22 protein-coding genes and 1 riboswitch (1 of these 23 running past the window's edge) are annotated in these 57,671 nt (G+C 69.0%); all 22 genes read right to left on the bottom strand.

Annotated features, from left to right (window positions below):
* On the bottom strand, positions 1–264 hold the 5' portion of the coding sequence (hutU, locus tag HYV14_00110; protein ID MBI2384393.1) for a urocanate hydratase. 1,386 nt of this gene lie to the left of the window's left edge; 264 of the gene's 1,650 nt are visible here — the first part of the coding sequence; it begins with the start codon at positions 262–264; its stop codon lies off the left edge, out of view.
* A gap of 41 nt (positions 265–305) precedes the next feature.
* Entirely contained in the window at positions 306–1,802 is a 1,497-nt protein-coding gene (gene hutH, locus HYV14_00105; protein MBI2384392.1) for a histidine ammonia-lyase, read from the bottom strand.
* Positions 1,783–2,928, bottom strand: a complete 1,146-nt coding sequence (locus tag HYV14_00100; protein ID MBI2384391.1) for a thiolase family protein — start codon at positions 2,926–2,928, stop codon at positions 1,783–1,785. Before HYV14_00100 ends, hutH begins: the two co-directional genes overlap by 20 nt.
* 10 nt (positions 2,929–2,938) lie before the next feature.
* Positions 2,939–3,655: a DUF3307 domain-containing protein gene (locus HYV14_00095; protein ID MBI2384390.1), complete on the bottom strand. Its 717-nt coding sequence runs from the start codon at positions 3,653–3,655 to the stop codon at positions 2,939–2,941.
* A gap of 1 nt (position 3,656) precedes the next feature.
* The gene (locus HYV14_00090; protein ID MBI2384389.1) at positions 3,657–5,729 is read right to left on the bottom strand and encodes an adenylate/guanylate cyclase domain-containing protein; all 2,073 of its coding nucleotides are present in this window, start codon (positions 5,727–5,729) and stop codon (positions 3,657–3,659) included.
* Positions 5,726–6,790: a HEAT repeat domain-containing protein gene (locus HYV14_00085; GenBank protein MBI2384388.1), complete on the bottom strand. Its 1,065-nt coding sequence runs from the start codon at positions 6,788–6,790 to the stop codon at positions 5,726–5,728. Before HYV14_00085 ends, HYV14_00090 begins: the two co-directional genes overlap by 4 nt.
* A 49-nt stretch (positions 6,791–6,839) precedes the next feature.
* A complete protein-coding gene (locus tag HYV14_00080) occupies positions 6,840–40,628 on the bottom strand; it encodes an Ig-like domain repeat protein (protein ID MBI2384387.1) in 33,789 nt (11,262 codons plus the stop codon).
* Positions 40,621–41,439, bottom strand: coding sequence for a HEAT repeat domain-containing protein (locus HYV14_00075; protein ID MBI2384386.1), 819 nt, complete (start codon positions 41,437–41,439; stop codon positions 40,621–40,623). The genes HYV14_00080 and HYV14_00075 overlap by 8 nt, the downstream gene beginning before the upstream one ends.
* Before the next feature lie 129 nt (positions 41,440–41,568).
* Positions 41,569–42,051, bottom strand: a complete 483-nt coding sequence (locus tag HYV14_00070; GenBank protein MBI2384385.1) for a hypothetical protein — start codon at positions 42,049–42,051, stop codon at positions 41,569–41,571.
* An 85-nt stretch (positions 42,052–42,136) separates the two neighbouring features.
* Positions 42,137–42,218: riboswitch (cyclic di-GMP riboswitch) on the bottom strand.
* A gap of 294 nt (positions 42,219–42,512) precedes the next feature.
* Complete coding sequence (locus HYV14_00065) at positions 42,513–43,025, bottom strand: nucleotidyl transferase AbiEii/AbiGii toxin family protein (protein ID MBI2384384.1); 513 nt, start codon at positions 43,023–43,025, stop codon at positions 42,513–42,515.
* 7 nt (positions 43,026–43,032) lie between these two features.
* A complete protein-coding gene (locus HYV14_00060) occupies positions 43,033–44,319 on the bottom strand; it encodes an adenylosuccinate synthase (GenBank protein MBI2384383.1) in 1,287 nt (428 codons plus the stop codon).
* A 69-nt stretch (positions 44,320–44,388) separates the two neighbouring features.
* Positions 44,389–45,336: a hypothetical protein gene (locus HYV14_00055; GenBank protein MBI2384382.1), complete on the bottom strand. Its 948-nt coding sequence runs from the start codon at positions 45,334–45,336 to the stop codon at positions 44,389–44,391.
* The gene (locus HYV14_00050; GenBank protein ID MBI2384381.1) at positions 45,333–46,235 is read right to left on the bottom strand and encodes a tyrosine-type recombinase/integrase; all 903 of its coding nucleotides are present in this window, start codon (positions 46,233–46,235) and stop codon (positions 45,333–45,335) included. The genes HYV14_00055 and HYV14_00050 overlap by 4 nt, the downstream gene beginning before the upstream one ends.
* Positions 46,236–46,245: 10 nt before the next feature.
* Entirely contained in the window at positions 46,246–48,720 is a 2,475-nt protein-coding gene (gene topA / locus HYV14_00045; protein MBI2384380.1) for a type I DNA topoisomerase, read from the bottom strand.
* The gene (gene dprA, locus HYV14_00040; GenBank protein ID MBI2384379.1) at positions 48,698–49,807 is read right to left on the bottom strand and encodes a DNA-protecting protein DprA; all 1,110 of its coding nucleotides are present in this window, start codon (positions 49,805–49,807) and stop codon (positions 48,698–48,700) included. Before dprA ends, topA begins: the two co-directional genes overlap by 23 nt.
* 3 nt (positions 49,808–49,810) lie before the next feature.
* Positions 49,811–50,209 carry a helix-turn-helix domain-containing protein gene (locus HYV14_00035; protein ID MBI2384378.1) on the bottom strand — a complete coding sequence of 133 codons (399 nt, stop codon included), beginning with the start codon at positions 50,207–50,209 and terminating at the stop codon, positions 49,811–49,813.
* The gene (locus HYV14_00030; GenBank protein ID MBI2384377.1) at positions 50,206–50,589 is read right to left on the bottom strand and encodes a tetratricopeptide repeat protein; all 384 of its coding nucleotides are present in this window, start codon (positions 50,587–50,589) and stop codon (positions 50,206–50,208) included. Before HYV14_00030 ends, HYV14_00035 begins: the two co-directional genes overlap by 4 nt.
* The gene (locus HYV14_00025; protein MBI2384376.1) at positions 50,586–52,121 is read right to left on the bottom strand and encodes a YifB family Mg chelatase-like AAA ATPase; all 1,536 of its coding nucleotides are present in this window, start codon (positions 52,119–52,121) and stop codon (positions 50,586–50,588) included. The genes HYV14_00030 and HYV14_00025 overlap by 4 nt, the downstream gene beginning before the upstream one ends.
* Entirely contained in the window at positions 52,118–53,161 is a 1,044-nt protein-coding gene (locus HYV14_00020; protein MBI2384375.1) for a hypothetical protein, read from the bottom strand. Before HYV14_00020 ends, HYV14_00025 begins: the two co-directional genes overlap by 4 nt.
* Before the next feature lie 110 nt (positions 53,162–53,271).
* A complete protein-coding gene (locus HYV14_00015; GenBank protein MBI2384374.1) occupies positions 53,272–55,227 on the bottom strand; it encodes a GAF domain-containing sensor histidine kinase in 1,956 nt (651 codons plus the stop codon).
* Positions 55,228–55,276: 49 nt separating this feature from the next.
* Entirely contained in the window at positions 55,277–57,166 is a 1,890-nt protein-coding gene (locus HYV14_00010; GenBank protein MBI2384373.1) for an ATP-binding protein, read from the bottom strand.
* A partial coding sequence (locus tag HYV14_00005; GenBank protein MBI2384372.1) for a hypothetical protein occupies positions 57,166–57,671 on the bottom strand: 506 nt, incomplete at its 5' end. The genes HYV14_00010 and HYV14_00005, both read right to left, overlap by 1 nt.

Genomic DNA, 57,671 nt, shown 5'->3' with positions numbered 1-57,671 from the left:
GTCGTGGGTCTTGAACACCGCGACGGGCTTGCCCGACTGGACGAGCAAGGTCTCGTCGTTCTCGAGGACCTTGAGCGACCTCACGATCGCGTCGTAGCAGGCCCAGTTCCGCGCCGCCTTGCCCCGGCCGCCGTAGACGACGAGGTCCTGCGGCCGCTCGGCGACCTCGGGATCGAGGTTGTTCATCAGCATGCGCAGGGCCGCCTCCTGCTGCCAGCCCTTGCAGGATAATTTGCTTCCGCGCGCCGCTCGAATGGTTCTCATGGAAAAGAATTCAACGAATTTGCGAGCCTGACACCAAAATCCTAGTCGAACGCGCCGGACAAAACCAGCTCTCTTGCCGTCTCCAATTTACCCGAAAGGACCTCGTCCCCGCGGGACGCTTTGACCTTCGAGCGCAGGACCGCCAGGCCCGCCTCCACCCCGCGGCCCGACTTCAGCGGGCGGTGGAATTCGACGGCCTGGGCGGCGCAGACGAGCTCGATGGCGACGACCTGCGCGGCGTTCCAGACGGTCTTCTTGAACTTGAGGGCGGACCACATGCCCATCGAGACGAAGTCCTCCTTGTTGGCGGAGGTCGGCACGGAGTCGGCGGAGGCGGGGTGGGCGAGGGTCTTGTTCTCGGAGGCAAGCGCCGCGGCGGCGTACTGGGCGATCATGTGTCCGGACTCGACCCCCGGGTCGCGGGCCAGGAAAGGCTTCAGGCGCGGAGCCGTCCCGGTCGTGACCTGGAAGGTGCGGCGCTCGGAGATGTTCGCCAACGCGGCGAGCGCTCCGGCCGCCGAGTCGAAGGCGAAGGACAGGGCCTGTCCGTGGAAGTTGCCGCCGGAGATCACGCGGCCTCCCGAAACGAGGGGATTGTCGGTGACCGAGCCGAGCTCGATCTCCACGACGCGGCGGGCTTCCGTCAGCCGGTCCAGGACGGCTCCGTGGACCTGGGGGACGCAGCGCAGGGAGTAGGAGTCCTGCACGCGCGGGTCGTCTATGGCATGAGATCTCCTGATCTCGGAGCCGGCCAAAAGCCGACGCAAAGAACGCGCGGCTGCTATTTGACCGGGGTGCGGCTTCAAGGCCTGGATGGCCTCGTCATACGGCGACGGGGTGCCGGTCAGCGCGTCCAACGACGCGGCGCAGGCGAGGTTGGCGGCGCGGTAAACGCGCTCCGCGGCCAACAGCGCCAGGCCGCCGACGGACTGCATGGCCTGGGTGCCGTTCAAGAGAGCCAGCCCCTCTTTGGCGGAAAGGACGAAAGGGGACAACCCGACGGCCCTCAACGCCTTCGCGGCCGCCATGCGGCGGCCGCGGAAGAAAACGTCGCCTTCGCCGATGACGGCGAGGGCCATATGAGCCTGAGGGGCGAGGTCGCCGCTGGCGCCGACGGAACCCCGGCTCGGGATCAACGGGATGATGTTCGCCTCCAGCATGCGGGCCAAGTGGCGGACCAGCGCCGGACGCACGCCGGAGAAGCCGCGGGACAGCTCGTTGACCCGCAGAAACAGGATCGAGCGGGATTCGATCGCGTCGAGAGGCTCGCCGACGCCGCAGGAGTGGGACAGGACGAGGTTGCGCTGGACCTGGGCGAGGCGCTCGGTGGAGATGCGCGTCGAAGCGAGCTCGCCGAAGCCGGTGTTGACGCCGTAGATCGTCCCGCCCGCCGCCATCGCGGACTCGAGCACGCGGCGGGAGGCCGCGACGCGCCTCAGGGCCGACGCCGGCAGGACCGCCTTGCGGCCGTCGACGGCGACCGAGGCGAGGCCCTCGAGGGTGAGGGCCGAGCCGAGCTTAAACGAGTTCGAGGGCAACGGCCACGGCCTCCCCGCCGCCGAGGCAGATGCCGGCGACGCCGCGCTTGCCGCCGCGGACCTTGAGCGCGTTGATCAAGGTCACGAGGATGCGCGCGCCGGAGGCGCCGAGCGGATGGCCGAGGGCGACCGCGCCGCCGTGCACGTTGATCTTCTCATGAGGCAGATTGCCGAGCTTGGCCACGGCCAAGGTGACCACCGCGAACGCCTCGTTGACCTCGAAGAGGTCGACCTGATCGACCGTCCAGCCGACCTTCTTCAGGAGCTTCTCCACGGCGCCCGCCGGGGCGGTGGTGAACCATTTCGGCTCCTGGGAGTGCGTGGCCCAGCCGACGATCCGGGCGAGCGGCTTCTTGCCGGCCGCGCCCTTGGCCGACGACAGCACGAGGGCCGCCGCGCCGTCGTTGAGCTTGGAGGCGTTGGCGGCGGTGATGGTGCCGTCCTTCTGGAAGGCGGGCCGCAATTTGCCGACCTTATCCAGCTTGGCCCGGCCCGGCTCCTCGTCGAGCTCGATGCCGTCGACGGAGACGATCTCGTTCTTGAAATACCCCTTGGCGACGGCTTCCGCCGCGCGCTCGTACGAGCGGACCGCCCAGGCGTCCTGCATCTCGCGCGTGAAGCCGTGCTCCTTGGCGCACAACTCGCCGCAGTCGCCCATGTGCGCGCCGTCGTAGGGGTTGATCAGGCCGTCGCGGAGCACCGCGTCGAGGAGCTTCGCGTCGCCGTATTTGTAGCCGGAGCGGGCCTTGTCGAGGAGGTAGGGCGCCTTGGACATGGACTCCATGCCGCCGGCCAGCGCGTAGTCGTGCTCGCCCAGCGCGATGCCCTGGGAGGCCAGCATCACGGCCTTCATGCCCGAGCCGCAGACCTTGTTGACCGTCGTAGCGCCCACGGAGACCGGGATGCCGGCCCCGATCGCGGCCATGCGCGCGGGAGCCTGGCCGATGCCGGCGGGGATCACGCAGCCGAGCACGACCTCGCCGAGCTCCTCGGGCTTCACGCCCGACTTGGCGATCGCGTCGGCGGCGGCCTTGGCGGCCAGCTGCGGCGCGGCGTGATTGGCGAACACGCCGTTGATGGAGCCGATGGCGGTGCGGGAGGCGGAGAGGACGAGAATGTCGTTCATGACGGACTCCTTACGAGTAGTAGACGAATCGGGCGGCGACGCCGCAGATCACGGAGACGGCCGCGCCCATGTAGAAGGTGAAGGCGGTCAGGTCGAAGAGGCGGCGCCGGCGCAGGAAGAACATCACCCCGAGCCAGCCCGCCGCGAGCAGCCCGGCGCCGAGCGGCGTCGGGAACAGGAAGCACAGCGCCAGCACGAGGCGCTCGGCCATCGCGAGGTGCTTCTCGTCGTCGGCGGGATAATCGGCCCCGTGGAGGTCCTTCTCGAGGAAGTAGATGAGCACCGTGCAGGCGTGGGTGACGAGCACGAACAGGCAGCCGAGCACCGGCCACTTCTCGGGGAAGAAGCCCGCCACGGGCGTCGTCGTGACGGCCAGCGGGGCCACGGAGAAGATCACCGCGTAGTGGATGACCTGGTCCCAGGCGAAGAACAAGGTGTTGTCCGGCATCCCGTACTTGAAGATGGTGTACACGCGCCACCAGTCCTCGAGGAAGTGCGTGATGAAGATGATCGCGATGCAGGTCCAGCCGTTCAGGCGGAAGAAGGCGTTCTCGATCCAGAAGTCGCCGAGGAAGGGCCAGGCGATGATCAGGTACGCGACGGGATGCATCGCGCAATGCGCGAGGAGGCCCCACATGCTCGTGCGCTTCCAGCGGTTGATGAAGTTCGTCTGGAGCGTGAAATCGCAGAGCAGGTGGCCGAACATCAGCCGCCAGAAAATGTTCATTCTATTTCGCCGTGAGGTTGAAGACCTGGTCCCAGTCGTCGGGCGGCAGGGCCGCGTAGTCCCGGGAGATGTTGAGATAAAGCTCGCCGGGGCCGTCCCCGGGCATCAGCTTCGCGAACTCCATGAAAACGGCGAGGGATTCCTCGTACTTCTTGTCGTAGAAGGCCTTCACGCCCTTGTCCCATACGGGGAGAGCCTTCGCCCAGATAGGCGTCAACTTCCCTTTTTCAGCGAGGGGCTCGTACACGGGGACCGGCGTCGCCTTGCCGACGACGCGCGCGCGGCCCAGGTAGCGGGCCTCGACGGCGGCCTTGGAGCCCTGGAAGGTCGGCTCGCTGATGATGATGCTCGAGCCGAAGAACTTGTTCGCGCCCTCGAGGCGGGAGGCGAGGTTGACCTCGTCGCCGATCACCGTGTAGGCGAGCTTGCGCTCGGTGCCGGTGAAGCCGACGTTCATCTGGCCCGTGTTGATGCCGATGCGGATCGCGGGTATCTCCGGCAGCCCGGGGTCGAGGTTCTTGTTGAGCTCGTTGATCGCCTGCTGGCAGTGCAGCGCGGAGAGCACGGCGTCCTTCGCGTGCTCCTTGTTCTCGAGCGGCGCGTTCCAGAACGCCATGATGCAGTCGCCGATGAACTTGTCGATCGTGCCGCGGCGGTCCAGCATGACCTCGCTGAGCTTGGACAGGTACTTGTTGAGGAAGGCCATCAGCGCCTCGGGCCCCATCTTCTCCGAGATCGTCGTGAAGTGCGCGATGTCGAGGAAGAGCACCGTCATCTCGCGCTTCTGCGCGCCGAGCTTCGCCTTCTCCGGGTCGTTGGCCAGCTCCTCGACGATCTCGGGCGAGACGAACTGCCCGAACTTCGCCTTGATCAGCTGCTTCTCGGCGCCCTCGGCGAGGACGCGGTGCACGGTCAGGACGAGGAAGCTCACGGCGAGCGTCAGGCCCGGCGCGACGGGGTAGATCACGGTCCCCCGGCTCATCAGATGCAGGGAGCCCCCCAGCATCGCGGCGAGCACCGCCGCGACGGCGACGGCCCCGAGGGCGGGCGACAGGGCCCGCAGGATGAAATACGGCACCCAGGCGGAGAGGAGCACGAGCAGCAGGACGTTCAGCCGGCTGGTGGCCTCGAGCGCGTCGCCGTTGAGGACGTTGTCGATGGCCGTCAGGTGGAACTCGGGCCCGGGCATGTGGGAGTTGAACGGCGCCGGGTAATGGTCGAAGTAGCCGGTCGGGATCGAGCCGACGACGACGAGCGAGTCCTTCAGCGCCGCCTGCTGCTCCTTCGACATCGTGCCCTTGACCAGGTCCATCAGGGAGATCGTGCGGAAAGGGGAGGAGTTCACGTCGCTCGGCGGGCTGTCCGGGTGCTTCGGCCATTCGAGCGGCTTGCGGAAGTTCAGGACCGGGATCGGCATCTGCTCCGCCGGGTTCTCCTTGAGGACCTGGTCCAAGCTCTTGCCGGTGAAGCTCGCCACGGCCGCCGCGGGAAGCGACGTCGACGGCTTGCCCGTCAGGATCGGGTCCTCGAACTCGGGGTTGAACAGGAGGAAGGTGCGGATGTGGCCGTCGTCCTCGAGGTGCTGGCCGATGCTGGGCGAGCCCAGGTACTGCGCGGTGGCCTTGAGCGGCTTGACGGCCATCTGCACGCGGGCCTTGTCGGCTCCCTCGGGCTTTTCCACGACGAAGAGCTGGATGACCTTGCCGTGGCGCTTGGCCGCCGCCGCGAGCTCCGCGTCGCCTTCGCGGTTCTCGAGGAACAGCACGTCGAACACGACGGTCTTCGCGCCGAAGTCCTTCAACTTCTCGAGGGCCTTCGCGTAGACCTTGCGCGGCAGGGGGAAGCCGAGCTCGTGGACCGTGTCGTCGTCGACGGCCAGGAGGATGAGCCGGGGATCGCCGGCCTTGATGCTCCCCTCGCGCAAAGTGAAGGCGTGATCGTGCCACACCCGCTCGATGGAGGCGAACATGCCGTTGCTGGGGATGCCGACGAGATAGGGGAGGTAGGCGACCGCCGCGAGGACGCAGAACACCGCGCTGAAGCGTTTCGGGAAAGTTTTTCCGAGCAGATTCATCGATTCACCTTTTTCGCGGGGGTTTTGGCGGGAGTCTTCACGGGAGCCTTGAGGGGCGTCTTGACCGGGGCCTTCTTGGCCGGCGCCGCGGGCGCCTTCGCCGGCGCTTTGGCAGGAGCCTTCGCCGGCTCCTTGTCCGGCAGGCCGAGCCGGGCGCGGAGCTGCGCCCGCGCGTAATCCATCATGCCCGAGGTGTTGACGTCCTTCTCGGAGGCACGGGCGGAGTCGAGCGCGGCGAGGCCTTTCGCGTCGCCGACGAGGCCGACCGTCGCGGCCGCCTGCTGGCGGGTCGTCGCGTCCGGGCTCTTCAAGGCGGCGTAGGCGACGGGGAGGCCCGACGGGTCCCCGGCGCGGGCCAGGGAGGTCGCGGCCTGCACGCGCACCCCCGCGTCGGGGTCCTTGAGGGCCGCCGTCAGGGCCGGTCCGGCGCTCGGATCGGCGATGAGGCCGAGAGACTTGGCGGCCTCGGCGCGGACCCCGGCGTCGGCGTCGGACAGGGCGCTGGACAGGGCCGGCACGCTCTCCTTCGAGGCGATCTCGCCCAGGGCGGCGGCCGCGACCTTGCGGGCGGCGGCGTCGGGATCGGACAGGACGCTCGCCAGGGCGCCGACCGCGCCCCCGGCGCGGAGCTTCCCGAGCGCGCGCATCGCCGCGTGGCGCACCGGCGCGGCGGCGTCCTTCAAGGCCCCGATCAGGACGCCGGCGGCCGCGCCGTCGCCGATGTAGACGAACGCGGTAGCCGCGGCCTGGCGCACGCGGGGATCGGAGTCGCCGGACAGCACCGTCGAGAGCCGGGGGACCGAGGCGCGCGAGCGCTGGAGGCCGAGGGCGTCGCAGGCGGCCGCGCGCACGAAGGGATGCGCGTCGCCGAGAAGGGCCTCGAGGGCGGGCACGGCCGCGGGATTGCGCGAGAGGCCGAGGGTCTCCGCCGCCTGCCGCCTGGCCATCGGGTCGGAGGCCTTGGACGCCTCGATCGCCGCCTTGAGGGGGTCGGGGGCCTGGGCGCGCGAGACAGGCGCTACTAAGAGGAAGGCGGCCGCGAAAAGCGGGCGGAATCTCACGCAGGGATAATAGCGAGTCGCCCCCCCCGCCTTCAAGCGGAATCCACGATCAGTGGATGACGCCGATCTTGCGGATGACCGTGGCCGACCCGCCGGGGGCCTTGACCTTGATGCGGGCGACGTAGCCGCCCTTCGAGACGGCCACGCCGGCGTCGTTGCGGCCGTTCCACGGGACGAAGTTCTGGCCGAGCTTGCCGCCCTCGGCGCCCGGAGGGCAGCTGATGGTCTTGACCAGGTAGCCCAGGGCGTCGTAGATGGAGATCGTCACGTCCGAGTCGCCGTTGAGGATGTAGGTGATCTTCGTCAGGCCCAGGTCGCCGCCCTTGCGCGAGTCGAACGGGTTCGGGAAGTTGCTCACGCCGGTGACGATCTCGGAGGTGATGCCCGTGCCGGCGCTCGCCGCCAGCGGCGACCAGGTCGAGGCGACGCCGGCGCCGCTGATGGCGCGCACGCGATAGCTGAAGAACTGGCCGGGCTTGCGCGGGCCTTCGCCCGCGAAGCTCGGGTCGCCCACGTTGTAGGTGGTCAGGCGCGACGGGATGACGTTGACCGTGCGCCAGATCACCGTCTCGGACAGGCTCTTCGGGTCGCCGCCGCGCTCCTGGACCTCGTAGGCCGCGACGCCCGACACGAACTGCTGAGAGGCGGTCCACTTGACCGCGTAGGTCGGCTTGCCCTGCTCGAGCGGGACGGCCGAGCCGGGCGTGGTCGGGGCCGAGGGGTCCACGCGGTACATCCACATCGGCTGAGGCGGCGACACCGAGCCCGTCGCGGAGACGAACTGGGCGAAGAGGATGGCGCCCGCGTCCGACACGAGCTCTCCGCTGGTGTGGACGATCGGCGCCGAGCCGCGCAGGCCGCGGCCGTTGAACGGCGCCGGGTCGCCGTCCTGATAGAGGACCTCGAAGGTGTTGGAGGTCGGCCCGCGCTTGACGCGCATGATCTCCGAGCCGATGTACACCAGGCCCGAGCCGTCGGTCTTGCCCAGGAGGCCGGTGTTGCTGACGACGGTGAAGAAAGTCGTCTCCTGGGTCAAGGTCTGGGTCAGGCGCGTCACGTTCGGGATCTCCAGCACGAGGTTCGTCAGCGTGGCGCCGGTGATCGGCTCGCTGCCCGCCATCACCCCGTACGAGGCGACGGAGAGCCCGGCGACGTTGACGGCCGTCACCGAGGACCACTTGTGGGTGATGCCGATCGGGTCGTCGTAGTAGGACCCGACGGCGACCTGGTAATAGCCCGACGTGCCCGTGACGGGCAGGTTGAAGGAGAGCGAGCCGGCGCTCTTGGCCCACGCCGAGGGCGACAGGCCCTGGCCGGGGTCGGGCGCCGTCTTCGCCAGGTTGCCCTGGTCGGCGACGTCGAGGCCGATGCGGAAAGACGGCTTGTTCGAGCCGGCCGAGAAGATCACGAGGTCGACGATGCCGTCCTTGTTGATGTCGACGTCCAGGATGCCCGTGCCGGTGAGGTCGGTCGTGGGGTTGCCGTCGCCGAGCAGGGAGACCTGGGTCGGGCGGGAGCTCTCGCCGACCTTGAAGTTGTCGGGCGAGCCGTCGCCGTTGACGTCGATGAGCGGCGGGGAGCCGGCGCAGTTCGCCGGCCACGGGAGGCCGTTCTGGCAGATCCATTTCGTCTGGTTGGGCAGGGGGTTGGCGTTGCTGTCGTAGCAGATGTTGTTGCGCGGGTTGACCGGGTCCTTGCCGTTGTTGCAGTTCGCCGGGTCGACGAGCGCGTAGGCGGGGTAGCCGACGGCCTGGCCCGGGACGCCCGTGCCGGCGCGCGTCATGATGATCGGGGGCACGGCGGAGCTGACCGAGACGCCCGGGACCGTCAGCATGGCGACCAGGAACTCCTTCGACGAGAGCGGCGGGCGGCGGACCGGGTCGGGGGCCGCCGTCAGCGGCGCCCCGCCCGGGTCGATCAGGTCCGTGAAGTCCGCGAGCTGGAAGCCGGCGGTCTGGTTCAGGGTCGTGCCGCCGGTGCGGTCGGTGAAGCCCACGTCGGCGCTGAAGAACATGACCGCGGTCTTCGTCGTCACGCGCAGGTACGGGATCGAGTTGACGGTCAGCGGGACGAGGGCGACGCCGTTGGAGAACGCGCCGGCGGTCGACACCGCGAGGTCCCCCATCAGGGCGTCGGTCGCCGGGGTGAAGACCTTGTCGCCGTTGTCGAGCCAGATCTTGATGCGGGACACGGTGCCGTCGCCGGTCAGCGCCGTCGTCGAGGTCAGGATCGTCCCGGTCTGCTTGATGCGGACCGCGGCGATGTTGACGAAGTCCGAGCTCGTCTGCAGGTTGACCTGCATGATCGGCACGTTGGCGTCGCCCTGGCCGGCGCCGGCGGGCGCGAGCGAGAAGCCGTCGACGGCCAAGGTGATCGGGCTGATCGGAACGTTGCCGCCGACGTACGGATACGAGGTCGAGCCCGTGCCGAGCGGATTCGTGCGCGTGATCCCGGTGAGCATGAGCACGTCCGCGTTGTCGCCGCGGGGCAGGCCGATCCACGAGGGGTCGCGGATCGTCACGTTGACCAGGTCGTTCTGGATGGCCGAGTCGCCGATGTCGTACGCCACGAAGAAGGCCTGCGCGGTCGGGCCGACGAGTTGGTCAGCGTTGAAGGTGACGAGGGTCTGCACGTTCGCGTCGGCGTTCTGGTCGAAGACGTCGACCTTCTTCACCGCCGTCCCGACCGACAAGGTCAGCCGGGGCGTCGGACCCAGGCCGAGGTTGTCGCCGCGCGAGGTCACGTTCACGCAGGGCTTGCCCGTGACGTTGTCGATGCCGGGAGTGAACGCGCCCTGGCAGCCGGGGCCGGAGTACGTCATCAGCTCGGCGCTGTTGACCCAGAGCCGGCCGCCGGTCATCACGTTGGAGTTGTCCAGCGGGAAGCCCTTCGTCGAGGCCACGACCAGGTCGAACGGCGGGCTGGTCGTGCTCGACACCGCGACCGCCAAGGTCGTGTTGGCCTCGGAGATGTTGACGTCGTTGAGGTCCAGCGTGTCGTCCTGGTTGATGTCCTTGAAGATGCGGACGAACTTGACGTCGGTGTTGCGGCCGAGGGGCTTGGCCGGATCCTGGGAGCCGCCGCCGCGCTCGAGGCGCAGGGCGCGCCAGGGCGCCAGCGCGATGTCGGTCGTCATGCTGAAGCGCAGCAGCGACACGTTGGTCTGGGCCTGGGTGACGCCGCGGATGCCCGCCGCGATGTCGCTGACGCCCATGACGACCCGTGAGACGACCTTGGTGACCTGGAGCAGCGGGTTCGAGGTGAAGCTCGTCTGCGGGAGGAGCACCGTGTTGGGCACCTGGACCGTGACGAAGGTCGGGTCGAGCATCGCGACGCCGAGGCCGTTGCCCTCGGCGGCGAACTGCGAGATGTCGTAGGTCAGGAAGTAGTCGGCCGGCGTCGTGCTGACGACGATCGGCTGCTTCAAGGTGATGTTGACCGTGCCCGAGCTGAACGTCTCGTTGCCGAACGAGAGGAGGTACGGGCGGTCGCCGAGGGCGGTCACGGTCGAGTCGGCGGGATCGAAGACGGTGTTGGCGTTCGCGTCGGACCAGATCTTGAGGATGGTGACGTCGCTGTCGAGCGAGCCGGCCGTTCCGGTCCGCGTGAAGCGGAGCTTCTGGACGAGCGCGGTGTTCCGGTCGGTCTTCATGTTCAGGCGCAGCATCGCGACGTTCTTGTCGTTCTGCTTCGCCGTGTTGCCCGAGATCTGGTCGAAGGTCACGGTGACCTGGTTGACGGTCGGGCCGATGACGAAGGTCGGGCTGGCGATCGGGGCCGTGCCGACGAACACCGTGGAGTGGTTGGCAAGCACGGGGGTCAGCTTGAAGCGCGCCGGATCCGTCACCGAGACGCCCACGACCTCGTTGGGAGGCGTCAAGGTCGGGTGCGAGAACTTCGCCGCGGGCGAGACGTCGAACGCGACGTAGAGCGTCGTCGGCGTGGACGTGACGATCATGTAGCCCGGGTTGCCGATGTTCGGGTCGCTGATCGGCACCGTCGCGCGCCCGGAGGTGTCGGGCGGCGTGCCGAAGCGCGCCTCGCCGAGCGGGATGTCGCCGGCGTTGATGCCGGTGGCGGGATTACGCTTGTAGATCCCGTCGATGGACTTGTAGACGCGGATGGCGTTCAGGTCGGGGTCGTCGCCGTTGAGGCTGGTCGGCAAAGTACGGTTGAAGCGGATCTCCGACATCTGGACCTGGAAGGCCCCGGTCCACACGTCCAGGCGCATGGCCGCGACGTTGTTGTCGCCCTGGTTGACCGTCGGGGACACGACCGCCCCGGTCGAGTGCGCCGCCGGCGGGCTGTTCAGTGCGCCGCGCTCGACGTTCAGGATCGCGGGAACGGCCGCGTTGAAGGCGGTGTAGCCGACGATCTCGCCGTCGACCAGCGCGTACGCCGTGGCGCCCGGCAGCGGCGACGGCAGGCCCATGGTCGAGGTCAGGATCCACGACGACTCGACCGTGCCGGCGGGCAGTGCCAGGACGGGGCTCGTCAGCAGCGGCGCCGGGAAGGTGCCGCTCGAGGTGCTGAAGTACGGCGTCGCCTTGACGTACATCGTCTGCGGCGCCGCGACGATGTCGCGCGTCATCGAGTAGAACGGCAGCGGAGAGGCCGGGTCGTAGCGGTTGGGCAGCGCCAGGGCGTTCTGGAACACGTTGTCGTTGACCGGGTCGTTGGTCGGCAGCGAGCTGGGAAGGATGCCGACGCCCAGCGAGCGGGGCTTCTGGGTCAGGGGGTCCGTGGGCAGCGCCGTCTCCGAGATCTTGTAGACCACGAAGTAGCGCTGCGGCTGGGAGGCCAGCGCGGCGGTGACGATCTTGCGCGCCGGATTGAGGTTGATCTGGGAGATCAGCGGCAGGCCCTGGTAGTTGCCGAAGGTGCCGGAGCCGACGAGGATGTCGCCGCTGGGCGGGTTGAACAGGCCGTCGTTGTTGGCGTCGTACCAGAGCTGGGTCTCATCGACGTCGCCGGCGACCGCGCCGCCCGACGTCGCGGTCCCGGTCGCGTAGACGAGCAGCCAGCGCCACGGGGCGTCGGCGACGTCCGTCTGCACGAGGATCGAAGCGACCGCGACCGAGCTCTTCTGCTGCGCGTACGGGCCGATCAGCCCGTCGACCGCGTTCGACGAGGTCACTCGCACGAAGTCGGCATACTCGGATATCCTGGGAACGAAAGACGCGGAGCGCCCGCCGGCGCTCGGCAGGGCCACGTTCAGCGTCGAGATGGTCTTCGGATCGCGGATCTGGATGTAGGTCGTGTTCGGGATCGCCAGGCCGATGTTCGCCTGAGTCGACACCGTCGCCAGCGGGTTCAGGTCGTAGGTCACGAAGTAGTCGAGCTTCACGGTCTCGATCACCTGGCCGCCGCCGCCGACCAGCGCCTGGATCGGGATGCGCGCCGGGCCCGACAGGATGGTGCCCGTCGAGTACGCCTGGGGAGTCGTGCCTTCCTGGCCGCGCAGGCAGTTCGTGTAGATGCCGTTCGTCTGGTCCAGGCCGCGGCAGAGGACGACCTCCTTGAGCAGCTCGTCGGTCTGGGCGTCGTTGAGCACGAGGCGGCTGACCTGGTCGTTCGGGAACGGGTTGTCCGCCGGGAACATCAGGCCGATGTTGCTCACGTAGATCGACGTGTCGGCGGGCGCGACCGCCGTGGAGATGATCGCGGTCGGGAAGACGTGAAGGGTCGAGTTCTGCGGGCTGACCTGGGTGTCGGTCGAGGTCGACAGCAGGCCGTCGCCGTCGCGGTCGAGCCAGACGCGGATGTTGGCCACGTCCGCGGCCTTGTTCGTCGAGATGTTGCCGTTGTTGACCACCGAGGGCAGCCAGCGGTCGAGCTTGAGGCCCGTCCACTCCGCCGCGCCCGAGTTGACGCGCAAAGTCATCTTGGCGACGGGCTGGTTCTTGTCGTTCTGGCTGACCGTCGAGGGGAGGGCGTCGGTCTGGGTGCTGCCGACGACGCCCTGGCGGTTCCAGTCGGTCAGCACGACCTGGTCCGGCGTCGCGACGACGGGGACGTCCGTCGAGGTGAACTGGGCGAAGCTCGTGTTGATCACGCCGTTGCCCGCCAGCGGGACGATCTGGGAGTTCGTGACCTTGGCGCCGTGCCTCTGTCCCGGGGCGGCCGAGGGAGAGATGTCGAACGCCACGAAGTAGGTCCTCGTCGAGGTCAGGATCGTCCCGTTCAAGCCGGTGGGATCGTTGAGGACCAGGGAGACCTGCCCGGTCTCGCCGGACGGGAAGGTCGCCTCGGCCACCTGCTTGTCGATCGAGAAGTTGAACTCGCCGTCGCCCGGCGTCGAGAGCTGGTTGGGCGGGGTGTCGAGGTACAGGCGGACCTTGCTGATGTGCTGGTCGAGGCCTCCGCCCTGGTGCGACAGCGTGATCTTGGAGAGCACGCCGGCGAACGCGTCGGTCCACATGTCGAGCTGCATGACGCCGACGTTGGGCTCTCCCTGGTTGACGTAGCTGTGGCTCGAGGCCTGAGTGTCGCCCGGCGCCTGCCACCAGGCGTTGATGTCGGAGGCCGCGACGTTGATGCGCGCCGGCTGGCGCTCGACCGAGGAGGTCGCCGTCTGGATGGCGAAATTGTCGGCCGCGATGCGGACCTGGAGGCCCGTCGCCAAGGTGACCTTGGACGGATCCTCGAGCCGGAGGCCGAAGCTCCTCGGCAGCTCGTTGGACGCGTAGCCCGACGTCGCGATGCGCACGGTCAGGAAGAAGTTCCGGTTCGTGTTGTTGATCACCGTATTGACGGGGTCGGCCACCTCGAGGGCGGTCTGGCCGAAAGCGGCGCTGCCGAAGAACCACTCGCCCGTGACCAGGGCGTCGTAGGCCGCGGTCGCGAGCAGCACGTCTCCGGCGGGCGGGGCGTCGAAGCGGCCGTTGGTGTTGGCGTCGTACCACAGGCCGAGCTCGGTGATCTTCAAGGGATCGAAGTTCCCCGCCGGGTGCTTCTGCACCCGCAGCGCGCTGAGGCTCGACGACAGCCCGGACGACTGCGTCGCGGCGACCTGCATCGACAGGCGCAGCATCGCGATCGGGTCCGGGGAGTCGACCGGGTCGTTGCCGTCTCCCTGGTTCAGGACCTTCTTGGTCACGCCCGCCGCGATCTTGTCCGCCGGGATCGGGCCGGCGGGGGGCGGGTTCGACTCGGGAGCGATGTCCTTGGGCGTCACGACGATGCCGACGAGCTCGACGTCGCCGTCGGAGCGCAGCGCGACGTTCGTGGGCAGGCCCGAGCGCGCGCTGTCCTCGGTGAAGCCGTACAGCGCGGGGTTGTAGTAGTCGCTCGTGCGGACCTTGAGCACCTCTTGGACGTTGTCGATGACGGTGAGGTTGGAGAAGACGCCCGCCTCGGCGGGGGTGAAGACGTGGTAGGTCGAGATCGCGATCGAGTCGCGCAAGGTGACCGTGTCCGTCGAGCCAGAGCTGCTGAAGGTGATGACACCGGTGTAGTAATTGCCGTTCTGCGCGTCGCCGGCCGCGATGTTGCCGAACTGGTCGCGGACCTTGACGGCGATCGTGCCGGAGTTCGTGACCGGCAGGGGAGCCGCGGGGGTGTACGGATGGTGAAGAGTCATGTAGTACGCCGGTCCCGGCGTGATCGTGTGGACCTGGCTGATCGGCGCGAACACGTCGTTGCCGCCGAGCTTGGCCTGGGCCTGGACGGTCGTGCCGCCGGTGATCGTGTCCCAGAGGTACATCGGCGCCAGCGAGAGGGACGCGCCGCCGGGGATCGACACGTCCAGCGCGAGGGAGTTGAGGTTGCGCCAGCCGACCGGCGCCGACGTGACGATGACCGCGGTCGGGTCCACGCCGCCGTAAGGCGTGAGGTCCGGGCTCGTGTAATGGATCGTGAAGGTCGCCGTCGAGGTCGTGACGTTGCCGAACATGTCGCGAAGCTCGGCGGCGATGACCGTGTTCGTCGGCACGCCGAGTTGGTACTCGACGGTCGTGCCGGCGATCAGGCGGCGCGGCGGGTTGTACCAGCCGATCTGCGCGGGCTGGCCGGGGAGGACCGTGTAGCTGGCGCGGCCGATGTTCCAGGTGTCGTAGGTGATGCCGGCGGCCGTGATCTCGTGCGTCGAGCCGGTGGTCAGCAAGGTATCGATCAGGTAGAAGCTCGTGGCCGACTGGTTGACGAGGATGTAGGCCACCGCCGAGGTGCTGATGAAATTGCCGGGCGTCGGGGTCGAGAAGGCGATCTGGCCCGCGGAGTCGGACTCCAGGCGGACCTGGACGTAGCCCAAGCCCAGGTCCTGTCCGGGGCGCACCGCCGAGGGGTTGCCGTAGTAGTCGCGCGCCTCGACGATGAAGACCTGAGAGGTCGCGCCCGCCTGCAGGGCCTGGCCGGCGCCGGTCGAAACGGCGAGGCCGTCGATGGCGTCGGACAACACGGACACCGCCTGGGCCGAGCCGACCAGGCCGGGGACGGCGAGCGCGAGGGTCGGCGAGCCCGGCGACGGGTAGACGTTCGACGCCGTCGTGTCCAGGTAATAGAAGGTGGCCTGGTAGGCCCCGATGGGTATGTCGACGGTGGTCGTCGACGCGGCGAAGGACGGCGCGGAGACGCGCGAGCCCGCGAACGAGTCGCTCGAACGGGAGAAGGCCATGTAGTCGTTGACGTAGGACGGCCGGCGCGACGTCGTCGACAGGGTCACGACCAGGGGCGCGGTGGTGACCGCCGGGTTGGCGAAAAGGTCCTGCAGCTGCGGGCGGAATACGCCCGGGTTGTTCGAGAAGTCGACGACCTTGCCGGCGACCAAGGTCTGCACGGGGTTGCCGAAGGCGACCGTCTTGATCACGTCGGGGTCCGCCCGCAGCGAGTGGGTCGCCTTCACGGCGGTGCCGACCTTCATCTGGATCGACCACCGGCCGGGGCGGCCGCCCTCCGCCGTGTTCGACGACGGAGCCACGCCCGAGTACGAGCTCATGCGGTCGTGATAGCGGAACGTCGTCTCGGCGCCGGTGAAGCCGGGGTCGATCGAGAAGCCGGTGATGAACTGCGTGTTCCCCGCGTCGCGGAAGCCGTAGTCGCCGATGTTGCCGAACAGCCCCAGGTTGTAGCCGCGCGCGGTGTGCACCGCGGTCTCGGCGACCGCCAGAGAGATCGGGGTCGTGCCGAAGCGCGTGACGTTGCCGAAGTCGTCGAGGCGCTGGATCACGTAGATGCCGCCGGCGCCCGCGACCTCGTTGATGCCGACCGTCACCGCGGTCGGCGTGGTGACGAAGACGATCTGGCTGGCGGGTCCGCCCACGGTCACGATCGCGCCCGAGATGTCCTTCTGGGCGGCGATGAAACCGGCCAGGTTGGAGGGCGCGGTCATGGTGCCGATCCAGATGCGCGCCGAGTCGCCCGCGTTCGAGGAGACGAAGTAGCGGATCGACGTGCTGATGCCGACCTGGCCGAGGGCGTCGCTGATGACCGTCGTCGAGTAGCCGACGTCCACTCCGCCGATGGAGAGGCGGCCCGACGCGCCGACGGTCGAGACGACCTCGACGTACACGGTCTGGGTCGAGGTGATCGGGTTGTCGAAGGCGTCCGTGAGCTGGCCGGTGATCGCCAGCGAGCCCGGCGCGCTCGGCACCAAGGTCCCGGCGTCCTGCTCCACGTCGGCCGTGGGCGTGACCTTGATCGAGTCGGGAGCCGCCGGCGCGACGGTGATCAGGGGCCGCACCGAGTCCCCGCCCATCTCGCTGGTCAGCGCCGCGTTCAGCGTCTCATGGGCCTCGACCCAGCGCACGCCGGCCTTCTTCAGAGAGAGGAAGCCGGGGAGGGACTTCGAGCCCTGATCGGTCGTCGAGGAGAACAGCACGCTCGACGGAGCGAAGGTCGGGTCCTGGTTGCCGCCGAACAACTCGGCCTTGAAGGTGACGTTGGAGCGGTAGGCGTTCGGGCCGGTCGACAGGACGTTGTCGTACTGGTCGTGGGCGGTCAGCACGCCGCTGAAGGTCACGCCCGCGACGGCGTTCGCCGGCAGGCCAGACCAGACGAGATGGTTGATCGGACCGGGCTGGACCGCGAAGGCCGCCGAGGCGGCGGTGGAGAAGGTCACGGCCGAGGCCGACGTCGTCGTCGCGATGACGGTATAGGCCGTCGCCGCCCGCAGCGGCGAGAAGTTGAACTGGCGGTTGCCCAGGATCAGCGCGGCCGCCGCCGGGACGCCCGCGACGGGGTCCGAGGGGTAGGACAGGCGCACCGTCGGCATCACGGCCGGCGGGTTGGTGTCCTGGGACGGGCCGACGGCGATGTCGCTGACCGGGTTGTAGAACTGGTCGACGAGCCAGACGTCGGCGGTCATGGCCGGCGAGGCGACGATGTACTGGTTCGGCGTGCCGTCCTTGCCGGCCGCGCCCTCGGCCGGGAGCAACGTGCGGCAGACGACGCCGGGTTGAGTGTCGCACTTGCCGGGCTTCTGCGTCTCGCCGGGCAAGGTCACCTGCAGGCCGACCGCCGTCGACGCGAAGACTCGGAAGGGGATGGACGCCGCCGCGGGCGACTGCGCGAGACAGACGTTGGAGGGGCCGTTGGCGGTGCAGACGCGGTCCGGCGCGGTGTCCTGCGGCGCGACCAGGACCGTCGCGCCCGCGGTCTTGGTCACGAAATTCAGGGCGACCGGCAAGGTGCCGCCGATCAAAGCCGAGGTGGACGGGTCGATGTCGTACTGGTCGTTGGTATTAAGGTAGACGAGCGGCCGCGCGCCGGCGGGCGAGAGGTTCATGTAGCGGTCGACGAGGTTGACCGTGCCGGCCAGCGGCGTCCCCGCCGTCGGCGTCGAGATCACGCCCGCGGCGCCGCCGTTGGGATAGTCGCCCGAGCCGGGGACCGCGGTCTGGCCGGCGAGGAGCAGTTGAAGGCCCATGGGCGCGGCCGGGAGCACGGTGAAGGTCGAGGACTGAGGATCGCTCGACAGGCCCGAGGCGCCGAAGTCCGAGGCGGAGAGGTAATGGCCCGTCGCCGCGCGACGCAGACTCACCGTCATCGGCGCCGTGTAGCCCGCGCCGACGTTGATGGCCGCGGTCGATACCGAGGGCGCGTACGGGTCGGTGGGGGCCGAGATCAGCACGTCCGCCGGGCGGCCGGGGACGAGGTTGAAGAAGCTGTCCACCACGCCGACCTGGACGTCGAAGCCCGTGCCCGCCGTCTGCGCGACCGGCGTCCCCCCCTTGCCCGTCGGAGAGCCCTGGCTGAACGTCTCGCCGGGCAGGACCGCCACCAGTCGCGACGGCGTGCCGGCGAGGACCGTGATCGCCGTCGAGCTGTCCTTGGACACGGTGGGCAAGGACAGGTCGTCGACCATCTCGGCGCGCAGGATGGTCGAGCCCGCGCGCTTGAGCGTGACCGAGTAGGTGCCCGAGGTCGTGACCACCTGGGTCGTCGGGACGATCACCGCGAACGGGTCGTCGGCGACGAGGCGGATCTGCTGGGTGACGCCGGGCGTCAGGTTCCAGAAGGCGTCGGCCAGGTCGACCGTCGCGTTGAAGGCGAAGCCCGCCTGCGCCGTGTGGATCGGGCCCGAGCGGCCGTTCGTCGTGGAGCCGGGCACGCGCGACTCGGCGGGCGTCAGCACGCGCAGGCGCGTCGGGTTGTTGGCGAGCAGGTCGAAGCCGCCGGAGACGCCGTTGACGGGCAGGGGGTCGGTGCCGCCGCCGCCGTCCGTCGCGGTGAGCACGCGCGTGCCGGCCGTGCGCAGCAGGATGCTCGGCACGCTCGCCGCGCCCGAGTTCATCGCGAAGCTGCCGACCGCCGAGGCGAACGGGTCGTCGGCGGTGACCACGATGGTCGGCTTGGTGACCGTGCTGACGACGTTGTAGCGGGAGTCCGTCGCGTACACGGTCGCCGGGAAGAACACGCCGGCCGTGGACTGCGTCGGCACGCCCGTCACGCCGAAGGGCGCGACGGTCTTGCCCGGGACCAAGGTCTGCCCGTTGAGAGCGACGATCATGCGGTCGGGCGTGCCGGGGACGACCGTGATCGTGGACACGCTCTGGCCGGTCAGCGGAGGGAGCACGTCGTTGTCCACGCCGGAGACGACGAGGTTGCCGGTCGCCGCGCTGGGCAGGAAGCCGGCGAAGATGGTCTGGCCGAGGGCCAGCGACTGCGGCGCGGGGACCACCGCGTACGGATCGTTGGAGGAGAGGCGGACCGAGCGCCCGTCATTGGCGCGGTTGTTGTAGAGGTCGACCGCGCGCAAGGTCACGTTATACGAATTGCCCGCGATGAGGCCCGAGGCGCCGCCGGTCTTGCCGGTCACCGTGCCTTCGGCGTAGGTCTCGCCCGGCATCTGGACGAGCAGCGACTGCGGGACGTTCGCGTCCACGGTGATGCCCGTGACCGTGTCGGTGCTGTAGTAGGTGCCCGTGAGGTTCGTGTCGATGACGCGCAGCTGGAACCCCGCGCTGCGCGTGACCGGGATGAAGGAGAAGGTCGTGGTGCCCGCGTTCAGCGTGCGCTGGTACGGGTTCGGCGACAGGCCGCGCCCCTGGATGTTCGGATCATTCAGGAAGTCGAGCTGGGACAGGGGCATCGTGACGCTCGCGGTCTGCGTCATGAACGGCGTGGTGGCCCGCACCACGTTGTAGTAGTTGTCGACGAGGTTGATCGTGATCGTCGTCGTCACGCCCGCCGTCAGGAGGGCCGGCGAGGAGGTCAGGCGCCCGCCCGTCGTCGGGTTCGCGGTGTAGGGAGGCTTGCCGGGACCGGCGGATTGGCCCTCGACGAGCATCTGCAGCTTCGTCGGCGGCGCCCACCAGACCTTGAGGGGCGAGGGCGTGTAGTACACGGAGGTCGCGCCCGGCAGGGAGGCGGACTGGACGGTGAAGCTCTGCGTCCCGGCGACGACCGGGGTGAAGACGAAGGTGGTGGCGCCGGACTGCAAGGCCTGGCTGAGCGAGCCCGTGAACGAGTCGGTCCAGAGGCGCGCCGTCACCGGAATGGCGATCGTCGCGTCGCCGTTGTAGAAGGGGTCCACCGCGTACACGCGCAGGGCGATGGTCGAGCCGGCCTGGACCTCGTCCGCCGCGCCGTAGGACTTGCCGAACGGCGCCTCGGAGAACTTGCCCTGCACCCGGGTCTCGTTGGGCAGCAGCGCCAGCAGGCGGTCCGCCGCCCCGCCCACGACCACGACCGGCGTCGCCGGGTTGGCCGCGTTGGGGGTCACGCCCGAGCCCGTGGACGTGACCACGTGGCCGACGACGTCCGCCGTCACGAACACGCGGCTGAAGCTGACCGAGCCGGGCACGACGAGGTACTGGTCGGCGCTCACCGCGGCGTTGTTCACGTCGCCGTCCGTCACGTAGACGATGGTCGTCGAGTCGGAGTCCAGGTTGTAGAAGTCGTCCGTGATCTGGGCGCAGTAGGTCACGGTCTGGCCGGCCGTGCGCGTGCGCGGCGCGCCGGAGCGGCCCTCGGAGCCGGCGGTGACCACGCCGGGCGCCGGCTGCTGGCCCAGCGGGTCGCAGTCCGCGATCAGCTGGACGCGCGTGCCGACCTTGCGCAGGGCGGTCAGGTTCGCGACGCCGAACAAAGCCGAGTTGTCGGTCTGCTCGGCGCGGAACAGGCGCGGGCCGGCCTTGCGCATGCGGATGGTGAAGCTGTGCGTGCCGTTGTCGCCGCCGGTGCCGGTCGTGAAGGTGTAGTTCGCCGGCAGGCCGTGCAGGTCGTCCTGCGGGTCGGCCGTGTCCGGCGTCTCCGGCCCGGCCGCGCCGTCGAGCAGGAACTTGACCGTGCCGCTGTAGCTCGACGCGACGCCGCCCGTGCCGTTGGGACCGTCGCGCGCGGTCAAGGTGACCGTGACGTCGTTGCCCACCGTGCTCGGGTTCGAGGAGACGACGACCGAGAAGCTCTGGGCGACGCCCGAGATGAAGAACCGGGGGCCGCTCTGGACCACGCTCTGCACGTTGCCGGCGTTGTCCTTCGCGCGTATCCAGGCGACGTAGGGGTCGCCGCGGACCCAGCAGGGATCGGTCGGCATCGGCCGCGGGCAGGTGAGGCCGTCGTACTGCCAGTTGCCGAACGCGTCGGTGAAGGTCGCCGGGACGTAGAGCGGGCCGCCCGCGCTCGCCACCCAGGTCGAGCCGTTCCAGAAGAAGCCGGTGCCGTCATAGCCGCCGAAGGCCACGGGCCCGCCGCCGATCAGCGGCGCCGTGTCGCGGAACACGACGATGTCCACGGCGCCCTGGTGCCAGCCGAGGGAGGGCACCACGCCCGCGCCGCCGCCGGAGATGCCGGAGGTGAAGTTCGGGTCGCTGGCGCCGCCGATGAGGATCTTCGTGTCCTCGTACGTCGTCAGGTTCGCGGGGTTGGTGACGTTCGAGTCCGGGGCGTCGAGGTCGAACAGGAAGCGCGAGGAGCCGATCGTGGACTGGACGTTGCCGACGTTGTCGGTGGCCGACGACTTCACGATATAGTGGTGCTGCGTCGTGAAGGACAGCGAGCCGTTCGTGAAGGTCCAGGACGAAGCGAACAGGTTGGCCGGCAGGATCGGCAGCCACACCTCGGGGACCGAGGTGAAGGTCGTGCCGTTGAAGTACCGCGTCGTGTCTTGGTCGAGGATCGAGAGCGCGACGGAGGCGACCGTGCCCACGTCGTCGGTCGAGCTGCCGGACAAGGTGACCAGCGAGCGGTAGGCCGAGTTGTTGATCGGAGCGACGGGCGCCGAGACGGGCGGCACGTTGTCGAAGCGGAAGGTCCGGGTCGAGTAGACGACCTGGTTGTTGCCCGCCGCGTCGAGGGCCGCGGTGATGATGTTGAAGAGCTTGCCGTTGCCGCCGTCGTGCGTGCCCTCCTTCCAGGCGTAGTTCAGGGTTCCGGGGTTGTTGAAGTCCGGGTTCTGCGTGGAGTTGTACGCCCACGGGTTGATGGTGGCCGCGGGGCCGGCCGAGCCGCCGATGGAGGCGAAGCCGGGGTCGCCCGGCGCCCAGTGCGGCACCGCCGGGCTCCAGTAATAGGTCGTGGGTCCCGTGACGTACCACATCTTGATGCCGACGTCGGTGATCGGCGAGGTATTGTCCGTCGAGGTGCCGCCGATGACCGCCATCGTCGAGTAGGTCACGCCGTCGTTGGGCGGGTACAGGACGTAGGAGCCGGGCCGCGTCGCGTCGAAGCTGAAGGTCGAGGAGGCCGTGGTGTAGTTGCCGGCGGCGTCGAGCGCCTGGGTCTCGACGCGCAGGCCGCTGTCGCGGTCGGGCCAGGTCACGGCCGAGGAGTCGTAGCGCCAGGTGAAGATCCCCGACGCCGGGGTCGAGTCGATGGCCGTGTTCCACAGGTCCGGGAAGCCGGGGAAGGCCGAGGTCACCCAGCCGGTGCCGTTCACCCAGTACTGGTTGAGCGGGATATCGTAGATGCGCACGCGGGGGAAGGTCACGTTGAACGCTCCCGGCGCCTGGTCCTCGGCCGTGCCGCTGATCGTCGGCAAGGTCTTGTAGCGCGAGCCGTTCAGCGGCAGGATGTTGGCCACCGCCGGCGAGGACACGTCGAAGCGGAAGACGTTCGCCGTCGTCGCCGTCTGCGTGTTCGCGGCGAGGTCGAAGGCCCGCGCCGAGATCTCGTACGCCTTGCCGTCCTCGAGGCCGCCGGGCAGGTTGCTCGCCGGAGGAAGCTGGGTGTTCTTCGTCCACGGGGAGCCGGCGACCGAGGTCAGCCAGGAGGCCTCGGTGGCGCAGTTGGTGCCCCACGCCGCGCCGCTCCAGCAGTCGCCCGCGACGGTGCGCTTGATCTGGACCTGGCTGCCGCCGACGCCCGAGGCCGAGGCGCCCGGGTCGCTGGCGACGCCGGTGACGGTCGGCAAGGTCTTGCCGTAGGAGTTGTTGGCCGGCAGCACCGCGGTCGCCACGGGCTTGGTCGTGTCCCACTTGACGGTGTTGGCGGGAGCGGTCTGCTCGAGGCCGGCGTTGTTGACCGCCTTGACGAAGAGGTTGTAGTTGCGGCCCGACGAGGCGGCGGGCGTCGGCGGCGTCGCGGTGAAGGTGTAGCTCGGCGCCGAGCCGGAGAGGGGCGCGTCGAACCACTTCGGCGTCACGGAGGAGAAGGTCGAAGAACCGCCGTCGTAGTACATGCCGGTGTCGGCTTCCTGGTAGGCGATGGAGGCCCCGGTCACGCCGAACGCGTCGGACGCCGTGCCCGAGATCGAGAAGGCGGCCGAGAGGTTGCCGCCGGCCGCCGGCAGGGACGGAGGCACGAGGATGGCCGCGCTCGGCAGGTTCGTGTTATAAGTGAAGGTGATCGAGGAGATCGCCGCGGGCGCGGTGTAGTTGCCCGACGGGGTCGCGTTGTCGCGCGCGCGCACCCACACCTTGTAGCCGAACTGGCTGGTCAGCGGCGGCGCGTTGACCTCCCAGAACGTCGAGGGCTGGGAGAACAGGCCGCCGCGGTCGCCGCCGGTGATCGGGTAGTAGATCGGGCAGCCGGCGAGCGTGAAGGTGCCGCCCGCGATCGTGCCGTTCCAGCAGCCGTTGTTCGGGCCGTTCTCGGCGATCGCGATCTCGATCTGGCCCGCGGTGGAGACCCCGGCCAGCGCGTCGGTCGCCGTGCCGCGGATCTTCGGCGGCGAGCCGAGCGAAGAAACCACGGAATAGGGGCTCGGCGCCGTGAAGCCCGCGACCGCCCCGGCCAGGTCGACGGTGAAGGTCGAGGCCTTCACCGGGTCGTAATAGAGCTCGGCGTTGCCCGTCGCGAGCGCGTCGTCCACGCCCGAGACGTTCATGTAGTAGGACACGCCGTTCTGCAGGCCGTCCGCGGGATTGTCGGTGGACGGAGGCAGGTTCAACGCCATGGTCCAGCTGCTGACGTGGATCTTCAGGCCCTCGGACGTCGTCAGCTCGGTCGGCAGGCCGGTCCAGCCCGCGCCGTTCCAGTATTGCCCGTCGGTCAGGCGCGTCAGGCGCAGGCGGATATTGAAGACCGAGCCGCCGTTGCCGAGAGGCAGGTCGTAGGCCGTGCCCGTGACCTGGGGAAGGGCCGAGATCGTGGAGAAGGCCACCGGCAGGCGCACGTCGGTGTACGGCGCCTCGGTGTCGTAGATCGTGGTCTGCGTGGAGTAGGTCGTCGAGTAGGTGCCCGCCTGGTTGAGGGCGCGCGCCTCGACGCGGTACGACTCGCCGCTCACCCACGGCAGGCCGCTCGACAAGGTCCAGTTCGTCCACAGCGGGTTGGAGACGGAGGCCGCGTCGAACCAGGCCACGTCGCCCTGCGTCGCGGGGTCGAGGTCGAACGCGTGGGCGCCGCCCGGGTTGGAGTGGCGGTTGATGCCGGTCGTGCGGGTCACTCGCACCTGGACCTTGGCCAAAGAGGTCGGGATCGCGTCGTTCGCCGTGCCCGCGAGGGTGGACAGGTCGCTGCGGCGCGCGGTGGACGGCACGGTGACCCCGACCGTCGGAGTCGCGGTGTTATAAGTGAAGGTGTTGGAGCTCGTCCCGTTGACGAAGACCTCCTGGGTGTTGCCCGCGTTGTCCCGCGCCCTGGCGATCACGTTGTAGCTCTCGCCGGTGGTATAGGGGTTCGGCGTCGGCGTATAAGTCCAGGCGCCCGGCAGGCCGGAGGCCGGGATGAAGTTCGGGCAGGGCACCGTGAAGCCGCCGCCGTACACGTAGCACAGGTCCGCGCCGAGGCGCTCGATGGACACCGCGACGGTGGAGACGTTCGTCGCGGCCTTCGGGCCGCCGGCGTCGGGGTCGGGGTCGCTCGAGGCGCCCGTGATCGCGAAACTGCCGGTCCGGTAGCCGCCGTCGACGGGAATGGCGATCGTCGCCGTCGGGCTCGAGGAGTCGAAGCGGAAGTTGAAGTTCTGGTCGCGCTGGTTGCCGGCCTTGTCGAGCGTGCGCGCGCGCAGGGCGTACAGCTGACCGTCCTCGAGGGTCGGGTAGATCCAGGTCCAGTTGTCGGAGGCGCCGAGGACGTAGGTGCTGGTCGTGAAGAAGGTCGGCGCGCCGCCGGTGAAGGTCGCGCCGTTGTACCAGTTGCCGAGCCCGGCGCCCGAGGAGATCGCCAGCTTGAGGTACGAGATGCCCGCCGGCGCGTCGGTCGCGGTGCCGGCGATGCTGCCGATCTGCGGCCCGATCGCGCCCGCCGCCGGGACCGTCACCGCGGCCGTGGCCGCGTCGGTGTCGAATCGGAACGCCGCCGAGGAGATCGCGGTCTGGATGTTCGTCGCGACGTCGGTCGCCGAGGAGCGCAGGACGTACTCCTGGGCGTGCACCCACGGCTGCGCCGGGAAGGCGAAGGACCACGCCCCGACCGAGCCTTGCGCGCCGAACCAGGCCGGGCAGGGAAGGTTGAACGCGTTGGCCGCGGGGTTGTAGCAGTTGGTCCCGGTCACGTCGAGCACGGAGAGCTGGACCGTGGAAACCGCGACGTTGTCCAACGAGGTGCCCGAGAACGAGGGCATCGAGTTGCTGAACGAGCCGTCCTTCGGTCCGACGATGCCCGCCAGCGGCGGCGAGTCGTCGAAGGTGAAGGTCGAGCCGCGCGGCGAGTCCCAGGCCTCGGTGTTCCCCCCTCCGCCCGCGTTGTCCTTGCCGGCGACGGTCAGATAATAGGAAACGCCCGAGATCAGGTCGGCCGGGCCCGCGGGCGGGATGTTGCCCGAGACGAAGTTCCAGGAGGACACGTGCACGACCACGCCCTGGCCGACGCCGAGGTCGACGATGCCCGCGCTCCAGTTGCCGACCGAGAAGCCGTCCCAGTACTTGCCGTCACTGAGGCGCTTGAGGCGGGCGGTCATCTGCGACAAGGTCCCGGGGTTGCCCGTCGGGAAGTCGGCGGCCGTGCCGGTGATCGCGGGCAAGGTCTTGACTACGGAGCCGTTGGCCGGGACGCTGACGCCGGACTCGGGCGCCAGGATGTCGTAAACGATGGAGCGGCTCGAGTAGGGCACGGACCAGGTACCGGCCTGGTTCTCCGAGCGGGCGACGATGGTGTAGGTGCTGCCATTAAGGAAGGGGACCGCGCTCGACACCGACCAGCTCGTCCAGTCCACGGCGTAGGTCGCGTCGAACCAGGCCAGGTCGCCGTCGACCTGGTTGAAGGGCAGGGCGCCTGCCGGGTTCGCGTAGACGTTGCTGTCGTTGAGGATCCGCAGTTGGACCTTGCGCACGGTGTTGGGCGCGGTCGCCGACGCCGTGCCCGCGATCGTCGCCGGGACGGTCGGCTTCTGGCGCTGGGGCGCGCCGGCCGGGGTCACGACCGACACGAGCGGCTTGGTCGAGTCGTAGGCGAAGGTGACGGGAGCGGCCGGGACCTCGGTATTGCCCGTGGCCGCGCCCACGGCCTTATCCTCGGCGAAGACGGCGAGCGTGTAGCTCAGGCCGTCCTGCCAGGTCAAGGTCGAGACGAGCGAGACGTAGCTCCAGGAGTTGGTTCCCGGGGAGTAGGCCGCCGTGCTCTGGGCCACCGCCACCGTCCAGGTGCTGAGAAGGTGGTTCCAGTAGAAGTTGTTGTCGGTGCGCTTGAGCTCGATCTTGACGGTCTTGATGCCTACGCCGAGGGCGCCGAACTGGTCCAAGGTCGAGCCGGTCAAGGTCGGCGGGACCGCCAGGAACGCGCCGGGCGTCGGGAAAGACACCGACGAGATCGGCGAGGAGCGGTCGATGTTGAACTGGTGGAGCTGAGAGGGCGTCTCGCGCACCGCCGCGTAGTTGATGCCCGTCGCCCTCAGCGTGAACGTCGTGTTGTTGACGCTCGACCAGTCCGGCATCGACTCGCCCACGGGCGGGTAGCTCCAGTTGCCGCCGCTCGGATAGGCCACGCGCGTGTTCGTGCCGTTGTCGACGAGGCAGGACACCCAGCCGAAGCCGGTGGTGCCGCCCCAGCACTCGCCGGTGTCGGCGCGCTTGAGCTGCAGCTCGATCGAGGACGTCACGCCGTTGGCCGTGCCGGCCACCGAGTTGAGCTGATTGTAGAACGTAAGGCTGACCGGAGACGTGATCGCCGTGGCCGCCGGCGGGGGCAGGAAGCGCACGCGGCTGTAGGCCGGCTGGCCGGCCGTCGGGAGGAGGGAGGCGTTGCCCGCGCGGTCGGTCGCGCTCGAGTTGAGGACGTAGTACGAGCCGACGAACAGGTTCGCGTTGATCGTGGCGGAGTTGAACTGCCACTCGTCGCTGGCCGGGACGTAGGTGGTCGGGTTCCAGACCACGCTCGGCGACCAGTTATTGAACTGCGCGTTGTAGTACTGGCCGGCGAACGGGTCGCCGTTGCCGGTGTTTTCGGCGAAGATGCTGACGAACACCGCGCGCACGTCCGAAGAGGAGGAGTTGACGATCGGGTCGATGGCCTGGCCGGTGATCGTGGCCAAGGTCGTCGTGTCGAGCCCATCCGTGGGGATGTCGATATTCGAGCTCGGCGGCGTACCGTCGAAGGTGATCGTCGCGCGCGCCACGAGGTAGTTCGGGAAGACGCCGGCGTTGCCCGCCAGGTCGGCGGCGAACACGCGCACCGCGTACTGGCGGCCGTTGGGCGTCGCGTCGCCGCGCACCCAGTCCGTGGGCAGCGCGGTCAAGGTCCACGAGCTGGTGTTGACGACCGCGGTGGTGCTGACCGAGCCCGCCTGCCAGCCCAGGCCGTCCCAGTAGCGCAGGCCGCCGGGGATCGCGTGCGCCGGAGAGGCCTGGTCGGACACGTCCTCGATCTGCACCCGCACGATGTTGATCCCCGACGCGACGAGGCCGCCGGTCAGAGGCTCGGAGAAGGCGCCCGAGGACAAGGTCAAGGTCGTCGTGCTGATGTAGCTCGCGTGGAGCGGGGTGTCGAACGCCGCCGACGGCGTGGAGCGGTCCACGACGAAGGTCGTCGTGGAGTACACCGCGTCCGTATAGCCCTGGAGATCCACGGCGCGCGCGATCACCTCGTAGCGGTAGCCGTCCGCGAAGTTGCCGTCGCTGATGGCCGCCTCCTGGCTTTGGAAGGTCTGGATCGTCTGGGGCGCGCCGCCGAGCGTCGTCGGAAGGTTGAAGCCCTGGTCGGCGAGGTTCCAGCCCACGCCGTCCCAGTAGTTGCGCGCGTTGCCGGAGTCGATCCGAACCGTCTTGAGCTTCACTTCCAGAAGGCCCACGCCCTTCGTCGCGGCCAGCGATTGGTCGTCGGCGGTGCCCAGGATCGGCGTGACGCCGCCGGTGAGCGCAGTGTTGTTGCCCGGGTAGGTGAAGCCGGAGACCGGGGCGAAGTAGTCCACGCGCAGGGCCTTGCCCGTTCCCACCGCCGGCTCGTTTCCGCCGCGGTTGTCGTTGCCGGCGCCGTCGATGCCGCGAGCGAAGATCTCGTAGGTGCGCGGCACGGCGTTCAAGGTCATCGCGGCGGCCAGGGCCGAGTCGACGAAGGTCCAGGAGGAGACGTGGATCGCCGCGGGGCGCCAGCAGGTGGCCGGGTTATAGGAGACGAAGGCCGCTCCGTTCCAGAACGCGCCCAGCGGGTCGCGCACCGCGACCATGATCTGAAGGCCGGGCGGCGACACCGTCTCGGAGTAGGTGCCCGAGGACAGGACGAAGCCGGTCGCGTAGGACTGGTCGATCGGCCTGACGATGGTCGTCGTCGGCGCGAAGGCGTCGAACGTGAAGACCTTGGTGACCAGGTTCTCGACGTTGCCGGTCTTGTCCGTCGCGCGCAGGTCCACGGTGTACTGCACGGCGTCGGCCCAACCGGGCAAGGTGTCCCCCGCCGGGTTCGACGGCGGGTAGGTCCAGGACGCCGGGTCGGCGGTCGTCGTCGACACCGCGCGGTAGGCCGGGGCCGGGTTGAAGGAGCCGCCCTGCCAGTAGTCGCCGACGCCGTTGCGGATCGCGATCTCGACCTTCGTCAGGCCGCTCTTCGCCTCGATCGCGGGGAAGTTGACCCAGTCGAGCGCCGTGCCGGACAGCGGCGTGCCCGACCAGGACAGAGGGTAGAAGGCCTGGCCCGGGACGAGGATCGTCGTCGAGGGCTTATTGACGTCGTACTTGAAGCTGACCGGCAGGCCGAAGCCGGAGTCGTTGCCGGCCACGTCCACGGCCTTGGCGCGGAGTTGATACGACTTGTTGTCGATGAACGGAGGCGCCGCGTAGGTCCACGGGTTCGTCGAGGTCGCCGGCACGAAGCTCGAGACCGCCACCCACGCCCCGCCGTCCCAGTACAGGTTCGGCGAGTCGGAGACGTCCTTGATCTCGAGGTCGACGCGGAAGACGCCGGCGGGCGAGTCGTTCGAGGTGCCGCGCAGGGTCGCGAGCGGCCGCGCGGTCCCGTAGTCCGGGTAGGCGGCCATCGGCGTCGAGACGACGACGGTCGGCCCCACGCGGTCGAGGATGAACTGCGAGGTCGTCGGGACCTCGAGGTTGCCCGCGTTGTCGCGCGCGTGGATGGCGATGCCGTAGGCCGTGCCGTCGGCCTGCGTGATGGTCGGGAACGAATAGCCGAACATCGTGCCGGGGAAAGTCCAGGCCACCACGCCCGTCGAGCCCGCCACCTGGACCGGCAGCTGCGTGGGGACGTCGGGCGTGCCGGTGTTCCAGGCGTTGCCGTTCCAGTAGACGCTGCTGGCGCCGACCACGTACCAGACGCGCAGGTAGTAGGTGTTGGCCAGGGACAGGTCCGAGTTCGAGGTGCCGGCGATCACGTTCAGGTTCTGGATGAAGCCGGTGCCGGGCGGGTCGTTGACGACGGACACGGGCGGCGTGTCGTCCACCTTGAAGTCCACGAGGCTCACGTTCTGGACGAAGGTCGAGGCCTGGTTTCCGGTGATAGCGCCGGAGGAATCCCGGGCGCGGTCGCGGGCGCGCGTCTGCGCGTGGAACAGCTGGTCGCCGACGGGCACCCAGTCCGCGCCGGCGAACAGGGAGGACCAGGTCGCGGTGCCGGTGGTGACGGGCTTCCAGCAGCCGGGGATCGCGCAGGCGTTGAGCTCCACGGTCGTCGAGGAGAACTTGGTGCCGTTGAAGTTGACGGCGCCGGTGTAGTAGTAGCTCGTCGGGCCGACGACGTACCAGATCAGGTTCTCGACGGACTGGACGGCGTCGTTGCCCGGGTACAGCGCGGCCTCGGCGTCCGCCGAGGTGCCGGTCAGCGCCGAGCCGCCGTTGAGCTGGCTGGAGCGGTAGGAGACGCCCTGCAGGGGCTTGGTGAAAGCGGAGGACGGGGCGGCCTTGTCGATGTTGAAGGTGCGGCTCGACAGCGGCGCCGTGAAGAGGGTCTGGGTGTTGCCCGCGTTGTCCACCGCGCGCGCGGTGATGGTGTACGGCTTGCCCGAGGCGAGCAGGCTGGTCAGCGCGCCGTTCGAGTAGCTCCACGGATTGACGCCCGTCACGGTGAAGAAGTTCGGGCACGAGACGTCGAACGCCCCGGCGGCGTTGTTCCAGCAGATGTCGTTGTGCGGCTCGCGTATCTGGAGCTCGACGCGCTGGACGTCGGAGAACTTGTTGTTGGCGTTGGCGCCGCCCGGATCGAACGAGGTGCCCGAGATCGTGGCCAGGTTCAAGTACACCTGCCCGGAGGACGGCTGGCTGAGGATGCCCACGGGCGGCGAGGTGTCGTAGACGAAGGTGAACGCCGTCATCGCGGCCTCGATGCTCTGATCGTTGGCCGCCTTGTCGGCCGCGTGCGCGAAGAGCGTGTAATCCTCGCCGTCGAGAAGCGCCGCGCCCGCCAAGGTCGTCGTGCTCCAGATGAAGGGGCCGGTCCCGGTGAAGTTCGGGGCCTCGATCGAGATCTCGGACAGGCCGGGCGCGAAGGCCGTCCCGTTCCAGTAGTCGCCCGTCACGCTGTTCTTCAAGCGGACTCTCATCCCCGAGAACAGGATGGACGGCGGGTTCGTGTTGGTCGCGTCGGCCGCGGTGCCCGCGATCGCCGGCATGGCGTTCAGGCAGGCGTCCGCGCCCGCGCACGCGGCGACGGCCGGGTTCGTGAAGCTGGCGACCGGAACGGTCTTGTCGAAGACGAAGGTGCGCGAGATCGCCGTGCCGAGCAGGCCCGCGTTGTTGACGGGCGTGACGGTCAGGCTGTACGACGCGTTGTCCACCGTGTAGGGAGAGTTGAGCGCGAGGCTCCAGGTCTGGGGACTGCCGGGCGCCACGGCGAGCGGCGTGAAGGTCGAGGGATCATTGATCCAGGACGCGGTCGGGTCGTACCAGTAGCTCGTCGGCTCGGTCAGCCGCCGCAGCGCCAGCCGCACGCCCGCCGCCGCGCGCAGGTTCTCGCCCGTGCCGATGACGACGTTGACCGCCCCCGCCGAGTTCGGCCCGTAATGCCTGAGGTCGGGGGCCGGCGGCTGGGTCAAGACCAGGGACGGGTTCGGGGCCTCGAGGTAGAACTCGATGTCGTACGAGCCGTGAACGGTCTCGACGTTGCCGACCTGGTCCACCGCGCGCGCGGTGACGGTGACCGTCGAGGCGTTGAGAAAGGCGGTGTTCGTCGCGTCGTAGGACCAGCCGTAGGTCGTGCCGCTGATGTAGGCGCCGATGACGCCCGATGAGATCTCGATCGCCGTGCCCTGCCAGGCGCTGCCGTTCCAGTACTGGCTGAACGGCTGGGTCTGGTGGATGCTCAGGCGCACGCCCGACAGCGCGCCGGGAGAGGCGTCGCTCGCGGTGCCGTAAATCGCCGGCAGCCCGGTGTTGAAGCCGGTCGGCGCCGTCGCCAACGACACCGGGGCGGTGGTATCGTAGATGAAGGTGTTCGTCGAGGTGACGAGGTCGAGGTTGCCGGCCCGGTCCTGGGCGCGCACGACCGCCCGGTAGACCTTGGTCGACGTCAGCGCGCCGCCGGGCAGGGCGAAGGTCCACGTGCCGCTCGAGGAACCGGAGAAGGAGGCGGGCAGCCAGACCGGGCTCGCCGAGCCGAAGGTCGAGCCGTTCCACCAGTTCGTCGAGACCACGACCTCGGCCACGGCGACGGTGACGCCCGCGCCCGTCAGGCCGGACTCGTACTGGCGCGACGGATTGTACAGCGCCGGCTGGTGCACGAGGAACCGGTCCTCGGCCGTGCCGCGGATGGTCACCGCCGCGGAGCTGACGAAGGCGCCGGTGTTCGGCCACAGCACCGAGCTCAGCGGCGTGCTGCGGTCGACGATGAAGCTGTAAGTCGAATAGGCCGTCTCCAGGTTCGTCGCCGCGTCGATGCCCTGAGCGTTCACGTCGAAGCGGTAGCCGTCGTCGAAGGCGCCGTTGAAGTTGGAGAAGGTCCAGGGGTTGAGGCCCGTGAGGCTGGTGTTCGAGAAGCTGGGGCTGGTCGTCCACGTGCTCGAGAACATGTTCCAGAACTCGCCGGTGCTGCGCGTCATGCGCAGCTTCACGTCGACCACGCCGCTCGGGTTGAAGGCCGGGAACGCGTCGACGGCGGTGCCGGTGATGGTCGCCGGCGCGAAGTTGACGAAGGTCGCGGGCGCGGTCACGAGGGTCGTCGGCGGAGTGTTGTCGTAGATGAACGGATAGGCGGGCGTGCCGTCCGCGTTCTGATCGTTGTCGAACTGGCCGATCGAGGGCACCGCGCTGACGTTGCCGGCGCGGTCGGTCGCGCGCACCCACAGGCGCATGGCCCGGGACTCGGCCGGAGCCATCGGCGGGAAGACCTGGCTCCAGTTGAGGGTGCCCGTGACCGTCCGCCACTGGTTGTACTTGGTGCCCGGCGTCGTGTCGTAATCGTCGCCGAAGTTGCCGTTCGTCACGCCGTTCCAGTAAGCCTCGGCGTTCGCCAGCTTCAGGACGATCTGGACCGACTGGAGGCCCGACGCGCCGGTCGTTTCGTCGTTGGCCGTTCCCAGGATCTGACCCAGGCTCGCCGCGTTCAGGTACGAGCCGTAAGCCGGGCCCGTGATCGTCGCGGTCGGGACCGAGGTGTCGTAACGGAACGCGGAGCCGGAGCCCGCGGGAGTCGGACCCTGCTGGAGGTTGGTCGCGGTGTCGAGCGCGTCCACGACGACGCGGTAGGTGGCGCTCGACTCGAGCATGCCGGCGGGCACGGCGGTGGACCAGGCCAAGGAAGCCAGGCCCTGGATCGTCGTGCTCGCCACCTGCGTCCACGCGGCGCTCGGCGGAGCCGGCGGCGGGTCGGCGATCGCGCCGTCGAAGGCGCTCGTGTTCCAGTTCCACCAGCCGACGGCGGCGCCGCCGCCCGCGGTGTGGCGGATGGCCATGTAGGTCTTGGACACGCCCGAGGGGTTGGCGCCCGGGTCGGTCGCCACGCCCGAGAACTCATTCAAGGTATTAGCGGCGGAGCCATTGACCGGGGTCGCCACGGTCGAGGTCGGGCGGGCGACGTCGTAGGTGAACGGCTGGGTCTGCGCGCCCGCCGAGGCGCCGGGCAGCATGCCGTTGGAGAAGTTGATCGTGTTGCCCGCGAGGTCGCGCGCGTACACGAAGACGGTGTAGTTCACGCCGTCGGCGAGCTTGCCGGCGTACTCGGGGGCCACGTACTGCCAGCTCGTCCCTCCCTTATAGACCTGGGTCGACCAGGCCACCGAGGACTGGCTGGTCGTGAAGTCGCGGGCGGCCTCGTTCCACCACACGTCCTGCGCGGCGCCCGAGGAGATCCCGACCCAGACCTGGGTGACGCCCGAGGCGCCGGCGCCGACGTCCGAGATCGCGCCCCACGTATAGGTGCTGACGCGCGTGGACTCGGCGTTGTTCGAGTAGGGCGGGTTCGCCGGCGGGCTGGCCGGGAACGAGATCGAGATCGACGGCGGCGTGAGGTCGTAGTGGACGCCGTAGACGGTGACCGGCGACTGCACGTTGCCGACCAGGTCGGTCGCGCGGGAGTACAGGAAGTACAGCTGGTTGTCGGCAAAGGCGCCGGTCAGGTCGTTGTAGGTCCAGTTCAGGCCCGCCAAGGTCGCGGTCGTCCAGTAGGGCGTCGTGAACGTGTAGGAGGAGCCGGTCCAGTCCGGGCCGGTGACCGGGTTCGTGGTGATGCGGATCTCGACCTTCTGCGTGCCCGACAAGGAACCGTCGTGCGTGCCGGCGAGCGCGGTCAGCGCGTTCACGTACGAGCCGTCGACGATGCCGGTCATCGTCGAGACCGGCGGCGTGCCGTCGACGATGAAGGAGGTGATCGCGGAGAACGCGCTCACGTTGCCCGACGACTGGGACACGCCGCCGTCGGCCAAGGTCGAGGCGTCGTGCGCGCGCGCCCGGGCGTAGAAGACCTTGTCGCCCGGGGCCGCGAACTGGGCGGCGGTCGGCACGTTGAAGATGGTCCAGGCCGTGCCGTTGGCGGTCACCGTGTCCGGCGCGGCCGCGAACGCCGCGCCGTTCCAGTACCAGCTCGTGCCGCCGACGAGGTACCAGAGGTTCACGTCCAGGCCGGGCACCAGCAGGCCCGCGGAAGTCCCGTTGACGAGCGGGTCGCTCGCCACGCCCTGGACGCCGACGATCTCGGCGTTGGCCGGCGTGTAGGCGGCGAGGCTCGGCTGGGTGATGGCGACCGTGGGCGCGTCCTTGTCCACCGTCATCGTGAACGAGGAGCCCGCCGCCGTGAACTCGGCCTGCACGTTGCCGGCGACGTCCACGGCGCGCGCCGCGATCACGTACTGGCCGCTGACCAGGGCGACGTCGAGGTTCGCGTTCGTGTAGGTGAAGGTCGCCACGCCCGGCGCGGACTGGTAGAAGCCGGTCGCGGGCAGCCACGCGGCGGGCAGAGAGCAGACGGTCCCGAAGTTGACGCCGCCGAAGCAGGCGCCGTTGGCCAGGCGCTGGATCTTCACCTCGACGGTCGCGATGCCCGAGGGCGAGCTGTTGGAGTCGCCGAGCTTGGGGTTGGGGTCGCGCGCCGTGCCCGAGATCGTCGCCAAGGCATTGATGACGGCCGTCGGCAGGGGCACGGTGATCGCCGCGGTCGGCAGGGAGATGTCGTAGCGGAAGACGTTGCCCGTGCCGACGCCGGCGTTGCCCGCCTTGTCCGTCGCGTACAGGTTGGCCCGGTACTGGTAGCCGTCCTCGAACATCGCCTCGCCGGTCAGGTATGTCGTGGTGTAGGTGAAGAGGCCGCCGCCCTGGTCGGAGCCGACGAGGTCGTCGCCGGGCGCGGTCGTGAACGTCGAGGCGTTGATCGCCCACTCCTTGGCGTCCTTCATGCGCACGACGCGGAAGCGCACGCTCGCGGAATTGAGGCTGTTGGGCTGGGAGGGAGCGGACGGGTCGTTCACCGTGCCGGAGAGAGCCGCGAGCTGGCCGGTCTTGTGCGCGGCCATCGACGGGTTCGTCACCGCGTTGACGGGCGCCGAGGAGTCGATGACGAAGGTCTGAGTGTCGAGCGCGCCCGAGCAGCCGCCCTCCGTGGCGTTGCAGACGCGCAGGTCGACCGTATAATTGAAGTTGTTGCGCCACGGCCCCGGGAAGGAGTACAGCCACGAGCTGTCGCCCACGTTGATCAGGAAGCCGGCCGGGCTCGTCACCCAGCCGCTGCCGGCGACCCAGCCGCTGATGGTATTGAAATAAAGGTCGGTGTCGGTCTCATGGATGCGGACCTGAGCGTGCGTGTTGCCGATCGCGGTGCCGGAGATCGTGGCCAGATTCGCGGGCTGATAGAACGGGAACGTCGCGTCGGCGATCGACGGCTTGAGGAGCACGCCCGCGGAACCCGGCGCCACGATGCGGATACGGACATGATTGGTATTGGTGCCGGCCGCGGAGTTGACCTGCTCCATGTTGTTGACCGCGTCGGTCGAGCGCGCGAGCACGTGGTAGAAGCTCCCGACCGTCCAGGCCGTGACCGCGTTGGTGTTGACGCTCCAAGCCGCGCCCGTCTGCTCGAACCAGGTCGGCCCGGCGGAGAAGCCCGCGCCCGCCGTCAGCCCGTCGAGACAGAAGTTGAAGTCCGGCGCGCCCGCGTTGTCGCGGCACACCGCGATGAAGGTCTTGCCCAGTCCCGAACCGGAGTCCGCGGCCGTGCCGCTGATGGACGCCACCGGCGAGTTGATGTCGCTGTTGTGCACGGGGTCGACGATCACCGTCGCCGGCGGCGCCTTATCGACGCGGATGCAGCGGACGTTGGTCGTGCTGAGCAGGACGCTGTTGCAATCCACGGGGGTGCCCGGGACCTCGGTGTTCGGCTTCCAGACATTGCCCGAGGTCACCGCGGAGTCCTTGCCGCGCACGCGGACGCGGTAAATGCCGCCGTTGGACATCGACTCCCACAGGCCGCCGGGTACGCCGATCTGGGTGTTATAGGTATAGCTCGAGGCGATCACGGTCATCGCGCGGAACGCGGCCGGGGTGCCGCAGGTCGTGCCGAAGGAGGAGCCGTTCCAGCACTGGCCGCTGCCCGTGTCCTGGACCTCGGTCTCCACCGCGCAGATGTTCGCCGAAGAGCCGGGCCAAACGCCGGGCCCGCCCGTCATCGAGCAGTTCGTGTCCGCGCCCGCGCCGGGACCGGAGGTCGGCCGGTCGAAGGAGTTCGTGATGACGAACGGCAGGTCGAACCCGGTGTGCGACGAGTACCAGACGTTGTTGAAGCTCGTCGAGGGCGCCACGAGGGTCGAGCTCGGGGCCTGGACCTCCCAATGGAACACCGCCTTGAGCGAGATCGTCGAGCTGACGTTCGTGTAGGTCGAGACGACGTTGTCCTGGCCCCAGACGTACAGCTGGTAGGTCTCCGTCGAGCGCGAGTCCCAGAACGAGGCGTTCAGGTCGCCGAGCGGCGAGAAGCTCCAGTTGTTGCCCGAGAACGAGGTGATGACCGGGTCGGCGCGCGCCGCGAGCCAGCTCGGCCCCGACGCGTTGAACCATTTGCCGTCGCTGGCGCGCCGGACGCCGACGCCCACCTGGAACATGCCCGCCGGGTTCTTGCCGATCTGGTTCAGCTCGTCGACCGCCTGGCCCGCGATCGCGTTGGGCAGGTCGGCGGAGTCGCCGAAGGTCGTGCCCGAGGCGATGCTGATGCCCGAGATCGTGGGAGGCGAGGTGTCGTAGATGAAGCTCCAATCGAAGCCGCGGATGTTGCCGGCGACGTCGGTGATCTCGAAATGCAGGAAGTAGTCCTGCGAGGTGCGCCACGGGATGCTCGTCGCGAGCGCGACCTGGAAAGGGATCGTCGTCGTCGAGGTCGCGTCGTTCCAGTAGTAGGTCACCTCGGGATTCTGGAACGGCCAGGAGTCGCCCGCGACGGCGAAGGCGTTCTGGTCGTACTGGGTGAGGCCGAACTGGCCGTTGTAGCGCAGGTTGTAGCGCACGGTCGCGATGCCCGAGCCCGTGCCGTCGTTGAGGTGCAGGCGGATCGAGGTCAGCGGGTTCGAGGACTGGTACAAGCCGACCGAGGAGTTGGTTCCGATGACGACGGAGCTGTTGCTCAGCGCGTCCGTGCTGATCAGGACCTTCGCGATCGTCGGCGGGGTGTTGTCCAGGCGCAGGTAGTAGCGCAGCACCGGGGAGACCGCCGTCCCCGTGGAGTTGCCCGCCGAGTCCCGCGCGTAGGCCTCGATGCGGTAGGTCTTGCCGTCGGAGAACTGGGCGGCGGCGGCCGTGAGGTCCCAGGACCAGGGATCGGAGGCGTCCGCCGCGCTCAAGGTCTGGGTGAACTCCTTATAAGCGTCGCCCGGCGCGATCGCGGCGAAGACCAAGGTTCCGGGATCGAGCCAGCGGGAGACGCTCTCGGCCGCGCCCGGCGCCAGCTCGGCCACGCGCACGTAGACGTGCTGCTGGTCGAGGTTGTCGGCGACGTTGTCCCGGATCAGCCCCGAGACGCCCGCAAAGCCGGTCACCCATGTCGCCGCGCCCGAGCTCAGCGCCAGGCCGGCGGGCGCCGTGATCGTCACCGTGGGTATTTGCGTGTCGTAGATGAAGGTCGTGTAGGCGCTCGTGCCCGAGGTCGACTGGTCGATCTTGCGGCCGGCCGCGTCCTTGGCGAAGCCGGAGATCGCGTACTTGCGGCCGTTCTGCCACTGCGGCAGCTGGATCGAGGTGGTCCCGTCGATCTGGACGCTGGTGGCGCCGATCTGGCCGGCGGCGAAGATCGACTGCGGCGAGTAAGGCGCCCCGGTGGACAGCCACACCGGCACGCCGGGCTCGCCGCTGAGCACGCCCGCCGTGGTGAAGGCGACCCAGGTCTCGGTCGAGCCCGTGGGGATGCCGATGTCCTGGACCATGATGCTGCTGACCAGCACGCCCGTGCCGAAGTCGGAGAACTGGTAGGCGATGGCGGTCACGCTGTTGGTGGCGCCCGAGACCGGCAGCTGCAAAGTCGCCGTCGGCGCGAAGCGGTCCAGGTTGATCGACACCGTGCTGATCTGCGCGGGATTATAAGGATCGCCGACGCCGCCGTCGCGCGTCTGGGCGCGCACCGCGATCTCGTACGGGCCGTCGTCCGGGATGTTGGCCGTGACCGAGGTGTCGAACGGGAAGGAATACGCGGTCGCGCCCGGCGAGAGGAACGGCGCCGTGCGCCAGACCGTGGCGTCGTCGAGGCCGGTCGCCATGACCGTGCCGCTCCAGCGCTTGCCCGTGGCCAAGTGGGTGATGCGCACGGCCGCCGTGCTGATCGCGGTCTGTCCCGAGTCGTTGAAGCCCACGGTGCCGGTCACGACCGCGAAGCCCAGGTTGTTGCCCGGGGCGGGCGAGGTGATCGTCGCGGTGGGAACGGTGATGTAGAAGGTGCCGCTCAAGGACAGCGCGGTGCCGGAGGAGGGGTTGGTCAGCAGGACGGTGTACTGGCCGCCGGCGACCGTGGTGGAGATCTTGAGGTAATTGAGGACCTTGGCGCTGCCGGTGTAGGTCAGCGAGGCGACCGCGATCCCGGGCTCGATGGCGCCGGTCGCCTGGTTCTGGAACTGGACCTTGACCGTGTTCGCGTTCGGGACCATGTTGCCCGTCAGGCCGGTCCAGTTCTGGAACGACGAGCCCGCGACGACGAGCGGACGGCTCAGGGCCGCGGTCCCCCCGTCCGCGTACAGGACGCCGCCGGAGACGAAGGGATTGACGCCGGCGTCCAGGTCGGCGACGCCGGTGATCGCGGGCGGGTTGAGGCGGAACGGCAGGGACACGTTCGAGCCGCTGCCTTTGTTGCGGTCCCAGCGCGTCGGGACCTCCTGGCCGTCGCCCTGGATGATGCGCATGTCGTAGTCGAAGCCGGCGTTGACGTGCGTGGACAGGACGATCGAGGCGCGCATCTGCGACTTGCTTATATAGGTAACGGACGTGACCGTGACGTCGCTTTGGGTCTCGGAGCTGGTCAGGATCATGAACTGAGGAGTCGGCGTCGAGACGTTGGGGATGTACTCGAAGTTGCTGCCGGTGATCACCACGTCGTAGTTCGGCTTGGTCAGGAAGGCGTCGAAGGACGCGGCCGTGCTGACGGCGACGCCGCTCGGGATGGCGAAGGTCGAGGTGATGATCTTGTCGAAGTAGACGTTACTGGAATCGTTCCAGAGGATCGGCAGCGGCTCGTTCATATCGCCCCAGAAGCCCAGCTTGGGGTTGGCCAGGTTGGAGCCCGTCCGGTACACGAAAGGCCCCTGGCAGTTGCCGGCCACGGTCGCCGTCGAGGCGCAGGTGAAGTAGTTGAGCTGGTCGCGGCCCGTGCTCACATAGACGATGTAGACCTGCTTTTGGGGGCCGACGTTCTTCTGGACGATAGAGACCGAGGGCTCATACAGCGGCGTGTCGTCGCCGACGCCGGCCCCGATGACGCCGCTGGCGTCCAGGACGATGGGCCCCGTGACGCTGCCGGCCGAGTTGCGGCGGTAGTACGCCAGGTCGCCGCCGTTGTTGATCAGCGCGATGTGGGCCGAGCTCAGGCCCACCTCGTTGATCATCGACGAGCCCCACGCCTCGGGCTCGTCGAGAGTGGACGGCACGTAGATGTTCGTGCCCAGGCTCGCGTCGAAGCCCTGGGTCGTCTGGTCGCCCGCCCCGTTGTTGTTGGCGTCGGCCCAGTTGCTCAGGTAGTTGAGGTTGAGGATCGCGGCGTCGTAGTTCAGGTCGTTGCCCGTGGTGAGGTTGTCGTTGCGCGAGACCAGGATGACCCGGGGAGCGCCGGCGTCGAGCACCGGGACCGCGGAAGGCGCGGATAGATTCTCGATGGAGCTGTCGTAGTTGACTCCATCATTGTCCTCGCCGCAGAAGGAGTAGACGTGGGGGTTGTCGGTGGCGCCGTCCGTGTCCAACGTGTCATTGTCCGTATGGATGTAGCCGGTCGCGTCCCGGGTGAGATTCATGAGGCTGACGCTGCCGACGGAGCGGCGGGCCAGGTTGGAGTCCGAGCCGCGCGTTTCCGTGTGGATGGACACGTAGCCGCCGGCCCCGGCGCTGGAGAAGACGACCACGGCCGAGCGCTGGGGGAGAGGATCCTGGAAGTTGCTGCGCTGACCGACGTAGTTCTGGCAATCGCTGGTGAAGCGCACGCTCATCTTCTGGCGCCGTATCCCGACGGGGTTCCAGGTGATCGAGCCGTCGTTGTTCATCGTACCCCAGCGCAGGAAGACCTTGTTGCCGGTGGTGTCGTTCATGTTGCCGTCGGCGGTGCCGCCGCCGCCCACGACGTCGGCCGCGGCGTCGCTGGCCACGGCGTACACGCGGTTGGTCGGCACACCCGAGGCGTTGACGAGCCCCGGGGCGAACCAGACGCTCGGGTTGCCCCAGGCGGCGTCGGGAGCGAGTGAGGTGAACGGCAGGATGTCGGCCTTGTCCGTCCAAGAACCGGCCTCGTTGGTGGCCTTCCAGTCATGGCCGTCCGGGGAGAAGCGCCAGACCGCGCTGTCGGGGTTGGTCGCCTTGAAGAAGCTCCAATACCCCTTGCCGGGTATGTAGATGGTGTTGCGCTGGCCCACGTAGGCGGCGCTGGCGCCGTTGTCGCCGATGATCCTTTCCGCCGCACGGCCTCCCACGGCCGAAAGCGCCGCCGCGGCCGCGAGGGCCAAAGTCCCGAGGAGACGGCTCCGGGAGCGGTTAGCCATGGATCTTCTTCAAAGCCTCTTTGATCGCGATCTTGATCGCGTCGGACTGACCCGGCGCCATGGTCTTCAGCGCCGGCGCCGCCTCTTTGGCTCCGGCTCCGATCTTTCCCAGAGCCACGACCGCGTTGAACCGGACTTCAGGCTCCGGGTCTTTGAGCAAGGCGATGAGCCCTCCCACGGCGCTCTTGGCCTTGGGGCCGATCTGCCCCAGGGCCGCCGCCGCGTACAGCCGGACCGTCTTGTCGGCGTCCTTCAGCGCTTCCGCCAGGCTGGGAACGCGGTCCGAGGACTTGGGGCCCATGACCTTGACCAGAGTCGTCCCGCAGTAGTTGTTCACCGCGGGATCGTGCAGGCAGGCCAGGAGGGCCGGCGTCTGATCCGCCGACCGTGGCCCCGCGGCCTGGAACAGGGCGGCGCCGGCCCGGTTGCGCAGCTCCGGCGACTTGAGCAAATCGAGCAGGGCCGGCACGGCCTTGGAGCCCATCAGCACTACGACCTTCTGGCCCATCTCGCGCTGGCCGGGGGTACGGCCGTAGCGCAGCAGCTCTTCGATCATGGCCGGGTCGGCGCGCTCCAGGACGGCCTTGGCGGCCTTCTGCGCGGCGGGGGTCGCGGTGCGCAGGGCGATGATCACCTCGCGCGCGTCGCGCACGGGATACTCCGCGTCCGCGCCCACGGTCACGCCCGCCTGCGCGCGCGTATAAGAAAGGGCGCACGCCAAAAAGAGCATGGACGCGGCGGTCCAGGCGCTATTTCGCGTGCGCGCGTAATAGGAGGAGAAGGAAGACGCGATCCACCCACGGATGGTCATTTGACCCTCTATAGTGCGGTCGTTCAGCTCAGGCCGGGTGTCGGAATTGTTTCCGGCACGGGGTCCGTACGGTTCTGTTATTGCTGTAACTATTCTCCGCGGGAGCGGAGAAGGGGGTTGGAGACCCGGTTAACAGCGGAGGACTTCGATGGAGCTTTGGCGGGAGCTGGAGAGAGCGGGACGGGTTTCGGGACGTCGACAGAGCGAGACGGTCATGACTCCAGAGGCCAGGACGAGCAGCCACAGGACCGAGATCTTGGGCCCCCCTCCGGGCAGGCCGGGCAGCAGCTCCGGCAGGGCGAATACGGTCGCGGCCATGCGGAAAGCCGCCCCGGCCTCGGCCAGGAGCTCCAGGGCGGACAAGACGGCCCGGGCCTTGGGCAAGGCGCTGGTGAACGAGTTGTCGGCCGCGCGCTTGACCGCGGCGCCCTTCAGGTCGGCGAGGACCCGCTCCCGGGTGACGGGGCGGCCCGCCTCGTCGCGGACGTCGAGGCCCCACTTGTTCTCGACCGCGGCCCGGGGATCGACCCCTTGCGCGTCAAGACCGGCCGCGGTTTCCGCGCGGCCGGCCGGCGCGAGAAGCGCCAGGGCCAAAAACAGGCCCGGCCCCACCAACCATGGAACCCCTCTGTCCCGTCCATGATAAGCAAGGGCCGAGCGAAATCGTGCGCGCACGCCGTTTATCAGCATGTTTGGTTTCGGTAGCCAGGCGACCTCGGGACTCTTCGAGGCCCTTCGCTTTGCGCCCCGCCCTCACGAACGGTTTGCCGGTTTATCGCTCCAACTGACGACCTTCGGAGTATAACAGGCGCCGTTTTATTGTCAAGACCCACGGCCCCGACAATCGCATTCCTCGACGAGGAAATCGTCACGAGTTTCCCTTTTTCAATTTTGAATCCGGAGCGTCGCGCAGAAGCATAGGCGCGCTCGAAGGTCGCGGCAAGGCGCGGACTTGATGGGCGAAGATTATCATCTCCTCCAGCCACGCCAGCCGCTGCGCGGGAGTGGCGTCGAACCCCGCGGTCAATTGCCGCTTGCGCGCGTCCTCCCAACCGCATTCCCAATCGCTATCGTCAGGCACCGGAATCCCTCTTGGAAGCGCGCTCTTTGATAGCTTCGAGCGCCTCGATATCCGATATATCCTGAGGCCGCGCGACGGCCCGCTTCATCGCGATCAGATCGTCGATCGAGGCCACCTGCACCTTCAAACTCCCCAGGTCGACCGCCCGCGACCTCGACCACAGCTCCTCGAATGGAATCGGGGCGCGGACGAACAAATCAAGAATGAGGAGGGGATTGGCCGCGGAATACATGCTGAAAACCGTCATGCCCTTGTCCGCGATCCGCGCCTCCCGCTGGACGGCGTCGGCGAAAGCCGCCGGGTCCACGGGAGCTCGCGCCGCCAAGCCGATCGACTTCAGCGCCTCCATGGCCTTTCTCGCGGCGTCAGGTTCCAAATCCAGAACGAGGTCAACGTCGGCGGTAAGCCGAGGGTGCCCGTGAAGGACGACCGCGAGCCCTCCGACGACGACGTAGCGCGCGCCCGATTCATTGAGAGCTGAAAATACGGGCTCGAATATGGGCATGATTCTGTCAGCTCCAGAGGCGCCGCGCGTCGCGCACGATGGTCTGCTCCCGGCTCTGCCCGACCGACACGATCGCGAACGGGACGCCGAGCAGCCGCTCGACCGCGAGCACGTACTCGCGCGCGCCGCGAGGCAGGTCGGAGAACTTCTTCGCCTTGCTCAGGTCGCCGGAGAAGCCCGGGTAGCTCTCGTAGATCGGCTCGACGTCGAGCTGCTCCCGTCGCGACACCGGGAAGTCGGAGAGCCTCTTCTTGCCCAGCTTGTAGCCCACGCAGACCTTGATCGGATGGACGCCCGTCAAAGTGTCCAGCTTGGTCATCGTCAGCGCGGTCATCCCGTTCATGCGGATGGCGGCCTTGAGCTGGGGCACGTCGAGCCAGCCGATGCGCCGGGCGCGGCCCGTCGTGGTCCCGTACTCCTTGCCCACCTCGCGGATGTAATGGCCGACGTGACCTTCCACCTCGGTCGGGAAGGGGCCCAGGCCCACGCGCGTGGTGTAGGCCTTGGTGACGCCCATGACGGCGGTGATCGCCGTCGGGCCGATGCCCGCGCCGGCGCAGGCGCCTCCCGCGACGGGGTTCGAGGACGTCACGAAAGGGTAGGTCCCATGATCCAGGTCGAGCATCGAGCCCTGGGCGCTCTCGAGGAGCAGGCGCTTCTTTTTCTTGCGCCCCTCGTCGAGCAGGACCGAGCAGTCGGCCGCGAAAGGGGCCAGGAAGCGGCGCAGGCGGTCGTAGTCCTTGAAGACCTCCTTCTCGATCTCTTTAAGAGGCTTCACCCTGGCGAGCTCGGCGGCGCGGACCTTGAGGTTCTTGCGGACGAGCTTGCGGAAGGACTCGGGGTCGAGGTAGTCGGCGACGCGGATGCCGATGCGGGCGACCTTGTCCTCGTAGCAGGGGCCGATGCCGCGCTTGGTGGTGCCGATGCCGCGCCCCCCCTCCTCGCGCAGGGTGTCGACGTAGATGTGATAGGGCAGGATCACGTGGGCCGCGAGGCTGAGGAAGAGGCGCCCGCGGACCTTGATGCCCCGGCTCTCGAGCATCTTCACTTCCTTGACGAAGGCGTTGGGGTCCACGACGACGCCGTTGCCGATCACGCTCCTGCAGCCCTTCGCCAGGATGCCCGACGGGGTCAGGTGCAGGGCGTACTTCTGCCCGCCGAACACCACCGTGTGCCCCGCGTTGTTGCCGCCCTGATAGCGCACGACCCAGTCCGCGTCCTTGCCCAGGAAATGGACGATCTTGCCCTTCCCTTCGTCGCCCCACTGGGCGCCCACGACCACGAGTGCCGGCATGAAATCTCCTTTGGTGCCAGGCCTCCCATTCTCCCATTTCCAGTAATGGGAGAATGGGAGGCCTGGCACCTACCCTTTAAAAAATCGGCGCCACCACGAACCGTCGCCCCGGCCGTGCGCGGCGCCGCGCGCGGCCTTCAACAGCTTGTCTCCGGTCACGACCGCGTCCCCGGCGACTCCGACGGCGAAGCGCACCCTCGCCAAGGTTCCCGCCGGGCTCGACTCGATCGCCTCGACCGGCACCTCGATGGGCACCGGCCCCGACGACGTCAGCCCGCCGAACAGACGGGCCAGGTACTGCGCGATGTCCCGCCCGTCGACGATCCGGGCGAACACCATGTCTCCCGCGCGCAGCTCGGCGGCGGGCAAGCCCCCCGGGTCCTCCTCGAGGGCGATCTTCAGGACGAGCAGGTCCTCCTCGGGCGGAAGGCCCGCTTCAGGCTTCCCGCGTCGAGCGGCCGGCGCCGGCACCTTGCGCAGGGACTGGAACTGGCCGAGGTCGAGGATATCCTTTTTGGCGCGCACGCTCAAACTTTGATCGCGGAAATGCGCGCGCAGGAGCGCGCCCAGCTCCTCCGCCGCGTCGCCCGAGGCGGCGGCTCGCAGCCGGTCGAACACCGCGGCCTCGGCGGCGCGGAAGTGCGCGGCCAGGGCCTGCTCGACCTCGAGGCTCTCGGCGGGCAGGCTCCCGTCCCATAAACGGCAGCCGTAGAGGTGTTTTTCAAACGCGAACCAGTCCTCGTCGAGCCCGACCGCGCAGACCGCGGGATCGTAGGACATCACGGCGCGGGAGCGCAGGACTTTGCGGTTCTTGAGGTTCAGCACGACGAGGAACAGGCCGTGCTGGTTCTGGGCGGGCCGGACGAACTTCCCTTTCAGGGCGCAGATGTCGTTGAGCAGGCGCGGGATCTGCCGGACCGCCTCCTCGACCTCGTAGCCGCACATCTCGAGCGCGAGCTCCGCCTCGCCGCGGTCGCAGCCGGTCTCGTCCATCAGCAGCTCGATCTTGTCCTTCATTTCGCGCTGCGCGGATGTGCGTCCTTGTAGACCTCTTTCATCCGGTCGAGGGAGACGTAAGTGTAGATCTGGGTGGTGGTGAGGCTGACGTGGCCGAGCATCTCCTGGACCATGCGGATGTCGCAGCCGTGGTTCATCAGGTGGGTGGCGAAGCTGTGACGCAGGACGTGAGGGGTGATCTTCTTCTTGAGGGCGCTCGCCTTGACCCAGCGCGAGAGGAGGAAGACCAGCCCCGCGTCGGACAGGCGCTTGCCCGAAGGGCCGACGAAGACGGGCTCGGCGTCGTCCCTCTTGCGCCCCTCCAGGTAGGCGCGCAGGCACTTGAGAGCGCCGTCTCCGACCGGGACTATCCGTTCTTTGGATCCCTTGCCGAAGACGCGCACGGTCCCGGACATGTAGTCGATGTCCCCGCAGTTGAGGGAGACGACCTCGGCGCGGCGCAGGCCGGAGGAGTAGATCAGCTCGATGACCGCCCGGTCGCGCAGCCGGTGCTTCGCGTTGGACGAGGCGGGCATCGACATCAGCTCCGCCATCTCGCTCTCGGTCAGGAATTTGGGGAGCGGGCGCCCCCTCTTGGGCAGGGGGACGCCGAAGATCGGGTTGCCCTTCAGCAGGCCCGTCGAGCGGAGGTATTTGACGAAGGAGCGCAGGGCGGCCATGCGCCGCAGGATGGTCGCCCGCGCCAGCCCCCCCTCCTTCTGGAGGTCGGCGAGGAAGGCGCGCACGTGCACGCGTTCGATGCCGGACGGCTCGAGCCCCGGGTATTTGACGACGAACGCCTCGAGGTCCTTGCCGTAGGCCCGCAAGGTGTGCGGGCTGTAGTTGCGCGTGGCCCGCAGATGGGTCAGAAAGCGCTCGGCCTGGAGGCGCAGCGGCCCCTGAGGCGCTTCGGTCGCCATGGCCCCCCGGTCAGCTCGGCGCCGTCGGAGAGGCCGCCGCCGAGGCGGACGCCGCGGCTTCGGCGGCCTTGCGGGCGGCGATCTGGGCGGCGCGCAGGGCCTCGCCCTCGACGCGGAGCTTCTCGCCCTCTTCCTTCGAGACGGGCTTCAGGTTGCGGCACTTGGGGTAGCCCGGGCAGGTGAGGAAGAAGCCGCGCTTACCCACGCGCAGCCACATGTGCTTCTGGCACTTGTTGCACGGGCGAGTGGTCTGGAGCGGGCGCGAGCCCTCGATCTTCTTGCCGTCGGCGTCGAGCGAGAAGGTGTTCTTGCACTCCGGGTAGCCGGAGCAGGCCATGAACTTGCCTTTGCGGCCGGTGCGGATGACCATGGGCTTGCCGCACAGGTCGCAGTTCTCGCCGGTGAGCTCGAGGACGACCTTCTGGCCCTCGGGCGTCAGCTGGATCTTGCCCTTGCACTTGGGGAAGGTCGAGCAGGAGAGATACTTGCCGAAGCGGCTCTCGCGGATGAGCATCGGCGCCGTGCAGATCGGGCACAGCTCGTCCGACATCTTGGGCTCGATGCGCGAGGCCTCCATCTCGGTGGCGGCCGCGTCGAGCGCCTTGGAGAAGGGCGCGTAGAAGGACTTCACCACCTCGGTCCAGCCCTGGGCGCCCTCGGCGATCTTGTCGAGCTGGGCTTCCACGTTAGCGGTGTAAGTGAGGCTGACCACGTCGGGGAAATGGCCCTTGAGCTTTTCAGTGACTAGGATCCCGAGCTCCGTGGGAATGAGCTTGCGGTCCTTCATGTTCCGGCGCACGTAGCCGCGGTCGACGATGGTCTTGATCGTCGGCGCGTACGTCGACGGGCGGCCGATGCCGTGCTTCTCCATCGCGCGGATGAGGCTCGCCTCGTTGTAGTGCGGGGGCGGGCTGGTGCGGTGCTCCTCGGGCTTGAGCTCGACGAGCTTGAGGGTGTCGCCTTCCTTCAGCGGAGGCAGGCGGCTGCCCTCCTCCTCGGTCTCCTCCTCGGCTTCCTCGTCGCCCTTGGGGGCGTCGCGGTAGACGCGCAGGAAGCCTTCGCTCTTGAGCGTGCGCCCCGTGCAGTGGAACAGGGAGTCGCCGTTCTCGATGTCGGCCGAGGCGGTGTCGTAGGTCGCCTCGATCATCTGCGAGGCGACGAAACGCTTCCAGATCAGCTCGTAGAGGCGGATCTGGTCGGGGTTGAGGAACTTGCGGACGTCGTCGGGGGTGCGCAGGACGGACGTCGGCCGGATGGCCTCGTGGGCTTCCTGGGCGCCGCGCGACTTGGTCTGATAGGTCGGGAACTCCGCCGGGGCGTAGGGCGCGCCGTAGGTCGCCTTGACGAACGCCGCGCACTCCTCGGCCGCGGTCTTGGCGATCGAGAACGAGTCCGTGCGCATGTAGGTGATCAGACCGGCCGGGTCCGTGCCCCCGAGGTCCACGCCTTCGTAGAGGGACTGGGCGATGCGCATCGTGCGCTCGGCCGCGAAGCCCATCTTCTGCGAGGCGGCCTGCTGCAAGGTCGACGTCGAGAACGGGGGCGGCGGACGGCGGCGCACCTCCTTCTTCTCGACCTTGACCACCTTGAACACCCCGCCCTGGACGGTCTTGGACACGAGGTCCATGTCCTCGGCGGTGCGCAAGGTCGTCGCCTTGACGCGGTACTGCTCGCTGAACAGGTCGTAGGTGCGGGTCGTCTCGACCTTCTCCTTCTTCCAGATCGAGAGCTTGGCGTCGAAGACGGGCGGCGCGCCGTCCTTCTCGAGGGCGGCGGTCAAGGTCCAATAGCCCTCGGAGGCGAAGTCCTTGATCTCGTGCTCGCGCTCGGCGAGCAGGCGCACGGCGACGGACTGCACGCGGCCGGCGGACAGGCCCGACTGGATCTTGGCCCACAGCAGCGGCGAGAGCTTGTAGCCCACGAGCCGGTCGATGACGCGGCGGGCCTGCTGGGCGTGCACGAGGTTCTCGTCGATCGCGCGCGGCTCGGCGATGGCGGCCTTGATGGCGGTCGGCGTGATCTCGTGGAAGGTGATGCGCTTGACCTGGTCGGACTTCAGCTTGAGCATGTCGACGAGGTGCCAGGCGATGGACTCTCCCTCGCGGTCATGGTCGGTCGCGAGGTAGACGAACGCGGCCTTCGAGACGAGCGACTTGAACTCGGCCAGGATCTTCTTGGCCCGGGGCAGGACGACGTACTGAGGCGAAAAATCGTCGTCGACGTTGACGCCGATCTTGCGCACGGGCAGGTCGCGGACGTGGCCGAACGAGGATTTGACCACGAATTCATTCTTAAGGAAGCGGGAGATCGTTCTTTCCTTGGCGGGCGACTCGACGACCAGGAGGCTGGGGCCGGTGCGAGCGCCTTTGGAGGATTTAGAGGTCTTGGGGGGCTTTTCTACGGCGGGAGCCTTCGCCTTGGGAGCGGCTTTGACGGCTTTGGGAGCTTTGGCGGGCTTCTTTTCAGCGGGCTTCTTTTTGGGCATAGCGATTTCCAGGGACCGAGGATACTCTTTCCTTTAATTCCAGCCCGAACATTATAGAGGAAATGCGTGTGGTGTCAAGCCCCGACAGCTGAACCAGTTCATCTAAGGAGAGGGCGTCCGAGCCCAATAGGGCCATGACCGAAGCCTCTTCCTCCGTCGGGGGCGACATCGGCGCGGGGACCGGATCGGGGGCGGTCCTGACGGCCAATAAATGACCGTCCGGCAGGCGGGCGAGGATGTCGGCGACCCCGGAGGCCATCGGCGAGCCGTCGGCCAGCAGCTTATGCGGCGCCTCGGACATGACGGAGTCGGCGGGGCCGGGGACGGCCAGGACTTCACGGCCCTGGTCCAGGGCGTGACGGGCGGTGATCATGGCGCCGGACTTATACCGGCCCTCCACGATCACCGTGGACCAGGACAGGCCCGAGACGATGCGGTTGCGGCGCGGGAACAGTTCCGGGAGGGGCTTCGTGTCGATCGGGCGCTCGGAGATCACGGCTCCCCCCGCCGCGACGATGCGGCGGGCCAAAGGAGCGTTCTCCGCGGGGTAGGGATGCCCCAGGCCGGTCCCCAGGACGGCCCAGGTCGGGCCCTTGGCGTCGAGAGCCGCCAGGTGGGCCTCGGCGTCGATGCCGCGGGCCAGGCCGCTGACGACGACCAAGCCGGCCCGGGAGGCGTCGCCGGCGAGCCGGCGGGCCATGCGGCGGCCGTAGGGGGTCGGGTAGCGGGTGCCGACGACGGCGACGGCGGTGACCGAGGAGAGGGCGCCCTGGACGTAGAGGACCAGCGGCGGATCGTGGATCGAGGCGAGGAGGTCGGGGTAGTCGGGATCGCCTCTCAGGACAAGACGGGCCCCGACGGCACGAGCCCGAAGCTCCTCGGTCGCGACGTCGAAGGCCAGGGCGGCGCGGCGCCAGCGAACGACGTCCCCGAGGTCCGCCGCGCTGACGCGGGCCCAATCCATATCCGAAGTCTTGGAGAGACCTTCCGGGCCCAACGTCTCGAGCAGATCCCAGGCGCGGCGCGGAGGGGTCAGGACGTTCAAACGCGCGGCCCAGCGCTGACGGTCGGTCCAGGGGGCGGACACGGGTTAGAGCAGCTCCTCGTCGAGGGGTTTGGAGGAATAGAACGGCACCGTCGAGGATCTCGAAGGAGGAACTGATTTGGACGGCAACGGAATGGGTTTTCGAGGATGACCGGAATGCATCATGGCGTCGACGCGGCGAAGAAGCTCGGGGTTGCTCGTCAATGATCCCCATTCCGAGGGTATGCGTCCGGCAGCGACGAACAATTCGACGGCGTCCGTCTCCAGCACCGCGGCCATCCGGCGCAGGACATCCTCCTCGGCGGGCGGGTTTCGTTTTCCCGTCAGCACCTTCGACAGGAAGGACGGGTCGAGCCTCGCCCGGCGGCACAGTTCCCGCAGGCCCAGGCCGCGGCGCGACATCGCGTCCGTGACGAGGCGGGAGAACGGGAGAAGCTCGCTCATTTGAACTTGACGTACTCCAGCTTCTGCTCGGCGAGGCGCTTGTCCTTGTGATCGGGGAACTCCTCGATGAAGCGCTGGAGCGACTGGCGGGCGGTCTCGTAGTCGCGGTTCTCCTCGGCGGCCGAGGCCAGGCGAAGGAGGCCTTTCGCGGTGTAGGGTCCGGTCGAGTAATCGGTGAGGAGCTGGGTGAAGGCTTCCTGAGCCTTCTGGTATTCGGCCCGCTGATAGTAGACGAGGCCCACGTAATAGTCCGCGGCCGGGGCCCACGAGGCCTGGGGATTCTTCTTGGCGTACACCAAGGTATCCGCGAAGTTGTAATGGCGGCTCGCGTACCAGTACGTGCCGTAGAGCACGGCGATGACGACTATCCACTTCTTCAAGCTGCGACCTCCAGGTTGGACCGGAGACGGTCCAGGCCGCGCAGCGAGGCGGCCTCCAGGACGGCGGAGGCTCCCACTGCGTCGTCGTGCGACAGATCGGCGATCGTCCGGGCCACGCGCAGGACGCGGTCGAGGGCGCGGGCGGACAGGGCGGCCTTGCGTTCGGCGGCGGCCAAGGTGTCGAGGGCCTCCGGGAGCACGCGGGCGGAGCGGCGGAACGCGGCCGCGTCGACGAAGGCGTTGAGCGGGGCGGGGGCACCGGCCCACCGCTTCCGCTGGAGCTCGCGCGCGGCGGTCACGCGCGCCCGCACCGCCGCGGAGGTCTCCCCCGTCGTCTTCTCGGCCGCCCAGTCGCCGAAGGCGACGGACGGCGTCTCGACCTGCAGATCGATGCGGTCGATCAACGGCCCCGACAGACGGGACAGGTAGCGGCCCACCTCGTTCGGGGCGCACACGCAGGTCTTGCGGGGGTGGCCGCGCCAGCCGCAGGGGCAGGGGTTGGCCGCCGCGACGAGCGTGAAACGCGAGGGGTACTCGACGGTCTCCCGCGCCCGGGCGACGCTCACGCAGCGGTCCTCCAGGGGCTGGCGCAGGGCCTCGAGGGCCGGCCGGGAGAACTCGGCGAGCTCGTCCAGGAACAGCACGCCGCCGTGGGCGAGGCACGCCTCTCCGGCGCGCGAGGAGGGCCCGCCCCCGATCAGGGCGGCCGCGGAGGCGCCGTGATGGGGCGCGCGGAAGGGGCGCTCGCGCACGAGGCCGGGCGTCGCGCGGCCCATGGCGGATTGGACGAGCGTGACCTCCAGGGCCTCTTCGCCCGTCAAAGGAGGCAGCAGCCCCGGGAGGCGGCGCGCGAGCATGGATTTGCCGGTGCCGGGCGCGCCGACGAACAGGAGGTTGTGGCCACCGGCCGCGGCGATCTCGAGAGCCCGCTTGGCCGAGGACTGGCCGCGCACGTCGGCGAGGTCGAGGACCGGGGCGTCGGAGACCGACGCAGGAGCGGACGCGCGGAGCCGGGGCGCGACGCCCCCGACGATCTCGGCGGCCTCGCGCAGGTCCGCCACCGGCAGCGCCTCGATGCCGGCCGCGCGCGCCTCCTCGGCGTTGGCCTCCGGCACCATGATCGCCGCGAATCCCGCGGCCTTGGCGCGGGCCGCCATCGCGAGGACCCCGCTGACGGGCTGGACGCGTCCGTCGAGGGAGAGCTCTCCGACCACGCACCAGCGCCGCGTCCACTCGCCGCCGGAGACCTGCCCGGAGGCGGTCAGCAGCGCCAGCGCGATCGGCAGCTCGTAGTGGCTGCCCTGCTTGCGCGGGCGCGCGGGCGAGAGGTTGACGGTGACGCGGCGGTTGGGCATCGCGAAGCCGGAGTTGCGCAGGGCCGCGGCCACGCGCTCGCGCGCCTCGCGCACCGCGTCGTCCGGCAGGCCGACGGTGGTGAAGTTGGGCAGGCCGTTGGCCAGGTCGAGCTCGACGAGGACGGGATAGCCCTGGACGCCCCTCAGGCCCATGGCGTGCACGCGCGCGAGGCTCATTCGTCCCTCCCGGGCAGCTCGACGGCGAGCCTGCCGGCCTCGGGCTCCACCGACATCAAGGTGAGCGACGGGTAGCGCCGCAGGAGCCGCGCCGCCAGGCCGTCGATCTTGAGCCCGGCCATGAACACGCGCAGGACGACGCTCTGCTCCTCGCCGCGCCAGACGCCCAGATACGCGCCCTCCACGCCCTCCACGCCGCGCACAGCGGCGAGCAGGGGCTTCAGGCTGTCGAGGCCGGAGCCGCCGACGACGAAGACGGCGCCCTCCGAGCGGCCGCTCCGGCGGCGCGTGATCTCGGCCGCGACCTTGGAGGCCGCGTCCTCCCCGGCCTGATCCAGGGCCTTGCCGCGGGCGGCGGCCGACGAGGTGTCGAGTACCGACGCGTCGGACTGCGTCTGGCCGACGGGCGCGGCGTCCTTGACCTCGTATTGGTCGGCGACGAGGGTCGCGCGGCCGCGCCAGGTGAGGGTGGCGGGATCGAGCTCCGCGCTCGCCGAGGCCGCGGCGACGACCATCCATTCCGCGCCGAGACGCGACGCGCCGGCGGCGAGCGCCGCGGGATCCTTGCCCTTGGCCGGGAATTTGTTCAGCTGGTCGCGGCCGTCGATGGCCGTCATGCCGTAGGCCGACAGGCCGCGGCGCAGGGCGTCGGCCGCCGGCCCGACGCCGAGGTCGAGTATCCCCTGCGGCTCGGACACGAGCAGCAGCACGCGCGGCTCCTGCGACGGGAAGCCCGCCGGGCGCAGAAGGCCTTCCTTGTCCAGGGCGAGGAGCATCTTGGCGAAGCGGAGCTCGACGACGCCCTTCCCCTTCTTGAAGCGCGCGCGCCCGGTGAAATCGGCCGCGCGGCCGCCGAAATCCTCCGCGATCCTCGCCGAGGCCGAGGAGCCGGGCGCCAGGAACAGCTCGAGAGCGCCGTCCACCGCGAGCCGCCGCGCGTCCGACTCGGTCGGCGCGGACACGGCGACGGCCGCGCCCTCCTTCGTGAGCCCCGGCTTCAGCCGCCCGAAGGAGCACCCGGAAACGAACGGAATGACCACAAAGACACCAAGACACCAAGAACGAACGGAACGAAGGTCAACGTCGACGTTGACCCTCCCTTCCGTTCTTCGTGTCTTGGTGTCTTTGTGGTTCATTCGTTCGTTGCCGTTCAATTCTGCGCTTCCTGCCGCTCGCGGCCGGCCGCGGGGACGACGAAGTGGAAGGTGGTGCCCTTGCCGAGCTCCGACTCGAGCCAGATCTTGCCGCCGTGCTTGTCGACGACCTCGCGGGCGATGGCGAGGCCCAGCCCCGTGCCGGGCGCGTTGACCTGGGAGCGGTTGCCGGCGCGGTAGAAGCGCTCGAATACCTTCTCGCGGTCTTCCGGAGGAATACCGATGCCGTCGTCGGAGACGGACACCATCACGAACTCCCCCTTGTCCTGGATGCGCACGCGCACCCGGCCGCCGGGCATGGTGAACTTGATCGCGTTGGAGACGAGGTTGTCGAGCACGAGCTGCATCCAGCGCTCGTCGCCGAGGGCCTTGGGCAGCACGCCCGGGGCCTCGGCGGAGAGCGTCTTGCTCGCCTCGGCGGCCGAGGGCTGGTGGTTCTCGACCGACTCGAGCACCAGCCGCCCGAGGTCGAAGGGCCCCAGCTCCATCTTCGCCCCGCCCTCCAGGCGCGACAGGTCGAGCAGGTCGGAGACGAGCCCCGACAGCCTTTTCGACGCGGCCTTCGCGATGGAGAGGAATTTCATCTGTTGTGCGTTGAGCGGTCCCGTGTCGCCCTCGAGCATCACGGTCAGGAATCCCGAGATCGTGGTCAAGGGAGTCTTGAACTCGTGGCTGACGGTCGAGACGAACTCATCCTTCATACGATTGAGGGTGGCCAATTGTTCCGCCGTCTTGGCCAATCTCCGGTTCAAAATGGCGGTCTCCACGATGATCGCCGCCTCCTCCGCGATGACCGACACCAGGGCGATCTGCTCGTCGGAGAACGCGTCGCGGCGCTTGCTCCCGACGCGCATGACTCCGATGCACCGGTCTTCCAAAACGAGGGGCACGACCATCAGCGAGTGGATGCTCCACATCTTGGTGTAATGGGCGTTGACCTGGGGGTCGTTCTGGGCGTCCCCGGTCATGAACGGCCGACGCGTCTTGAAGACCCGCACGGAAGAAGAGCGCTCGTCGGTCAGCGCCAGGCGGTACAGCATCTCCTCCCCTTCCAAGCCGTAGGCGCCGGACTGCGTCACGAGCTCGCCGGTGGCCTCGTCGAGGATCAGGAACGCGACGAGGTCCGCCTCGAGGGAGCGCGCCACGATGGAGACGATCGCCGCCAAGGTCGAGGGCGCCTGCGCCGCGCGCGAGCTGAGCGCCCCGGCCACGTCGTGCAAAGTCTTGATTTCCTTTGATTTTTTGATCAGGCGGTCCTGGGCCGCGGTGAGCTCCTCCATCGCGGCCGACAGCCCTCCCTCGAGCTTCTCCCGGGAGCTGGAGAGGTCCGACAGGCCCGCGGCGAGCGCCGCGGCCGAGCGCAGGGCCGCGGCCGCGAGCTCGAGCCGGGACGTCAGGGTCTCGCCGTCGTCCCCCGGGCCGGAGCGGACCGCGAGTACCACGCCCGCGCCGCGCTCGTCGGTCCAGCCGCCGGCGGCCGCCGAGCTGTATCCTTGCTGGGCGAGACCCCGGGTCAGGGCGTCCGCCTCGCCCCCGGCGTCGCCGAGGCTCCACGAGGAGCTCCCGGACGCGGCCGCGCGGGAGAGCAGCCCGGCGTCGAAGCGGAACGAGGAAAGCTCGAGCCGCGCCCACGGACCGCCGCGGTGCGCGAGGAGCGCCGCGCTGCCGTCCGGGCGCCGCGCGAAGGCGGCGAGGCTGAGCTCGGGCTGACGCCGGTGCAGGGCGCCGAGCACGCGGCTGGCCGCCTCCTCGAGGGCGTGCCCCGGCCGGCGCACGGCGGCGTCGAGGTCGAGCGCCTCGACGGCGAACCGGCGCAGGTCCTCGAGCTCGGCGCGCAGCGCGCGCGCCTCGCGCTCGAGGGGCAGGACCTTGCGGAACGAGAACCACCACCAGAGCGCGGCGGCCGCGACCCCCGAGGACAGCACGCCGACGACGGCCGCGGCGCCGGTCATGGTCGCCTCCGAAAGCGATCGACGCGACCATTTCCGCGCTTAGGCTTGGTCATCGCTCGAAGTCGAGGTGCGCGTTCACGTAGTGGGCCGCGATGTGCACCTGCGCGTGCGGGACCCAGCCGGTCGCCACCCCGGAGCTGTCCAGGATGCGGCGCACCGCGTGGCCGAACTCGTTGGCGCGCGCGGCCAGCGGGGAATCCGCGCCGGGCCCGACGACGAGCGCCCGCGACACGCCCGCGCGATGGCACATGTCCGCGATCTGGAACGGCACGCCGACCTGCTGCATCGCGTCGTAGGTCCCCATCATCGCGTACCGGTAGGGGCGGGTGAAGCCGTTCTTGACGCCGGTGTCCAGGAACAGGGACGCGGCGTACTCGCCCAGGCCCTGCTGGCCCTTCGGGACGACGATCGCCAGCGGCTCCGAGCCGGCGGGCGCGCCGGGCGGAGAGAAGGTCGCGGCCGCCGTCGACACGGGCGGCGCCTCGGACCCGATCGTGATCGGCTCGTAGATGATCCGCAGCAGGTCCATCAGCGGCGAGGGCTGGCCGGCGGCCGCGCGGATCCTGCGCAGGGCCGCGATCCGCCGCGTCCACAGTGACATGTCGGGATAGCCCCACAGGATCAGCTTGTCCGAGAGCTGGCCGATCTCGTCGCCGCTGAGCTGGGCGCCGACCCGGTCGGCCACGGCCGCGACGAGGTCGCGCTGGATGTTCGGGCTCGGGATCTTCAGGTCCACCGACCAGCCCTTGGAGAACGTGAACTTCAGGGCCTCCTCGAGCGTGCCGAGCGCCTTCGGCGGGTACATCGAGGTGATGACGACCTGCTGGCTGCGGTCGAAGAACGACTTGAAGATCTTGGCGAGGAGGTCCTTGTTCTGGTCGGTGATCGCGAGCAGGTGGATGTCGTCGACGAAGATCGCCTTGGAGTCCGCGACCTTCTTGTCGATCGCGGCCATGTTCCCGCTCGCGGCGGCGGCGCTCACCACGCGCGAGAGGCGCGCCCCCGAGGTCACCAGCAAGGACGACGTGCCGAGCCCCTTCGACATGGAGTTCGCGATCGCGTACAGAAGATGGGACTTGCCGGTCCCCGGCACGCCGTAAAGGAAAAGAGGGTTGTACATCGAGCCCGGAGAGGTCACCACCGACATCGCCGCCGCGTGCGCGAAGCGGTTGTACGCGCCGACGAGCAAGGTCTCGAAGGTCCAATCGGGACGCAGCTCGTCGGTCAGCGCCGTCGAGGCGGGGTTCACGGCGATCGGCGCCGCCTCGGCCGGAGCGGGGGTCGCAGCCGGACCCGGCGTGGCCATGCGCACCTCGGTGGGCGGAGCCGTCGCCGGCGCCGGCGCCGGCGCGGGCGTCGGAACGGGCGCGGGCGGCGGCGACATCGGGGCGGGAGGCGTGAACGCGGCCTCGGGTCCGAGGGAGATCAAGGGCTCCTTCGCCGGCGGCAGGGCGGCCGGCGGGGGCGGCGTCATACCCGGCGGCAGCGGGATCGGCGGAAGTATGTCGCCCGGGGGCGGCAAGATCGACGCCGAAGGGATGCCGCTCAAAGGCGGAGGCGGCGGTATCAGCGAAGGCGGCGGCGGGACGGCGTTCGCGGCCGGCGCGAGCGTCGGCATCGGCGGGATCTCGGGCATAGGCGGCAGTTGATTCGGCGGCGGGGTCGCGGGCGGCGGAGGCGGAGCCGCGGCGGGAGCCGGCGCCGGCTTCGGCGACATCTTGCCGAGCCAGTCGTTGAGCTTCTCGCTGACCTCCGGCGTCACCTTGTGCAGCACGAAGCTGAGGTTGTATTCCTCGCCGTCGAGAGGGGTGGGCCGGCCGCACAAGGCCCCGAACTTTTTGAGCACGGCCGCGACGTCCGCGACGCCCCCTCGCAGCAGCAGGAGGTGCCGCTGCGGGTCCTCGGCGTTGGGCGAAGGCCGGATCTCCCAGCGATCCATCAGCCTTCCCCCGGGAGGAGCATCATGTCCACGATGACGTCGACGGCCGTGGATTTCTTCTGCGCGTCCGCGGGCGCCACCGCCCGGAACAGGAGGTTCGCGCGCGAGCACGCCTCGGACAGGTCGTCCGTCTTCGCCGAAGGCCAGTCCTCGACGACGGCCAATATGGCGACCGCCTTCGTCTGCTGGGCTTTCGCCACCACGGCGTTCGGATCGGTCGACGCGGCGACCTCGAGCGCCAGGACCTCGCGCAGGAACAGCGGCTTCTTCGAGATCGTGCGCGCGGCCTGGCTCAGGAACGCGGCGAAGGTCGTCTTCATCTCCGAGCAGGACGACGTATAGATATAGGCCACGCGGCGGATCTGCTCCTTGGGCGCCTCCGGCGGGAGCTCCGCGGCCTTGGGCGGCTCGGCGGCGGGCGGCGGCTCGGCGGCGGGCGGCGGAGCGGCGGGCGGCGGAGCGGCGGCCGGCGGAGCGGCGGGCTTCGCGGGCTCCGGCGGCTTCG

The sequence above is a fragment of the Elusimicrobiota bacterium genome, assembly GCA_016182905.1.
Lineage (GTDB): Bacteria > Elusimicrobiota > Elusimicrobia > UBA1565 > UBA9628 > GWA2-66-18.
Note: the sequence above shows the minus strand (reverse complement) of the source record. Positions and strands in the feature narration are given on the sequence as shown.

What these genes read in the sequence shown, in the direction of transcription:
- HYV14_00100 (MBI2384391.1), bottom strand. Translation starts at nt 2,928, where the DNA reads ATGAACGACATTCTCGTCCTCTCCGCCTCCCGCACCGCCATCGGCTCC.
- HYV14_00095 (MBI2384390.1), bottom strand. Translation starts at nt 3,655, where the DNA reads ATGAACATTTTCTGGCGGCTGATGTTCGGCCACCTGCTCTGCGATTTC.
- HYV14_00090 (MBI2384389.1), bottom strand. Translation starts at nt 5,729, where the DNA reads ATGAATCTGCTCGGAAAAACTTTCCCGAAACGCTTCAGCGCGGTGTTC.
- HYV14_00080 (MBI2384387.1), bottom strand. Translation starts at nt 40,628, where the DNA reads ATGGCTAACCGCTCCCGGAGCCGTCTCCTCGGGACTTTGGCCCTCGCG.
- HYV14_00075 (MBI2384386.1), bottom strand. Translation starts at nt 41,439, where the DNA reads ATGACCATCCGTGGGTGGATCGCGTCTTCCTTCTCCTCCTATTACGCG.
- HYV14_00065 (MBI2384384.1), bottom strand. Translation starts at nt 43,025, where the DNA reads ATGCCCATATTCGAGCCCGTATTTTCAGCTCTCAATGAATCGGGCGCG.
- HYV14_00060 (MBI2384383.1), bottom strand. Translation starts at nt 44,319, where the DNA reads ATGCCGGCACTCGTGGTCGTGGGCGCCCAGTGGGGCGACGAAGGGAAG.
- HYV14_00055 (MBI2384382.1), bottom strand. Translation starts at nt 45,336, where the DNA reads ATGAAGGACAAGATCGAGCTGCTGATGGACGAGACCGGCTGCGACCGC.
- HYV14_00050 (MBI2384381.1), bottom strand. Translation starts at nt 46,235, where the DNA reads ATGGCGACCGAAGCGCCTCAGGGGCCGCTGCGCCTCCAGGCCGAGCGC.
- topA (MBI2384380.1), bottom strand. Translation starts at nt 48,720, where the DNA reads ATGCCCAAAAAGAAGCCCGCTGAAAAGAAGCCCGCCAAAGCTCCCAAA.
- HYV14_00035 (MBI2384378.1), bottom strand. Translation starts at nt 50,209, where the DNA reads ATGAGCGAGCTTCTCCCGTTCTCCCGCCTCGTCACGGACGCGATGTCG.
- HYV14_00025 (MBI2384376.1), bottom strand. Translation starts at nt 52,121, where the DNA reads ATGAGCCTCGCGCGCGTGCACGCCATGGGCCTGAGGGGCGTCCAGGGC.
- HYV14_00015 (MBI2384374.1), bottom strand. Translation starts at nt 55,227, where the DNA reads ATGACCGGCGCCGCGGCCGTCGTCGGCGTGCTGTCCTCGGGGGTCGCG.
- HYV14_00010 (MBI2384373.1), bottom strand. Translation starts at nt 57,166, where the DNA reads ATGGATCGCTGGGAGATCCGGCCTTCGCCCAACGCCGAGGACCCGCAG.